Genomic DNA, 57671 nt, shown 5'->3' with positions numbered 1-57671 from the left:
ATTGCTATAGCGTACAGGATATTGAAGTAATAAAATACCTGGCATCAGCAAACATTGGTATCGTTCCAATAAAAAAAGTAAAATCATTTTGCGGATAGAACATCCGTGAAAATAATTTATAACGCTAAAATTTTTTTCTATGAAACAACATGCATCGCCTTTCATCAACAAAAGAAAAAAAGCCATTGAATTTTACATTCAGAATACCTGTGCATCGCATATTTCACTGGCGGGTACATTTAATCATTGGGCGCACGATGCCCTGCAAATGGAGCACAAAAAAAATGGCGTATGGAAGATCACTATTCCCATGCTGCCCAAAGGCACTTACCAGTATAAATTTTTTGTAGATGATAAAGTGTGGATGGAAGATGTGGATAATCCCCACCGCCAGCCGGATGGGCTGAATGGCTTTAACAGCCTGTTGCTGATAGAAAATTAATGAGCAAAGAATTTGAACGATCAGGGTAGTTTTTGCCTCTACTACAGTGAAGATCAATAAATGTTTGGACAGAAACGATAATCTGGCTATATTTGCAGCCCGAATTACCAAGGCTGCGTAGCTCAACTGAATAGAGCATCTGACTACGGATCAGAAGGTTTTAGGTTTGAATCCTAACGCGGTCACAAAAAAAGAGATCATCCACCGATGATCTCTTTTACTTTTTTAAGGGGTTACAGTCCCGAAAGGAAGCTGTCATGAATATAATCCACCACGTTTACGAGGTTCTTGCTTTCTTCAAATACTTTTAGCTGTCGGTCGGCCCCAGTGCCCTGTTCCATCATTTTATGCACATTATTTACGGCGTGGCGGCTGCCCAGGTGCGGCACCACATCATCAATAAAATCAAGCAGTTCGTACAATAACACCCTGGTATTCACCTCACTTTCCTTACCAAAATCTATCAGGCTGCCATCAATGCCGTAGCGGCTGGCCCGCCATTTATTTTCATTCAGCAGGGCCCTGCTGTACATCATAAAGTTCAGGTTCTGGCTGCGCAGCTTGTACAATTTGGCGCAAATAGCCTGGAACAAAGCCGCGATCGAAATAGTTTCCTGCACAGTCATCGGGATATCGCAAACCCTGAACTCAACGGTGTTGAAGAAGGGGTGCACCCGCAGGTCCCACCATATTTTTTTGGCATTATCAATACAGTTGGTCTTGATCAACAGCTTCACGTAATTATCGTAGGCCTCAATGCTCTCAAAAAAATCAGGTATGCCGGTACGGGGAAATTTATCAAAAACCTTGGTGCGGAAAGATTTATAACCCGTAAGCCTGCCTTCCCAGAAAGGGGAGTTGGTGCTGAGGGCATAAATATGCGGTAAAAAATAACGGGCGCTGTTGGCAATATGAATGGCCATTTCCCTTGTTTCCATACCTACATGCACATGCAAACCGAAAATGAGGTTGCTGCGGGCAGCTTCCTGCAGTTCATTTACAATTTCGTTATAGCGGGCATGTTCAGTGATCAATTGGCTTTCCCAATGGCTGAAAGGGTGTGTGCCCGAAGCGCCGATCCACAAGCCCAGTTCGCCGGCAATGGCGCTGATGGTTTTGCGCAGGGTGCTTACATCCATAAAAGCCTCATCCACATCCTGGCAAATATCGGTACCAACTTCCACCACGGCCTGGTGCATTTCGGCCTTTACCTTGTCCTTGATCACTTTTTGTCCTTCCTGCACGATCCTTTGCTGGTGGCTTTTTAATTCTCTCGATGCCGGATCGATCACCATGTATTCTTCTTCAACGCCTAATGTAAAATGTTTGTACGAAAGGTTTGCCATGTTGTGACTTTAGTTAGAGTTTAAAAATTTCATTCACCGGTATGCTCAATCCTTCTAAAACAGAAGAACAGATATTTTCATTGACCTCGTAAATAGCTGGCCGGCCATATTTACCATTATCATTTAAAACATACACATAAATATGCCTGAATTCAGGATATACCACCCAGTATTCCAGTACGCCATTCTCTTCGTACAGGTCAAACTTATACTTTGTTTCCACCCTGGTATTGCCGGGGCTTAATATTTCAATTACCAGTTCGGGAGCGCCATCCACGCTGCGGGCATCTTTCAGTTTATCTTCATCACACACTACAATGATATCAGGCTGCACAACGGTGAAAACCTCGTTATCCATTATTTTTTTCTTCCTGAAAGGCCTGCCGGCTAATTTTACATCAATAGGCGCATGAAACATTTTGCAGGGATGCCCATCTAAAAACCGGCTGATCTTTTTTTCAATATTAACAGAAATTGTTTGATGAAGAATAGTAGGTGCAGGGCTCATCTTAAAAATCTTGCCCCGTATCAGTTCTATCCGTTCTTTAAAATTCCAGGTCACGTAATCGGCATACGTAAACCCGTACAGGCTCTCTGGTTCTTCAACCAGGTTCTCTGTTAGATCATCATCATTCAATTGTGTTAAATACTTTTTCATACTTTAAAACAGCTTCTTCTTGGCCGAGCTGTTGGTGATATAAGTACCCCAGGTTAAATTATCCAGGTTGTCTTTATGTTCCATCGCTTTTTCAATAGCATAGTTGGCAGCAGTTTCTACTACCCAGTCAAAATTTTCCTGGCCTACGCTGGTAACCTCGGCATCAGGAGCTGGGTTGCAAAAATCAATAGCATAGGGTACGCCATCCCGTAAGGCAAGCTCTACCGTATTAAAATCATAACCCAAATAATGGCAGATACGCAAGACTATTTCTTCCATTTGCTTATACCTTTCAGGCGAAGGAGAAAAGTTGGCCACATAGCGAAGGTGATGTGGATTGCGGGGTTCGTAAGGCATAATGCGCACATACTTGCCACCAATGCAATAACAACGGTAATATTCGTCAAATTTAATTTCTTCCTGCAGCATCATTACTAACTGTTCTGTTTCTGCATGCTTTTCAAAAAACTCTTCCTTGCTGTTCAGTTGGTACACATTCTTCCAGCCACCGCCGGCAAATGGTTTCATGTATGCAGGAAAGCCAATGTATTTAAAGATGCCATCCCAATCTAACGGGTAGGCTAAATTGCTGAATGATTCATTACTGGTATCAGGCGGCAGGTCCCTGCTCGGTAATATTACCGTTTTAGGAACGGGCACACCGATCTTTGTTGCCAAACAGTTATTGAAAAATTTTTCATCTGCACTCCACCAGAAAGGGTTATTGATAACTGTAGTGCCGCAAAGCGCAGCATTCTTTAAAAATGCCCTGTAAAAAGGAACATCCTGGCTTATCCTGTCGAAGATAACGGCATAGCCACTGGGTTCTCCCTGCATCACTTTATCTATCTTAACAGGTTCTGCAATAATACCATCAATTTTTTTGCTGTTTACTCTTTCAATAAAAGCCATGGGGAAACTTCTTTCTTTTCCGAACAGCATGCCGATTTTCTTCATAACAATTAATTTTATTTATTGTAAAATGATGTGTCTTCTCAAATGTATCCAAATATATTTTTTCATATCCAATAAAAAAAATATTGTTTACCCCTAACCGGATCGGGTATTTATCCGGAAAGTAAACAAGTACTGCATTTTTGCGGGTATGCTGTATCACCTTCTTTCCTTAATTTTGAAACTATGGATAAAGAAAAAAAGGTGGGAGTGACCGTTGACAATCACTTGCTGGAATCGGTGTTGCTGGCAAGGACGGTTAAAGTGGATTGTTACCTGCCCTTTGAAGTTACCGACCCTTCGCAACTAAGCCTGCTGCTGATCAATGACGGGCAGGACCTGGTGACCATGAACTTTAATGAGATACTGGATGAGCTCTACAGCAACGATGCTGTAAGTCCATTGTTTTGTGTGGGCATACATTGTTCGGCCGATAGGAAGAATGAATACGGAACCGCCAGCATACTGGATTACAAGGGCAGGGGAGCCAAGGCCGCTTTGTATACCCGTTTTGTATTTGAAGAACTGCTGCCCTTTATACGCACTACATACGCAATACCTTCCTTTAAAGAAAAATCTTACGCAGGCTTTTCGCTGGGGGCATTAAGCGCACTGGATATAGTGTGGAATCATCCGCAGGAATTCAGAAGGGTGGGTGTATTCAGTGGTTCGTTGTGGTGGCGGGATAAAGACCAGGACGATCCTGATTTTAATGAAGATACCGACCGCATCATGCACCGGCAGGTAAAGGAAGGTTACTATGCACCCTGGCTCAAATTCTTTTTTGAAGTAGGTACGCTGGATGAGGTTGCCGACCGCAACGGCAACGGCATCATCGATTCCATTGACGATGCACAGGGATTGATAAACGACCTGGTAGAGAAAGGTTACAACCGGGAAAATGATATCATGTACCTGGAACTGCAGGATGGTAAACATGATGTGCCTACCTGGGCCAAAGCATTCCCCGATTTTTTAAAATGGGGATGGGGTTAAAACAAATTACTTACATCATTCAATAATTAAAAAAGGCTGCTTCTGTTAAGAAAGCAGCCTTTTTAGTATGCAGTTTAGTTCTGATTAAAAGATATAACGCAAACCTAACTGTATAGCCCAAGTGCTGGCAGTAGAAGTGCTCCTGATAAATGATTTGTCGATCAAAATAGGAGTAGAACTTCCGTTAGGCGTATAAGTAGCCAGTTGATAAACCACCGCACCTGTAGTAGCGTTCTTAGCAGCCCTTAAAGGAGTGCTGGTTGGGAAGAAGTCACGCAATCCCCAATCCTGGTTCAGCAGGTTCAGGAAGTTGGTGCAATCTGCACTGAACTGTAAAGTGTTTTTATGTTTACCAATGTTCACAAAAATATCCTGCAGGATCTTTACATCCACTTTATGGTAGAAAGGATATTTACCACCATTACGTTCTGCAACCTGGCCCATGTGTTTGCTCAGGTATTTATCCTGTGCAACAAAAGCAAAGAAAGCATCGCTCTGTTGTTGTGCAGTATAAGTAACATTACCGGCTGGTGTACTAACAACCAAAGGAATGAAAGTGATCTCGCTTGCATTTTTTGGAATGTACATCAGGTCCTGGCTGTTACCATCGTAGTTAACATCGGCAGTGTTGGCAAAGCCGCTTGGTAAACCGGTAGCTGTAGTACCGGTACCTGAACCGTATACATAGCTGATCCTTTGAGAACCACCCGCTGCACCCGGAGCCTGTGAACCTTCATAGAAAACAGAGAAGGTAGTAGCCAGGTGTTTCAGGTACTCTTTCCTGTAAGAGAAGATACCAACAATACGGTGAGGAGTAGAGAATTGAGAGTAAGACAATTCTTTGGTATTCTGTGTACCGCTGGTTGGGTTAGCGCTCCATACAGAAGCAGCAGTAGAGCCAGGGTTAGCAGTTACGTCCAGTGCTTCGCTGTAAGTGTAAGCAAGTGAAGCATAGAATCCTTTGCTGAAAGATTTAGATACCTGGGCAGTGAAAGAGAAACCACCACCTTTTTTATTGTTTTCCAGTACTATCGTGTTGGCGTAAGCGTTATACAGCCTCCTGGTAGAAGTAGTGGTGTTGGCAAAGCTTGGCCTTGTAGAGCCACCCAGGTTTACAGTGCTGGTAGGTGCAATTTCATTAGCATTACGCAGTACAGTTGCATTCAGGTCTTTGGTGTATAAAACATCCATTGACAAAGTTAAACCGTGTGCATATTTCTGTTCAAAACCGATATTGGTCCTCCACACTTGTGGGAATTTGTAGTTCTTATCGATCAGCACAAAACCACCGGTATTAGGTGTAGGAGCAGGAGCCGTAAATAAAGACTGCCATGCTTTTGGATCTTTGCTGAAAGTGATCTGAGACAACTGGGTTGCACTTGCCAAAGCACTTACCTGGTACATACCGCTATTGGTAGGCATGTTGGTTAAGTATACAAAAGGAATTTTACCGGTGTAGATACCGCTACCTCCACGGATGATCAGTTTTTTATTGCCATCAACATCCCAACGCAGGTTTACCCTTGGTGAAAAATACATAGTAGCTTTTGGCCACATACCGGTTGAATAATTGGTAGGGTTGCCGTCTTTGTCAGGATAAGTTAATGCAGTGATAGAGGGGTTTTCGATAGGCTGTGTAGGATAAATTGGTTTATCGATACGTAAGCCATAGCTCAACCTCAGGTTAGAATTGATGTTGAATTCATCCTGTGCATAAGCGCTTCCCTGTGCAATTTTCAATTCAGCAGAGTAGGGAGCGTCGTTGCCCGGTACCCTTGAATAAGTAAGTGCAAAAGCAATAGGGTGAGCAGTCGGGTTCATGAAATCAGCGATAGAACCATAAGTATAATAGCTCTGTGAAGCCGGCATGAACTGGTTACCTACATACTGCTGTTCGTAAGCAACACCTAAAGTAACAGTGTGCCTTCCTGCATAGATCATGAAGTTATCAGTAGCATTGTAAATGTCATTCTTAACATCGTTGTTGTTGGAATAAGGCTCTTTACCCAGGCTGATGTAGTTGTTCTTTACAGTTGGGTAGCTGGCGCCTGTAGGGCTTCCGATGATATCAACAAACGGGAACAGGTCGCTGTTGGTAGTACGTGTATCGCGGATGTTGGTGCTGGTAGCAATGAACTGGTTAGCGAATTTGCCATTCCAGTTACTGTTCACCTCAAGAGAAAAATTCCTTACGATATCTTTAAAACCATAGTTGGAGTTGGCAAAAGAATAAGCATTGGCGCCCAAACGTGCAACAGAGGTCCATGTATTGGTACCGCTGGTAGCACTGTTAGGAACACTTAAAGAGTTAACCGCAACATCATTGGTGTTCTGGAACTCGCTGTATTTTACAGTCAGTTTATGTTTTGTGCTGATGTTCCAGTCCACACGTCCCAGCAGTTTGTAGTTGCTCTTACCAAAGTTTGGCTGAACATAACCGCCGGTTTCGTAACCGTAAGTGGTCCTTACATAATTAGAAACTTTATCCAGGTCAGAAGCCAAAACAGTAGAAGTGTTGGTACCTGCAACTGTACCACCTGTTGGTACATAAGAAGTAGCAGGAGGGATCAGGTTGTTTTCGTATTCACCGTTAACAAAGAAGAATAATTTGTTTTTGATGATCGGTCCACCGATGCTGCCACCCCAGATGTTGGTCTTGCTGTCGGCATTGGTAAGCCTTAATTTACCTACCCTTGTACCTATATAATCTTTTTCTTTATAGTAAGTATAAGCAGTTCCTTTAAAAACGTTGGTACCGCTCTTGGTTACCGCGGCAATATTACCACCGGTAAAGTTAGATTGCCTGACATCGTATGGGCTGATGTTTACACTGATCTCTTCGATCGCATCCATAGAGATAGGGTTGCTGCCACCGCCCGGTAATGGATCGGTGCTTAAACCAAAGTTGTTATTCAGGTTGGCACCATCAATAGTAACGTTATTGTACCTGCCATCACGACCGCCAATGCTGTTACCATTTGATTGTGGTGTTAAACGGGTAAAGTCAGTGATACTCCTGTTGATGGTAGGCAAAGTAGTGATCTGCCTTTGACCAATGCTGGTGGAAACACCGTTCTTGATATTAGCGGTACTGCGGGCACTACCCGTTACCACTACTTTTTCAAGCACTGTGCTGTTGTTTTCCAAAGCTATGTTGGCATTGTAATCATCGCCCAGGGCAAGATTGATATCGGTCAGTTGCTGAGGTGTAAAACCTACAGACTCGAAAGAAAGCGTATAAGGACCGCCGGAACGCATACCTGAAATAGTGAAAGTACCTGCTTTTTTAGAAACAGTTACATACTTGGTTCCGGAAGGTTGGTGAATAGCCGTGATAGTGGCCCCGGCAATGGGCTGTCCGTCTTTTTGCTTAACTGTACCAGAAATACTGCTGGTAGTAACCTGTGCACTCAGCGCAACTGGAAAAATTAATAGTACGGTCAATAAACGTACAATTTTTCTGATTCTCATAATAGTTTGTTTTTACGGTGGCAAAGAAACTAAATAATTGGCGAATTTGAGCCAATTATTATCAACAAATTATAGGGCAATGATAAGTGGTTATATGCTGCTTGTGCCCTGTAGTACTATATTTCAGCCAATGGGCAACTTTTATTAAAGTTTAAACGATAAAATCATCGAAATAGCTAATTTATTAATGTGTCAACACAGTTAAAATATTCCCGATTTCAAAAAATTGTTGCGTAACAAAAAGCACCAAACCTTGTTACCTTTGTACTATAAATAAATGTATATGTTAGACAGTATTGAAAGTGCCATTGAGGATATAAAAAAAGGAAAACTGATCATAGTAGTAGATGATGAAGACCGCGAAAACGAAGGCGATTTTATAGGGGCAGCAGAAAGCGTGACCCCCGAAATGATCAACTTTATGAGTACCCACGGGCGCGGGCTGATATGCGCCCCCCTGATAGAAGAACGCTGCGACGAATTACAATTGCCACCCATGGTAGTGGACAATACTTCCCTGCATGAGACCGCTTTTACCGTAAGCGTGGACCTGCTGGGCAATGGCTGCACCACGGGTATTTCGGCACACGACAGGGCCAAAACCGTACAGGCATTAATTGACCCCGCCACCAAACCCGACGACCTCGGCAGACCGGGCCATATCTTTCCATTAAGGGCTAAAAAAGGAGGCGTATTGCGCCGTACCGGGCATACCGAAGCCACGATAGACATGGCGGTACTGGCCGGATTTTATCCCGCCGGTGTGCTGGTGGAGATCATGAACGAAGACGGATCAATGGCAAGATTGCCCCAATTGGTTGAAATTGCCAAAAAATTTGACTTAAAGCTGATCTCGATAAAAGACCTGATAGAATACCGTTTAAAGACAGAAACACTGATAGAAGAAGAAGTAAGCGTGCAGTTGCCCACCAAATACGGCAGTTTTGACCTGGTGGCCTTTAAACAGCTCAACACCGGCGAAATTCACATGGCCTTAAAAAAAGGCAACTGGCAAAAAGATGAACCGGTGCTGGTAAGGGTACACAGCAGTTGTATGACGGGTGATATTTTAGGCTCTTTAAGATGCGATTGCGGCGACCAACTGCACCATGCCATGAAGATGATAGAAAAAGAAGGTAAGGGCCTGATATTATATATGAACCAGGAAGGCCGTGGCATTGGCCTGCTGAACAAATTAAAAGCCTATAAACTGCAGGAGCAGGGAAGGGATACCGTGGAAGCTAACCTGGAACTGGGATTTGGCATGGATGAGCGGGACTATGGTGTGGGCGCCCAGATACTGCGCCACATGGGTGTAAGTAAAATGAAACTGATGAGCAACAACCCCCGCAAACGCGCCGGCCTGCTGGGCTATGGCCTGGAAGTGGTGGAAAATGTGCCCATCGAAATCAAATCAAATCCGCACAACGAAAGATACCTGCGTACTAAAAAAGACAAACTGGGACACGAGATACTGAATGGTTAGATCATTTACTGGGTTTCAGTGATTTTTTCTTTCGCGGCGGCGGATCTTTTCCTCCTTGGTGCGTTTATCATAATCCCTGCGGTAAGATATTTTTAACCCTGTTTTATTTCTTTGCAGGCCGGTAAGATCTGTAGCCACAATGCTGGTACGGTTAAAACCTACCGCCCTCCACCTGCCATCCTTGGTAAGCATGTACTCAATGGTAATATCAGGACTGATCAGGTTCTTATTCGTAATAAGCGCATAGGGGTTATTGAAATCAATATTTCCTCCAATTAATATCACCAGGCGGTTGTTCAATAAGAACTGGAAACCCGTTCTTACATTGGCTTGCAGTAAAGCAGCTGTGCTTTGCAGGTCAAAACTGGAGTTGATGTCCAGGTAAGTGGAGACCTTTCCACCCGTAGCTTTATCAAGACTTTTATTAAAGATGCCGGTAAGCCAACCGGATACCACACCGCCAATGGTATTGGCCGCTAATGTAAACGGTACATTGCCTGTTAAAGCATTCTGCTGGCCGGTGGAAATAAATGAATTGATCAGCAAAAGGCTGGCCACCTGTTTATTCATTTCACTCTCTTCTTTCCTGAAAGCTTCCAGCTTATTCATCGCAAAGAAATCACCGTACAAAGGATTGTTCCTGTCCGGTATCACAAAGCTGAATTTGATATCGGGCTTATTCAATATACCGGTAAGCGAAGCAAGGATCTTGATATCGCCTTTCTGTTTAAAATTATTGGAAGAAGAAATACTGCTCAGGTCAACGTTCTTGGCAAGATATTCTGCTTCAATATTAATGTTGGCCAGATACGGATCACCGGTCCATACAATGGAAGAACCACTGTTAACTGTAAAATATTTTTGCAAAAAGGTTTGGAAATTGAATTTGTATTCACCCTTGGTGATGTCGTAACGCCCCCGCATTTCCAGCTTTTCATTACTGCCCACATGAATCGACAGGTCACCATTGCCTTGCCCGCGGATCACATCACCCGTCACATCATCCAGTATCACATCAATGCGGCAGGCGGGGTTGGCTTTCAGGTCCATATCCAGCGTAATGCTCGATTCTTTTTTGCCGCCACCATCCTGCATCTCGGTACCAAACTGTACAAAATCTATATAATCAATAGCGCTGGCTTCTCTGCCCGAACCGGTGGGTATGGAAATATGGCTGGAGTCTGTAGTGGAAGTGCTGCCGTTGATCTTCATCTTCATATCTGTAACAGGGCCGTTCAAAGACATGGTTGCACTGCCCAGCACCCTGCCATAAAACTGCGAATTGTCTTTTTCTGTGGTATTCAGCAAAAGCATATTGCGTTTGGTATGGAAATTCACGTTGTCGAACGAAAGTTCATCGAACATATTTTTAAAATATACCTTACCACTCGCCGTTCCTTCATTGTTGAAAGTGTCTTTAAGGGCAATCTCCCCAAGATCCAGCTCACCAGGGTTTAAAATAAAGGTCTCGTTATCGAACCAGTATTTGCATTGGGTATAGTTCACCATCAGCGAACCACCGGTAACGGATACACTACCGGTAAAATTTTTATTATTAGGCCCGCCACTGATCTTTAAATTACTCACCGCATCGCCGTGCATATGGCTGAAAATGCTGCCCAGGTAATTGTCCAGCAGGCTGATATCAAAATGTTCCGAAACCACGTCAATATTCATTTGCTTATCGGTGGAATCTTTATAATTATAACTGCCGTCTATATCGACTTTGTAAAGCGGGTTATCCGTTTTGGTTTTAAAGGTTACCAACCCGGTAGCCGTATTCACGCCGCCATTCAGCTTGGTATCGCCGATCTTCTTGTCGTCTATCGTAAGGTTCTCTGCCTCTGCTTCATAATCGATCCTTTGTTTGCCAAATGGGTCGCTTAGTGTAACGGTTCCTGTTATAACGCCTTCTATCCTTGGTTTTTTTAAGAAGAAAGGAGCGAAGTCATCAATATTTACTTTTTTAAGCTGCGCCACCACATCCGTATGGTCAGTACCATCCTCGGCCGGTCGGGTGGAAAGCACGATCTCCTGGTTGCCCTGCACGAATTTTACCTCACTGGCATCAATATACGATTTTCGTATCGTGAGCTCCCCGTCTTTTTCCAGCTGCCACTTTTTATCGTTCACAATAAAGGAAGAAGGGGAGAAGTGTATGCGTACACCGTCGGACAGGGTTTGTACGGTAGCATTCAGTTCTGCTTCGCTGAGCGTTTTGCTGGCGCTGGTTTTTAATTGTATCACCGATACATCATTGTTAGAACGGATACTGAGGTCGGTGCCGGGAAAATGCAGGCTGTCGTTCAGCACCACATCGCCGGCAGTTATACGGGTGAATAAAGTATCCAGGTTGCCCTTGCTTTCTAAATTAACGGAGTTGAACACTTTTTTATCGTACTCAAACTGGGGGATAAAGGCTTTTACATTCAGTTCGTTTTGCGCCAGGCGCAGGTTGCCGCTGAAAGTAGCGTCATTAAAGCCTTTCAGCCTCGGGTCGATCAGCTGTACATATTCATCCACTTCCTTGGTCTTGATAAAAAAACTAAAATCCTGGTTGCTTACCGCATGATTGGGTTTGGGAATATAAGCCGGGTAATAACGGCTTAAGAAAACTTTGAAAGCATCGGGTAGTTCCAATATTTTAAAATCGCCGGTGATACTGCCTTCCACTTCATTGGAAAGAATGGACAAATGTTTTTTGCCATCGGCAATAAATGAATTCAGCGTAAGCGAATCGAAAGATAATTTGGTGTTATTGTGCAGCAAAGTAGCACTGTACACTTTTGCGGTACCAAGAAAATTTGTCAATGTTATTACCCGTAAAGTTCAGGTTAAAATGTCCTTTCAGCGCAAAATCATCATAGGTAAAATGCAGGTTTTTAAAATTGGAACTATCCAGTACTGCATCAAAATTGAACGCCATCTCTTTTTCGGCAAAGCTGATAGAACCATTGAAATCACTGATCTTTAAATTGGGATCATTCACTGTGCCATGCCCGGTAAATACCTGTTTATTGAAAGTGCCGTCCAAAGCAATATCCTGGTAGGTATAACCGGAAAACTGCAGGCGGTGCACATTGCCCTTAAAAGCAGCATTCAGGTCTTTAAGGTTAAAACCACTGCCTTTGATATTACCATCCAGCGCAATATTGCCCAGCGCACTGCTGTTAAGGAATTGGCCAAGGTTGAACCCGGAGGAAGATATCTTACCCGAATAAGTGGCAGGGCTGTTATCCGGCAGTTTCATGTTGATATCAGCGATCACATCGCCCAGGTTGGTATTGATATTACCATACGTAACAAAGTCGTTGATAAAGCCGGTGAAATTTCCCCTGAACCTGATATCACCCAATTTAGGCAATTGAGGTTGGGTCACATTTTTTAAACTGGGAATAATAGCGATAAGGTCTTTGTAATTTGTAACGAGGCTGTTGGATTTAAAATCAATAAAGGTATTGGTAAGATCGGGCAATCCCCTCAAAGCAATATCGCCATCCACCGAAGTGTTGCCGCTTTTGATGATCATATTCTTTGCCACCAGGTTATCGATAGTACCTTTTGCCGTGCCTTCAATATCAAAACTGCGGTTCCAGCTTTTTAATGCGGGAGCGAAATAAGCAATATCATCACTGTGCACAATACTGTTCTTGAATTTGCCTTCCAGCATTACGCTGTGAATGAAATCACTCATGCTTTCATTAAAGCCATCATAGCTCATGGAATAATAATTGCGCAACCTGCTCTTATTGGTCTCCAGGTCTAGGTTATTGAACTCCATGATGTCGGGCGTGAACTTAAGATCTGCCTGCAGTTTTTTTACTTCAAAGCCGCATTTTTCTTTGGTGGCCAGGTTAACGGCTGCAAACAAAGTATCTTTTTCAAAACGGATATTTTTTATGCTGGCATTGATAGAACCAAATAGCAGGTGTTGCCCGTCGAACCGGTCGGTATAAGGCAGCCGCTCTGTTTCTTTTTCATTTTGAAACATGCCGTTGTTTATCTGCAGATCATTTACTTTAAAAACCCATCCATCATTGTTCCATTTATAAGCGGATGGCGTAGTAACATTCACCGATGTTTTTGCAGCAGCATAATCAGCCGGCCGCTTGCCGGTATAATTGCTCTGGTAAAAAACGGGCCCGTCGAGCATGATGTTCTTTATCGCGATCTTTTTAGCAGTAAGATCAATTGAGTCTGCTTCTGCATTCAGTTTTTTTACTTTCACTACCATATCCTGGCCCACCCACTTATCCACCTTTGCAAAACGGAGGTTTTCCATTTCCACCGTTTTAAAATCTATCTGCAATTGCTTTTTGGGTTTGCTGTTAGGATCTTTTGGCGACGAGAAATAATCTATTAAGAACTGGTAATTCCAAACAGAATCAGTACGGTTCAGGTTGATGACCGGATCTTTCAAGCCCAGGTATTGCAAGGTGGCTTTGTCCTTTAAAAAGAACCAGTCGGTGATATTTACCCTTGCAGTGCCGGCATACAGCAGTGTATCTTTTTTATGATCTTCCACCAGCACGCCCTCTATCAGCATTTTATTGAAAAGGGAAAAATCAACATGGCGTACGGAAACTTTAGTGTGCAGGTTTTCTGAAAGCACTTTGGTGACCCTGGTAGCAATATAATTCTGTACCGGCGGAAAATTAATGATGCCCCAGAGTGAAGCTGCCAGTAAAAAGAAGGCAAGGAAAAAACCGATCTTATGCTTTACCTTTTTAAAAACAAAAGCCCAGGCAATGGCCCAGGCAAAAAGCAGGATATAAAAAAGCCATTTGTTATTACCGTATAAAAAAAAATACAGGGCTATAAGCCCCAGCCAGAACAGCAGCGTGAGAGATATCCATTTTAATATGTTAAGGCTTTTGCTCAGGGTATTCGCTCTTATTACAAAAATAACGTTTCGCCTGTTACAGGCAAATTCAGTACCAAACTTTATAAATTATTTAGATAAGCAGCGAAGCCATTCTCAGGGGTAAAAAACAGCGATCCCCCGTGGGAAACATGCAGAAAAATATCGTTTAAACATTGAACTTACCGGAAATAATAGCCGATATTAAGGCTCAGCATCCGGTTCTGGATATTGCGCTGGTCATTCTCCTCGTTGTTGTTGATGCTGGCAAGGCCGTGCAGGTAACCGGCTTCCACAAATACTTTCTTCATATGAAAACCGATACTGGCATTCAGTCCCAGGTCGAACCAGCCATAGTTGCTGTAGCCGAATTTCAGTTTTTCGGAAGTGGTGATATTGTTATTGTCGGTCGCCTTTATTTTGCCAAAATTGGTAAAACCAAAATCCGGCCCCAGGCTGATCACGAAAAAATTACCTTTTACCGGGAAGTCAACACTCAGTGAAGGAATGAGGTCGAGATAAGTGATCGTGTATTGTTCTTTTTTATTGGTGCCGTTGATCGGTTTTACAATAAAACCTCTTTTATTCAGCATTACCGAGGGAGAAAAATTTAAAACACCATCAAAAGGAACTTTTGCAAGCGCCCCAATGCCATAACCAAATACAAAATCCGTAGGTTGTTTTACATTGCTGTAAGTGGCTTTTGCCGAGGCAAAATTCCATCCCGCTTTTGCCGCTATTTTTACCTGTGCCGTGCTTTTAACAGTTATCAGAACTACTGCTGCAAAAAGTATTATAATTTTCTTCATGTGTTTTAATTGAGTGCAAATGTACAGTTTTACTAAGAGTAGGAAATACAGCCCATAAGGTTGCATCTATTTTTTGCCGGTCATGTTGTTATTGAACTGCTCCGACTGGCCTTTTGCTATGGAAAGATTGTGCCAGTTATTGCCCGTGATTAGTTTGGCGGCAAAAATTATTTGTCCCACATGATAAGGATAATGCGCCAGCTGCCGGTTAATGGCATCCACTACAGTAAGCCCCTCACCGCGGATATAGATGGTTTTAAGGAGGTCATCTTCCGTCAATGCACTGATCGCATCCAGGCAACAACGCCATCCTTTTTCCCAAAAGGCAAGCAGTTGTTCTTTGCTCAGTTGCTGTTCTTCAAATTCTGTATCGCGGTTGCGCCAGTCCTTTTCGCCATCGCTGGTTAAAAAATCGGTCCAGCGGCTCAGCATATTGCCGGCCATATGCTGAATGATGATGGCAATACTATTGCTGGCCTCATTGGGCTGGTAATGAAGATCAGCTTCATTCAGTTGCGCCAGTGTTTTATCGCCCAGTTCTTTGTAGTAACCCAATCTTTTAACAGCTGATTGAAGAAATATTGTTCCGGTATTCATAATCACTTTAATTTAAAAATAGTCTGATTGTAATACTTATTATAGAAATGCACAACGATACTATTGATAGCTTCAACCCTTTGTAATAAATTCTGTAAGCATTGTTGAAAATATCTGCATCCTCATTTTCTACAGCAAGTACCATCAGTTTATTGCCTCTTATATTCAATGCCCATATAAAAACGTATACTGTTATTAGGAATAGCGCTATAAATGGGCGTATCCTGAATTCAAAAAATGCCAGTGAAGTCTTGAATTCGTGGTCCCAGGGGTAACGGCTTATTGCAATGTACCAATCCAGTACATCCAGGACGTTGTAAACCAAAACCATCGCTAAAACAAACCTGGATAATGAAAGTACTTTCTTTACAATACGCTTCTCTATATTATCAATGAAATTATTCGAGATAAGGTCTTCAGTCATAAATGTATTTATAAAGATGTTTTTTTAAAATTTCAATACCCTTCCGCATCATCATCGCCCCGTTTATCGCCCACAGCAGTAATTTGTTTGCCTTTTATTTCGATCAGTTCCACCCGACCAATAGGAGATCTAGGCATTACTTTATAACCCATCACCTCCAGTTGTTTTTTTACAGCTTCATCAAAATCCTTTTCCACATCAATCCTGTCGGGTAGCCATTGATGGTGGAACTTGGGTTTATTAACGGCATCTTCGGGTGTCATACCAAATTCTAAAATATTCACCAGTGTTTGAAATACGCTGGTAGGTATGGTGGTGCCGCCGGGCGTGCCCACCACCAGGTAAGGCTTGTTGCTTTTTAAAACGATGGAAGGCGTCATGCTGCTCAGCATTCTTTTGCCGGGTGCAATGGCATTTTTATCGTTGCCAATAGCCCCGTACATATTGGGCACGCCGGGCTTTACACTAAAATCATCCATTTCGTTATTCAATAAAAAACCGGCGCCGCTTACCACCGTACGGCTGCCATAACCACCATTGAGTGTAGTGGTAACCGATACTATATTGCCTTTATTATCCGCCACACTTAAATGCGTGGTCTCTTCGCTTTCTGGTATCACGCCTGCCTTGGTAGCGGCGCTGTTACCGGCTTTCGCGGCATCAAAATCCTTCATACGCTCCTGCAGGTAAGCCTGACTGGTAAGGCGTTTTACCGGCACTTTTACAAAATCAGGGTCGCCTAAAAATTCCGCACGGTCGGCATAAGCCCTTCTTTCCACTTCGGTCATCAAATGCACACTGGCAGCCGTTTGAAATTTCATCGCAGCGATATTCCTTTTTTCAATCATGCCCATCATCTGCTCTAAAATAATGCCGCCACTACTGGGCAAAGGCATGGTGATAATGGTTTTGTCTTTGTATTTAAAAATATAAGGCGTTCTTTCTTTGGCTTCATAATTTTCAAGATCAGCATAACTGATCAGCCCGCCACCTTTTTGCATTTCTTCCACGATAAAACGGGCAGTTTCGCCGGTATAAAATCCTTTTTTACCGTTATCCCTGATGCGTTTTAAAGTATTGGCCAGTTCTTTCTGAATTAAAGTATCACCTGCCTTCCAGTCTGTATTTTTTACAAATGCCACTGGAGCGCTATTCAATTTTAAGAATTCTGCTTTCGTCCTGTTCAGTGAAGCAGCTTCGTTGGCGGTGATCGCATAGCCATTTTCTGCCAGCTCAATAGCCGGCTGGATCAGTTTTTCAAAAGGGAGCGAAGCATATTTATACGATGCAAAAAGGCCCGCTACCGTGCCTGGTACGCCTGCCGCCAAATGCCCGTCCTGCGATAACTGCAATTGTGCATTACCATTACTGTCCAGGTACATATCACGGCTGGCTTTTGCCGGTGCTCTTTCCCGATAGTCGATGGCAATATTCTTACCGTTCTTTAAATGCGCCACCATAAAACCGCCACCACCAATATTACCGGCGCCGGGATATACTACAGACAGTGCCAGTTGTGTGGCAATGGCAGCATCCACCGCATTGCCGCCCTGCTGTAAAATGCTTAAACCGGCCTTACTGGCAAGAGGATGGGCCGAAACCACGGCGCCATTGGAACAAACCACTTTTTTTTGTGAGTGGTAATTATAAGGATTAATTTGCGCCGTACTTTGCAGCACTAAAAAACACGCAATCATCGCAGGCAGAATGCTCTTTTTTCTCATAGTTAAAATTGATCATTAAATACACCGCCTGATAAACCAGGGATTTTATGAAGAAACACTTTTTTGTTTTTTGTATCACACTATTATCCGTTCTCCCTTCTTTTTCCCAACAACTCAAAAGCCCCGACCAGTTCCTAGGCTATCAATTGGGGGATAAATATACGCCGCATTACAAGATCGTGAATTATTTTCAGCAGGCTGCCGAAGCCATGCCCAAAATGATGAAACTGGAGCAGTACGGACAGACCAATGAAGGCAGGCCTTTATTGCTGGCGATCGTTGCATCGGAAGAGAATTTTTCCAGGCTGGAAGAAATACGGAAAAATAATTTAAGGCTTGCAGGCATTTTAAATGATAAACCGGCGGATGTGACTGCGCCTACCATCGTATGGCTCAGTTACAATGTACATGGCAATGAGACCAGTTCATCCGAAGTGGCGATGAAAACATTGTATACACTGCTCGATCCCTCCAATGCACAAACAAAAACATGGCTGAAGAATACCGTGGTACTCATTGATCCCTGCCTGAACCCCGATGGCAGGGAACGTTATATCAATTGGTTCACGCAGGTATCAGGTAAAAAGGCTGATCCTAATACAGATGCAAGGGAACACAGCGAACCGTGGCCGGGCGGCAGGACCAATCATTACAATTTTGACCTGAACAGGGATTGGGCCTGGCAAACACAGACCGAATCGCAGGGCAGGGTAAAAAAATACAACGAGTGGATGCCGCAGGTGCATTGCGATTACCACGAACAGGGCGTGAACAGTCCGTATTATTTCGCCCCTGCAGCAGAACCTTTTCACGAAGTGATCACCCAGTGGCAGCGGGATTTTCAGCTGACCATCGGGAAAAATCATGCAAAATATTTTGATAGTAATGGCTGGTTGTATTTTACCAAAGAGATATTTGATCTTTTTTATCCTGCTTACGGTGACACGTACCCGATATACAACGGTGCCATTGGCATGACCTACGAACAGGCGGGCGGACCCGCAGGCGGATTAGCTGCTTTAAAAAATGATGGTGATACGCTTACATTAAAAGACAGGATAGCACATCATTTTACTACGGGTATGAGTACGCTGGAAATGGCATCCGTGTATAACACTAAGCTGGTGAGCGAGTTCAAAAAATTCTTTGATGATGCAAAAAATAATGGAATAGGCGAATACAAGACTTATGTAATTGCAGAGCCCAATGAAGATAAGTTAAAAGCACTGCAGACCTTTTTTGATGCGAACGGTATTAAATACGGTACTGTGAATGATAAGCTGCTCAAAGGATATAATTATTTTTCAGGAAAAGAAGAAGCGTTTACTTTACCCAGTTATAATATTGCGGTGAGTGCATATCAGCCCAAATCTACTTTGGTAAAGGTTTTATTTGAACCAAAATCTAAACTGGTTGATTCAGTTACTTATGATATCACTGCATGGAGCATTCCTTATGTATACGGCCTGCAGGCTTATGCAGTAAGAGAAAAACTGTCTGTACAGCAACGCACGCCTCATTGGCGGCCGGCACCATCGCCATCCAATGAATCTTATCCTTATGGCTATCTTATCAGTTATAGATCTTTTGAAGATGCAAAAATCCTGGCGGCCCTGTTGAATAAACAGGTAAAAGTTCGTTTTGCCGAAAAGGATTTTACCTATGGCGGCATCGCATATTCAAAAGGTACACTGATCGTATTAAAGAAAGGGAATGAAGAGCATTTAAAAGATATAGTGGAAATTGCTCCTTATGCTGTGGGCGTATCAAGCGGTTTTATGGAAAGCGGCTTTGATTTTGGCAGCGAAAAAGTACATTTTATCAAAAAGCCCAACGTGGTGTTGGTAACCGGTAAGGGTGCCAGTTCCGGTGCAGCCGGGGAAGTATGGCATTTGTTTGAGCAGCAGTTGAATTATCCTGTTACACTCATCAATGCAGATGATATAGATGCAGCAGCATTAAAAAATACAGATGTGCTGATACTGCCCGACGGCAATTATAAATTTTTAAAAGATAAAGAATCGGCAGCCGACATAAAAGCATGGGCGCAACAGGGGGGCAAAATAATTGCCATGGAAAACGCTGCTGCACAAATAGCAAAGCTGGACTGGGGCTTTAAACTGAAGAAGAGCGACGAAGATGACAAGAAAGATGATAAAGGGGCTTATGCCGATGTAAAACGTTACGAGAACAGGGAAAGGGAAAGTATCACTGACTTTATCCCCGGTTCTATTTACAGGGTAACGCTGGATGATTCGCATCCATTGGCATTTGGTTACAACTCCAATTATTTTACACTCAAGCAAAGTGGCGACCTGTATGAATTTATGAAAGATGGCTGGAATGTAGGGGTAATTAAAAAAGACAACCAGGTGGCCGGTTTTGTAGGTAGTAAATTGAAGGATAAATTAAAAGATGGCACCGTGCTGGGAGTACAGGATATGGGAAGAGGCACAGTAGTATATTTTGCAGATGATCCCATCTTCAGGAGTTTTTGGGAAAATGGTAAACTGCTTTTTGCAAACGCCATTTTCTTAGTGAATCAATAATGATAAATTTTAGCATCAACTAATTATGAAATACAGATCGTTGCTCGGGATTATACTGTTAGGTTTTTGTTCTATCAATATTAAGGCACAAACACCCAGGACCTATACTTCATCAGAAATACTATTGCAGTTAAAGAAACTGAATGTGCTGGGCTCTGTATTATACATTGCGGCACATCCCGATGATGAGAATACCCGGCTGCTGGCTTACCTGGCCAACGAAAAATTATACCGCACCGGTTATTTAAGCCTTACCAGGGGCGATGGTGGCCAGAACCTGATAGGTGATGAGCAGGGCGTGGACCTTGGGTTGATAAGAACGCAGGAACTGCTGGCGGCAAGAAGGGTGGACGGAGCAGAACAATTCTTCAGCCGTGCCTTCGATTTTGGCTTTAGTAAAAGCCCCGAAGAAGCCTTACGGATATGGGGACACGATAAAATATTAAGCGATGTGGTTTGGGTGATCCGTAAATTCAAACCCGATGTGATCATTACAAGATTCCCTACTACAGGAGAAGGTGGTCACGGTCATCATACCGCATCAGCAATACTCGCAGGTGAAGCATTTGAAGCTGCTGCTGATCCCACTAAATTTCCTGAACAATTAAAATATGTGAGCGTGTGGCAGGCCAAACGTTTGCTCTGGAACACTTTTAATTTTGGTGGTAATAACACACAAAACGAAAGCCAGTTTAAGCTGGAATGCGGTGATTACAACCCGATATTGGGCAAAAGTTATGGAGAGATCGCCGCTGCCAGCCGCAGCATGCACAAAAGCCAGGGCTTTGGTGTACCGGCACAGCGGGGAAGCGTGATAGAATATTTTAAAACGATAAAAGGGGAGGCGCCCTCAAAAGACCTGATGGATGGCATTGACCTGAACTGGAGCAGGGTAGGTAATACAGACATTACAAACAGCATCAATACTATCGTAAAGAACTTTGACCTGCAGCATCCGGAAAAATCGAATGCCGACCTGGTTAAATTATATGATGCAGTAGATAAAATAACGGATCCCTACTGGAAACAATTAAAACAGGGAGAAATAAAAAGGTTACTGGAGAATTGCAGCGGCCTCTTTATGGAAGCAGTAGCCAATAACCAGTATGCAGTACAGGGCGATAGTTTGCGTGTAACCCTTACCGTAAATAACCGCAGTGGTGCCAATATATTGAGTGCCGATGCACAGATAGATACAACTTACGTGATTTTCGACCAGCTGAAAAAGAATACAAGCGAAGTGAAAAATTACACCTGGCATATTCAGCCGGATGCAAAGCCTACACAACCATATTGGCTGGAAAATGAAATGAGTAAAGGCAGTTTTAATATTACTGAGCAGCAATTGATTGGCAAAGCTGAGAGTGATCCGTTGAGTGTGAATTTTAGCATGATGATAGAAGGTAAAGAGTTTGTATTTAATAAACCCATTCGTTATAAATATACAGACCCGGTAAAAGGGGAGATCTATCAACCGGTAAACATAGTGCCGCCTGTTTCATTTAATCCAAAGGAACCGGTTATTGTTTCAAAAGAATTCAGGAATACTACGGTTGAAGTAACAGCCCTTAAAAAAATTACTTTGAATGACCCGGCTATTATTTCTAACATTCCGGATATAACTAACAATGTTGTAGTGGATGCAAATATTGGTTTAAAAGGCAATGTAAGTTTTGAAAAAGATCAAAAAAGAAGTTTTGCCATCGTTCCGCCGGCAACTGTTGATAAACCTTCATTCATTGTGGGTGGACAAGAAAATACTACCGGGTTCAATCAGCAAATCAGAACAATCAATTACGATCATATACCCACCATCAATTACTTAAAGAAAGCAAAGATCGAATATCGATTGATCGATTTGAAAACCGAAGGTAATTATGCCGGCTATATACCCGGGGCTGGAGATAAAATTCCCGAAGCGCTGGAACAAATGGGATACAAAGTAGTGATACTGAAAGAAAGTGACATGACACCTGGCAACCTGCGCCAGTTTGATGTGATAGTAACCGGAGTAAGAACTTACAACACTAATGAATGGATGAACAATGCTTACGACGCATTAATGCAGTATGTAAAAGAAGGTGGCGTGTTATTTACACAATACAATACCAGCAACCAGATAGGCCCTGTAAAAGCAAAAATAGCTCCCTATCCTTTCACCATCAGCCGCAACAGGATAACCGATGAAGAAGCTAAAGTGAATTTCCTGCTGCCGGAACATAAAGCGTTGAACTATCCCAATAAAATAACGCAAAAAGATTTTGAAGGATGGATACAGGAGCGCAGTATTTACAACGCAGAAAATATTGACACAGCTTACAGAAAAATATTAAGTATGAAAGATCCCGGCGAAAACGATCAGGATGGAAGCCTGATCATCGCAAACTATGGCAAAGGAAGATTTGTGTACGCCGGTCTTGTATTCTTCCGCGAATTACCGGCGGGTGTGCCCGGAGCCTACAGGTTGTTTGCCAACCTTATTGCCAATAAGCGGGTAAAGTATATCAAATAAACAAAAGCTATAGCATAATAGTGGATGCCTGTATGAAGAATTACAAATGCTTGTTAAAAAAATGAAAAACGAAAAAACATACTGGCTCAAATGGTATTTTAGTGTGCTGCTGTTTTTAGCGGCGCAGATAATTTTCTTCTATTTAATAACAAGGTATTTTAATTAAACTGTTTTCCACTATGCTCAAACAGGAAAATAAGATTTTAATACCGGTTAAAAGTCCTTCAGGGATTTGCTGCAAATGAGCCGGATCGACTGGGCCATATTGATCGCCACCTTAACTGCTATCATTATCTATGGTATTTACAAAAGCCGTACAACAAAAAATTTAGAAGGCTACTTTCTCAGTAACAGGAGCATGCCCTGGTACCTGGTGCTGCTGAGCATTATGGGCACGCAGGCCAGTGCCATCACTTTTTTAACGGGACCCGGCCAGGCTTACAGCGACGGGATGCGCTTTGTACAATATTATTTTGGATTACCATTGGCCATGATCGTGGTGGCTGTTTTTTTTGTGCCGGTATATTGCAAACTGAAAGTGTACACCGCCTACGAATTTTTGGAACAACGTTTTGATATCAAAACAAGAACATTTACATCTGCATTATTCTTATTGTCAAGGGGATTAAGTACCGGCGTAAGCATCTTTGCACCATCGCTGGTATTAAGCTCTTTAATGGGCTGGAATATTTATTATACCAATTTAGTAATGGGCGGCCTGCTGATCATTTATACCATGAGCGGTGGCGCTAAAGCGGTGGCCTACACGCAAAAGCTGCAGATGATCATTGTGTTTGTAGCACTTTTTTTAACTGGCTACCTGGCAGTAAAATTATTACCTGAAGCAGTTGGATTTACTGATGCATTAAAAGTGGGCGGGCAAAACGGCAAAATGAATATCATCACTTCTGGCTTTGGCAGCAATGGCTTCGACTGGAAGGATAAATACAATATCTGGAGCGGATTGATCGGCGGCTTTTTTTTGGCACTCAGCTATTTTGGTACCGATCACAGCCAGGTGGGCCGTTATCTCACTGCTAAAAACGAAGCAGAAAGCAGGAAAGGATTGTTGATCAACGGACTGGTAAAAGTGCCCATGCAGTTCTTTATTTTACTGATAGGCATATTGATCTTTTCATTTTATCAATACAATAAAGGGCCGGTATATTTTGATAAAGTAACAATAGAACAAGCCAAACAAACCGACAAAAAAGATTCGCTCAATATGCTGGAAGCCAGCTTTGATAAGGCTTTTGCATCAGGCGATAAAGTACAGGCCAATCAAATAAGAAAAACATATAGCGCTGTAATAAAAAGGGCCTTACCAAAAGATGATCCTAAAGATACCAACTATGTGTTCCTGTGGTTTGTAAAAGAGAATCTGCCCGTTGGTTTGATAGGGTTGATATTTGCGATTATATTTTTAGCGGCCTGGGGCAGTATTGCTGCTGCGCTCAATTCGCTGGCGGCCTGTTCGGTGGTGGACTTCCATAAAAAATTCTTTACAAAAAAAGAAAGCGAACTGGACGACTATCGCATTTCTCAATGGTATACGTTGGGCTGGGGCATCTTCTCCATCATCATTTCTATGTTTGCGTATAATATTGGTAATAGTTTAATTGAAGCAGTTAATATCATCGGTTCCTTATTTTATGGAGTGATACTCGGTGTATTCTTAGTGGCATTCTGGTTAAAGTCAGTAAAAGGTAACGCGGTATTTTATGCTGCCATCATTGCAGAATTATTGGTGATTACCATTTACCGTATGGATATCATTTCCTTTTTATGGCTCAACGTGATAGGAGCGTTGCTGGTAATAATTTTCGCAGTGCTGTTGCAACAAACCATATTCAAGCAAAAAGCGCTGCAATAAGCAGCGCTGTATGCGATAATTATTTCAACTTTCTTAAAAGATCCTCATTCATTTTTACATAATCATCATTCTTAGCCTCCCGGGATAATTCCAAAGATTTTTGTGCGCTGATCTTCGCACCGGCCTTGTCACCCATTTCCTTTTGTATTTTGGCTTTGTACAACCACATCCAGTAAGGCTTGTTGGTAGCTTCAATGGCTTTGGTACAATTATCCAGGGCTTTATTCAGGTTGCCATCATATTCCTTATAAAATTGCGCCGCCTGCCAGTAAGGCTTTTTATCTGTAAGCATGGCGGCATCTATCTGTGCCTTTATTCTTTCTTTGATGTTGGAGGAAACAGGTATTGTAACGATGGTTTTTGCCCAAACGATCTGCAACTCGCAGCTTTGAGGTTTTATATTCACAAACTGGAAAGTAAATGTTTCAACACTGTTTTTTGTCTTTGCCGGTTGTACCCTTATGCGGAGCACATCATCCGTTTCTTTATAGCCCTCAATGCCCCAGTTATTGATGCCTTTGTTTAAAATGATTTCCCAGGTATCAAGCCCAGGTATAGTGTACAATGCATAAGTGCCGCTGTCTATCTTTTTGCCGGCCAGTTCCACCGCATCTGTAAAAACAATTCTCGTAGCGGCATTGGCACCGGTACGCCATAATTTATTGTAGGGAACGAGGGTGCCATATATCTTGCGGCCGTTTGCATTGGGCCGGCTGTAAGTAAGTTCAATGCTGCCTAAACCAAAATCCTGCTTAATGGTTTGTGTGGGAGAAGGGGGCGGCATTTTTACCTGCGCACTTACAGATACAATACAGCATGCCATTGTAAAAAGCAGCAACAACTTTTTCATAACTAAGATTTAGGCTGTAAAAATAAAGAAATGCACTTGATTTAAGGAAGAAGGCCTAACAGTTTAGAATTGTACTGTAACCTTACCTTTTCCTTTTTTACCTTTTTTAACCTTCCATTGCGGACCCTGTTCTATCAGGCGTTTGGCCAGTTCATCGCAATTATCACAGAGCGATTTATCCACTTTAATGTTGGTGATGCTGCCATTGGAACTTACATCAAAAGAAAGTTCCACTTTACCATGAATGTTCTTTTCAAGAATATCATCCGGTATCTCGATATTATTGTTCACGTAAGTGTTGTAGTTATCCCAGCCATCCTGAGGTTCTACATTTATCATGGAATCCTTTACCAAAGTTGCTCTTCTCGACATTTTGCTTCTTGCTGCAACAGTAGCGTTGTTATTGCCGGCAATAGCTTTGTATTTGGAAGCCGCATCTTCTTCAGCCAGTACAATTTTATTTTGCTGTACAAAACTTTTCAGTGTATAGAATTGTGGTTGATAACCGGCGGCTTTTACTTCCACGGTTAATAAAGAGTCAGCAGAAACGAGCCTGAAATTTCCTTTCACATCCGCATACGTACCAAAATTTTCACTTTTGATATTTACATTGGCAAAAGGAAGGGGTGTATTATCAGCCCCCAATACCTGTGCATTAAAACTCCGGTAAGCAGGCAGTTCTTTTTTTGCCAGGCTGTTATCGGCTTTCTTTTCAGAGAAAAATTTATCCTGTTCTGCCGGTGCGGACCACGCAGTAGCAGGTTTTACAGCAGGTGCAATGAGGCCTGCATTGCTGTTTGCATTTGAAGCGGTGGCAGGCGAAGTTGCCGCAGTAACATCTTTTCTCTTTGCGGTGCCATAGCCAACAATTACCACATCATCAGATTTGGTTTCCTGAACTTTGGATGTTTCGGCAACTTTATCTTCTTTTTTGTCTGCAGCAGCAACTGCAGTTTTATCAGCTTCAGCTGAAACTGCCCCGGTGCTTTTGTTCTCCGTTACCGTAACAGGTTTTACAGCCACCGTGTTTTTATCGGAATTAGCTGAAGGCGTAGTGGTACTTGCGATCGATTCTGGAGTTGTGTTGCCAGCAGGAGGGATATCAGCCTTCTTTTCAGCATCCACCGCATTGGTTGCAGGAGCAGTGGTTGTTTGCTGTGCTATTGCCGGTTGATCAACTTTTTTAGAAGTATTAAGCAGGTAAGCCAATGTAGCAGTGCCACCCAATAATAAAACTGCTGCAGCCACTTTCCACCAGTTATTCTTACGGCGGGGCAGGGCGATCACTTTGGCCTGGCCGCTTTCTTTTGCAAAACCGGTTTTTAATGCCGCCAGTTGTTCTTTCCATCCATCCTCCTGCATGCCGGCATAACCTTCCATGGCTTCGGCCAAAAACGGGTCGTCCAGTGCAGCCTTTTCCATGGCGTGCATTTCCAGCGGACTCAATTTTCCTGACAGGTAGGCTGCTATATCCTTTGCGGTGTAAATAATATCGTTTTCTTTATTGTTCATTTTTTTAACCGGAATAAGTGTTTTGACAGTTTTTAAAGCTCAAGGCCTTTTTCATCCATACAAAGCTTTAAATTTCGTCTGCCGTTCTGTATGTAACTTCTTACTTTATTCCAGTCGTATCCTGTAATGGCGGCAATTTCGTTATAACACTTGTTCTGCAGGTAAAATAATTGTACACACTGTCTTTGTTCCTGTGTCAAAGTGTCCAAACACTGTTCCAATTTAACAAAATTGCTCTCTTTTTCCAATACCTCGCCATTCAGATGCGTATTTTCCGCCGATTGCATAAAATCAGCGTTAAATTCGGTGGTTTTCATATTCCGGGGGCTTCTCAGCTGCATCAGGCAGTGATTCCTGGCCAAAACGTGCAGCCAGCCCTTGAAATTATCCACCTCGTGATTCTTCAGTTTGGTATTCAGTTCTTCATAGATATCCATTACGGCATCCTTGCTTCTTTCGGCATCCTTAAAATATTTCAGGCAAACACCAAATACAAGGTCCATATAGCGCTGGTAAAGGGTACTTAAATAGTTGGTATCGCCGCTTTGCTTAAAGGCAGCCACCAGCTCTTTGTCCGTAGTGGGATCAGGCGATATGTTCTTTAAAAAAGGCAAATATTTACCAGGCTGCTATTTTAGTAAGATTCAGAATGGTTTTGTTGATAATATGATAAGGTACTTTATTCAAAATAAACTTTAACAGTCTGGTAGAACATGCGGTTGTTCAGGTACTGGTGCTGCTGTTGTTTTTCCGAATAGCCTTTCAACCCGAACAGGCCTGCCGCATTGCCTTTATTGATGGCAATCTCCAGGTAGCCCGCCGCATTGAACAAAGCCAGTTTTTCACCCTCCGAAACATCGGCATACGTATCGCTCACTTTATCGATCACCTCATCTCTTTTGAACACGATCTTAAAACTACGGCCCTTGCGCTGTTCTTCAAAATCTTCCCTGGTAATATTCACGATCACATTCTCAAAATTATCTATAAAGATGATCTGCCCTTCGATCCAGTTATTGCCCAGCATGGGTTTAAGTGGGTTCTTCACCTGCATGGATACAGAAATATCGCCGATATTTTCCAGGTTCCTGCCTTGTAATAACTGGGTAAAAGCTTCAGCAAATATGCGGGTAACGTACAAGGTATTTTTTTGTTGGGTCTTATCCAGCGGCAATGCCACTACTTTTTGCGGCACTTCTTCCAGTATCATCGTTAGCAGGCCATTATCGGCACAGCCAATAAAATGCCCGTTATGTTCTGCCAGCAGCATGTGTTCGGGTTTTTCATCAAACAGGTTCACCAGTATTAAATGAAATGTATCCTGCGGAAAATTGCGGATGGCATTGCGGCAAACATAGGCTGCCTGCGGGTAATTAAAAGGAGAGAGGTGATGGGTGATATCGATGATATTAAAACTTTCATTCGCCTGCAACAACTGCCCCTTTACTGCGCCCACCAAAAAATCCTGTTGGCCAATATCGGATGTAAGGGTTAGTAAAGGCATTCAGTTAAATGAATAATGAATAGTTTATAATGAATGATGCAAGCTGAGCAGGAATTGAATTACCGTACCAGCTCGCCATTTTTAAAGAAGAATTTTTTAACCAGCTTATCTGCCAATGACGGAAAGAATTTATTCATAAAAACAGTGCGCTTGCCGTTGAAAGTAAGCACCAGTGTTCTTTTGCGGTGTTCAATTGCTTTAAGAATATGTTCCGCACATTCTTCCGAGCTCATCATTTTACTTTCGTCCATCGGGCTTTCTCCCTGCTTTTGTCCCTTGCTGTTCAATGCCACATTGCGTATGTTGGAAGTGGTAAAGCCGGGGCAAACCCACATTACATTCACGCCTTCATCCAGCAATTCCGTACGCACTGCTTCCAGCCAGCCATTAATGGCAAATTTACTCGCAGAGTAACCACTGCGGCCCGGCAGGCCACGGTAACCGGCTATAGAAGAAACGCCTACAATGGTGCCCTTTCTTTCGATCAGTGAATTCAGTGCCAGTTTGGTGCAGTAAACGGTGCCGTAATAATTAATATCCATCACTTTTTTCAGTACATCAATATCTGCATCTTTCAAAAGTGCCCGCATGGAGATACCGGCATTATTGATCAGCACATCAATACCGCCAAAATTGCTGATGGTGGAGTTGATGAAATTATTACAATCGTTCAGATTGCTCACATCAGCCACCATGGTATGCAGGTGCGAACCGGAATGTTTTACCTGCAGATCATACAGTTTATCCTGGTTACGGCCACAGGTAGCCACTTTTGCACCTTGTGTTATCAGCATATCCACCAGTGCTTTTCCAATACCATCGCTGCCGCCGGTAACTACAACAACCTTATCTTTAAAAAATGTACTCATAAAAATATTATAAGCAAAAATAAGAGAGTTAGATGGCTGTTTGAAAACAAATTTTAAGTTTATAGAATAAATAGCCCGGATGGGCCTCCGTGTCAGTTTGATCTGTTGAATAACTATGAACTTTTGTGCTTATATTCAGATTTAAGAATCGTGTGGAAGATGTGATCAACGTGGTTGCTTTCTGTAAACAATACCAGGGCTCTTTACAAATGGATACTTCAAATATCGTGTTGTTTGGACATAGCATGGCCGGCTGGGTTTGTTTAAAAGCCATTCAGCAGATGCCTTCAATTGCGGATACATTGGGCAAATATTTTGTATTGAATGGGTCGCTGAAAGATAGATTTGAACCCGTGATACAGCGGGATGAACATTTTAACCTCGAAAAGAATATAGACGCATTAAAAAGGCAACCACACCATGCCTTTAGCAACAAAAGAGTTTCCTTAATAAATATGGTGCTTGCATTTCTTAACAGGAAGGCAGTATAGAACAGGTAAGCAACAATAGTTAAAGGCAATATGGGTTATTGGTATCAATATTCCCGTTTTGTATTGTATCTAAAGTTCTCCCTTATATTTGTGTAGTACGATTATAAAATATCAATTAGGTATGAGGCTACAAACTGTTGTTTATATAATTTTAGTTTGTGCAGTTTTGGCTTGCCGGGCAAGCAATAGTGTTCAGGAGCATCACGAAAAGGTATTTGCTTTCATACAAAGAGCTGGACTTGATTCAATATCCAGGCAAGCGTTATTAAAAGACAATGAAATACATCTCTCAAAAAATGGGCTAAAAATTACAACAGCCGTTGCTTATTTTAGCGGTGGGTCTTTCAAGACCGTTCTACAACAACCGTTTTTTGGAAATAAACTGGGTTTTTTGCATTCGTTAAATTGGGTTGCTAATGCTGCATTACCTTACAGCATCACGATTTCTGACATTCGTTATATTGATGACAAAGGGAATAATGGTTTAGCAGAAGATTTCAGTTTTATAGTTTATTGAAAGTAGATGATAAATTTTGAGCAAACATTGTAGCAGTATAGGGTACTTTTTTGGGGCAGACTAAAAATACTCATATTTAGCTAAGGGCTCATAGTGCCAAAAGGGAAAAATATAAAAGCCGCTGTTATAGCGGCTTTTATATTTTGTGAACTGGCTGGGACTCGAACCCAGGGCCCTCCCGATAAAATCGGGATGCGCTACAAACTGAGTTAACCGATCAGCGTTTCAATGTATTTCCTGGACTTCATTCTTTTTATGGCGAGTTCTCTTTTCTTGGCTTCAGGCAGAGTTGCATACTCTTCTTTGTACTTTAATTGCCATGGCATTCCCGTTGAAGTAAATTTTGAATGCCCGATATTATGTTCATATAACCTTCTTTCTGAGTCAATGCAGGCGCCAACATAATATTTGTTCAGCATTTCAGAATAAATGATATAAGTAAACGGCATAAAAAAAGCCTTTCATTTTAAGGAAAGGCTTTTTTTAAAACTGTGAACTGGCTGGGAATAACCCTTTTATGCCCAAAGCCTTACCAGTAAAGGTTTTCATGTTATTTTTTATTTAAAGGTTACCAATTTGGTTACCACTTCCTTGTATTTTCGCTATTTTGTAAGGCAAAATTTGAATGTGGATATATAAATTAAAACATTTTTCTTTTATGAAAGGTCTTGATATTTCCTTGTAACCGGCAATATCAAACTACAGGTATATTTTAGCTTCTTAAAAGCTTCTTTATGCTATTAATATCTAATTAGTCTAGAAAGTCCTAAATAAGAAAAATACTCCTTAAAACTTATATTTAGCACACCTCTTCTCTCTTTCATATTACTGCAATTTTTTATTTTACCCAAGAGACGTTTCTGTATGTGTCAAAAATGCGAAAACCCACTTACCCCGCCTCCTAAGGTTTCTACGCAAACACACTGGTGGCTGTTAGCAGAGGTGGGGGGCTCTTTCACAGATTTCTCTAAAAATTTGGAAATCCAAACATTAATTTAAAAATTTTGGGAAAATCATTACTTGATTGCAAAGTCTAAGTTGGTTAACTCTACAGTAATTACAATAAAATATGCCCCTCCCTTTAATTGCATATAGAGCGCTATTTAAGGGTGCGTTGTATCACTAATATCTTGTCTCTTTGCTAATTTAATTATGTTGATAACTTCCTTTATAGATGAATCCAAGTTTTCAATTTTAACAGAATTCTTAACTACATTATCTTTTTCTTGCGATTTTGCAAATAGCAAAGAACTACAAATTAGAATGCCCATTAATGCGGTCAATACATTTGCTATTCTAAAAGCCCTGTAAGCGTAAATTAAATTGTCTGCCTTTTTATCATTCGATTTTGAATTCTGTTTATATGAATAAATTAAATCTCGGATTTCAATTGAAGTAAATTCCCAAGATGATTTTTCTTGGTACTTTATTACATTGTTTGGGTCAGCCCGACTATATGGAAAATTACCCATATTGTAGTTTCGGATTGCGTTGTGAATAGCAAGTGCATAAAATAGAAATGCAAAAATCAGTATCACAATAAATACCACTCTAAGGACTAGATTATGTTCCGCTATTTTGGTTAATAGAATTGGTATAAATAAACTTAGAGCAGAAAATATAATTCCTGTGTATGTTATAATTTGAGAGGTTTTTGTATCAATTATCGTTAAGCGGTCATCTTCTTTCTTTTCAAGTGATTCTAATAGCTCTTTATGTACTTTGACTTTATTTTCTTCCGTTGCTTTATATTCACTTACATCAAATGTAACAGAATTAGAATTGTCGTTTGCTAACCATAAACCAAGAAAATTTAGAGTTTTTCGCATATTATTAATTTTGTAGAAAATCTATTATTGCATTAGAAATATTTTGCCCGGTTTGCATTTCTATCCAAGCCCATTGTCCATTTGGATTAATTTCTAAAAAAATATATTTCCCGTCTGTTGTTTTTATAAGGTCGATTGCTCCGAAATCAAGATTAAGTTTATTTAATAAAAGAAAACATAAAGCTTCTACTTCCGAAGGTAATTTTATCTCGATAAACTTCAACTTCTTTCTCCTCCAATCAATTTTAGTTTCTTCATCATTTTGAGAATTCACAGCCGAGGCAAATAATTTATCTCCTACGATAGTCACTCTAATTTCATAACTCTTTAAAATATTTTCTTGGAAAATACATGGGGTTAAAACATAATCCTCAATTTCAGTAATAAGCTTATCTGGTACTTTATTCGTAAATATGAAAGACAGGCTTTCTTTTTGTCTAATTCGTGTCTGTGATAGGGGCTTGATAATAATATTCTTATTATTTTCTTCGTAAAACTTTTTTAGTTCCGACTTGGAATTTGTAACTATTGTTTTGGGAATCAAAAATCCTATGTCTTGAGCTATTTTTAATTGAAGAAACTTATTCTCTGCTTGATAAACTGAATTGGGTTTACTTAACCATTTAGCTGGTAATGTTGAGAAGATGTTCTTTAAAAAACTGTCAACTTCATTTAACACGTACAATCCTTCTTCCTCGGATACATCGCTTAATACTGGTAGCTTTGTACGCCTGAACCAAACAGAAGTGAAGTTGTTTTCTCCAAGCAAAGAATAATGCTGTGTTTTATTGAAATTAAAAGTAAAGAATTCAGATAGTATATCTTCACAATTAAGTCTCTTATAAGCAATGCTTCTTTCATTTAACTTGTTAATTACAAAGTCTGCTGTAAAATCAGTTTTGTGTGTTACAATTAAAATCATGATTTGAATGAAGAGAAATTTACTAAGAATAGTCAAATAGTTTTCTACCTATCGGAATCGGAATCAGAATCCTCTGTCCTTGTAAAAGTCCTTGTTTCAGTATCAAGTAAGATTGCTATGTGATTATTGTTGTCTGCATCTGAATTTTCGCTTTGGGTTTTTGTGAAAGTCTCAGTATCTAATTTTAAGGAGTCAATTGCTGGTTGTCGAGTGATTTTATTCACAGACAAGTTTTGTATTGGGTCATACTCGATTAATGAATAGTCAGGGGCTTCCGTTGTAGGAGATTCTTTAAATTGTAAGGAAAAAATTTTCATGATCTAATTTATTTTACGATTACTAATACTGCTATTATATTTTCCATAAAGCATGTATTTATCTTTATAAATAGCATCAATGCAATGTAATAAAAATTTCAAATATTGCATACTTACTACGAAAAAGTAGAAATCAAAGCCCTTAGCAGAAAATAAGCCATTGTCCCAAGCCCAAATAGAATAAAACCGGCACAAGCAAAAAGAATAATTTGTTTTATTATATTTCTAACAGAAAAATCTATTTGTTTTTTCCTTTTTTCCATAAACTCTAATTTAAGTGTGTAATCTACCTTTATCAATTACTTGATGTCAAGCAAGCTCACTTGCAGAGTAGGCCCTAACCCTAACACTTTTTCTTCTATACTCTTTATGAGATTCCCGTTTACATAGATGTTTATTCTAGTCCAAACCTTAGCGCTATTTCTTTTATGTGCTGTTTGTCCACCAACTGTAGATACTTGTATATTTTGATTCTTATTAGTTGTTGTGAAGGAATATGCCCAAGATTCGCTGGCAGATACTCCAGCATTGGTTTCATTCTTATCAAAATAGTTGACAAGTATGCTTTCTCCTTTCTTTGTGAGTACTTCATATTTGATTAAATACTCTTTTTGGGTTGTGTCCTTTTGAGCTTTGGAGAACAAAAAGCCGAGTACAAGTAGAAAGAATAGGGTTAGTTTTTTCATCCTGTAAGTGATTGTTTTTAGGATTTTTAATTAGCAAATCAAATATAGCAATAATTCAATTATGTGAGTTATAGCACACTTTTTATGTAGTTAAAATCTTTGACTTTTCCAGTCGTAAAATGGAAAAGCAATTTCAGAAAAAACTAAAAGCCTTTGGCGTAAGGTTAAAAACTTTGAGAAAAGCCAAAGGATTATCTCAGCTTGATATTGAAATTGAGTGTGGAATTAATAGGACGGAGGTAAGCAGGATAGAAAATGGGCAAAAGAATATTGAATTACACACTATTTTTAAGTTAGCTACAGCCCTTGAAATTGAAATTAAAGACTTTTTTAGCTAATTATCTTATTTTTTAACCGCTATATATAATAAAAAGGCATTATATCATCAACTTAATTAGATTTTTCCTTACCCTTAATTAACTTAATGAGTTTTGTCTTTAAACAAAGCTTTTTACTTCATTAATTTGATTAAAAAACTTAGCAAGAAATTTGCTAAAATATTTGGTTTTTTCAGAAATTTTTTCTATTTTTAGGTGGAATCTATTGATATTCAATAATATCCTGAAAGTAAGGGATAACGCTTATTAATAGATTAGGCTTAAGCCAAAGCCTCAAATTAAAATTTATGAACGAAGACAATTCTTCATTTTGTCCTGTACTTTGAGGGAAACCTGGTGGATGCAGATTTGCAAGATGAGTTTTTGGAAATAAGCCTTTTTGAAGTTAGTAGTATGTGGCCGTTTTACTGAGCATACTCTATATTTTATAGAATCAAATAATTAAGTTTTTGTAAAATATCCCTCTGTGGTGAGCCAAACTTCAAACAATAAAACAGAAGTATCTAAGTAGCTAGATTAGCTATATGAAAAACTGAAAGCGCAAAAGGTTAAATACAAACATAAAATGGCATTATACTAAACCTTTGATCATCGAAGTACTGAATATTTCCTGCTATTCAGGTCATGAATTCTCTAGTATTTCTAAATGTAAAAAATGAAAAAGGGGTTTTAAAATATGTGGTTGGCTGGGTTTTTAAACCCAGCTTACCACCGTATTTTCTAAAATTAATTATTATCTCTTCGCATTATTTAATTCTTATAAACTAAACTTTAGCCGTTTATAAAATTAAGATGCCATTTGCATTTTATTTTTATTAATAATATTATAAACCTCTTCATGATTATAATACTTAGTACCACCAACTTTCATTGGATGTAAAATATTTTTCTTTTTGTAATTGCTTAAAGTGCTATCACAACAATTGAGCAATATTTTTACATCTTTGCTTTTTAATATTTTTGCTTCACTTTTTTTACTAAGAATTTGTTCTTCTAGTATTTTAATTCTTTGATTCAAATTTTCAAATTCTTCTCTTGTAACTAATTCGATTTTCATAAAATTGGATTTTAAAACAACCCCGCATACAAGCTAAGGGTTGTTGATTGTAAATGATTTTTAATTAAACAGCACTTTCTAAAATGGGTACCATATTGAATTTTGATACTTCTATCTTGCTTCTGTGCTGTTGCATCTCATTAGAAAGTCTAACGTCAGTCATTTTACCGTAAATCTGAGTTGTTCTAATACTCTTTTGCCCAAGCATCTTACCCACGCTTTCTAATGAATAGCCATTGTTGAGCATAATAGTAGTTGCAAAAGTGTGCCTTGATAAATGGAAATGGAGATTTTTATTGATCCCCAAAACTGTTGCAATTTCTTTTAAAAAAGCGTTCATCTTTTGATTGCTTTTTACAGGAAATACAACTCCCTTATATAAACAAACGGGATTGTCTTTGTATTTATCAATTAAGATTTGTGCCTGAGCCAATAAAGGGATTCTGCATCTTTCTCCTGTCTTTTTAGTATCAATAGAAAGCCATTTTTCCCCATCAATTCCAATGATAATATCATTAGGAGTTAACTTTTCAACATCGCTATATCTTAAACCAGTATAGCAACAGAATACAAACACATCTCTAACATAATTTAACCTATCAATTCCAAAATCTTTATTAGATAATGCTTCCAATTCTTCTTTGGTAAGAACTTCTCTTTTAGGATTCTTGTAAGTACATTTAAAGGCACCAAAGGGGTTTTTGTTAGTCCACCCGTTTGCAATAGCCAGTGAAACCACAGTTTTTAGATGTGTAAGCTTTTTCATTGCTGAATTGCTGCTTAATCCATCTTCATCCATCAAGAAAGAAGTGAAATCAACTAGGAATTTATGAGATAAGTTGTCCAACAAGACATCATTAGTGTTATAAGAATGCTTTATGAAGTTTATTAGCTTTTTTTTACTTACTTCATAATGTTTAAAGGTGCCTGCTGCCTTCCCCTTTCCAACTTGTAATTTCACTTTGTTGTTGTGGTATTCAAATGCTTCCAGAAGAGTTTTTTTGGTGCTAGATTTACCCAATAAAAGTTCCTTAAATGAATTTACTGTAATGTCATTAGAACCTGATACTGTAAGCTCATTTTGTATCTGTAAAATTTTTGCAGTAGTTACAGAAATGTAATTATTAATTGATGTGCTGCTGTGAGATTTGGATTTGACTAATTTCCTTGATTTATCCCAGTCTGCGCATTTTATATAATAACCTGTGGCAATTTCTGCCTTTTTACCATTAATGGTAAGTCTTAGATAAAGTGGAGCTTCATCTTTGCTGTTCTTTTTAGACTTGTATATCCAAAATAGAATTCTAATTTTCATTGATTAAAATTTGGTTATCACCTTCCTTAAAGGAATGCTGAAGAGTGTGAGAGATTCTCACTCAATACAGGTTCGGTTATAATCTTACTAGATAAAATAACCTTACTACAACCATTTGCTATTTGGCTTTATACCACTAAAAAAAGAACTGCTTTACAATTCAAAGATAAGCAAAATTTACGGGTTGTAGAAGATGTTTTTTGTATTGAGTGAGGTTACCAGTAATGAAAATTTGGTTACCAGTAAGGTTACCAAATAAAATGTGGGAGTTTAAGGAATTATGGAGGTCTCAAAAACAAAAAAGCCCTTAGACTATTATATCTAAAGGCTTTTGCTAACTTTTCAGTTAAGAGTTGTGAACTGGCTGGGACTCGAACCCAGGGCCCATACATTAAAAGTGTATTGCTCTACCAACTGAGCTACCAATTCATCTTTTATCAACCACACTAACCACTCACCCCTTAAATTTTGGGATTGCAAAGATAAGGGTATTGCGTTTAAAAATCACATACAAAAAAGGATTTTTTACACAAAAAAATCAAAAATGTGTATAACGATAAGGTTAAACCGCCAGCAGGCTGCAACCCCGTATGTCGCTGTTATCCAAACGCCCCAGCACTTCAAAACTGCCGTTGCTGTACAAACGGCCCATATCGCTGGTGGCAATAAAACTGCAGCTGTAAATATTGGCAAGGTCAATGATATTGAGTGCACCCGTCAACGGTTTTTCACTTTCAGCAGCAGGTAAATGCACGGCAAAAGGATCATCTTCTTCCCTGGTAAGCACTTTCATCCACGCAGGACAATGAAAAATACCATCGCCTTTGGAATAAGCCTGCGATAATAATTCCGTCATGCCGTACTCTGAATGCACAAGGTGTACACCCAGTTTTTCCTGCAGCTGGCGATGCACCTGCTGGCGGGTGAGTTCTTCGCGGCGCCCCTTCATGCCGCCGGTTTCCATTACAATGGTATGCCGCAACTGCATAGGAAATTTTTCTGCAAAGTCCAGCAAGGCATAAGTAACGCCGATCAAAAGCGTAGGTTGCTTTAATATTTCATTGTGTAAAATGGTGCGGTGCAGTTTTTCAAGATCGTACAAATAAAAACCACTTAATGGATGATGGCTTTGTTTGATCAGTTCATCCACCATATATACCAGTGAAGAATTATTTCTTTCTAAATAAGAAGGCAACAGGCCAAGGATACATCGTCTATCCACCTTGCCATAAAATCTTTCGAAGCCTTGCATAAAGCTTTGGGTGTACAATGCGGCGTCTTTTACCAGGTGTTTACTGTTCACCGTTGCAGTGGTGCCGCTGCTTTCAAAAATAAGTTCTGGTTCAAAATCCGTAGCAGCAATGTGGTGCGTTTTAAAAAAACTGATGGGTAAAAAAGGTATTTGCTCCAGTACATCCACCGTGTCGGGGTCTGCTTTCAGCAGGTTGCAGTATTGATGATAAACAGGGTTGTTATAGTACTGGAACTGGAACAAGTCCAGGGCAAGATCTTCAAATTGGCCATCCCGGGCAGCGAAAACTCTTTTTTCAAGGTCCATATTTTTAACGGGATGTTTCAATTTCTATCTGTAAATTTGAATTATATAATATACAATGATGCGTTATATTTTATCTGTGGCCTTAGTTGCCTTGCTATTATCAGCCTGTAAAAAAGATAAATTTACGACTGTTCCGCAAATCAGTTTTAAATCATTTTCGCCCAATACATGGTATGCCAACAGTACTGTAAAGCCCGGGCCTATGATGAACATCAAGCTCACCGACCTGGAAGGCGACTTTGGGTTCAATGTAGGCAAAGATACTTCCTATGTATATGTAAAGAATCTTACCATTCCTCCATACAATGTCGATTCACTCGAATTTCCTGTACTGAGCAGTACCAACCTGGGTAAAAACCTGGATGTTACAGTAAGTTTCGATCTGCAATCGGGCAGAGGTATACTGCAGGGCACCGGCATTGCACACCGCACCGATACTTTGTATTTTGAAGTGTATGTAAAAGATTTTGCAAAAAATAAAAGCAACGTAGTAAAAAGCGATCCATTCTATTTGGTGAATCCTTAATGAAGTGGCTGCACTTTATCTTATCTCATTCTATTTTTATTGCCATTTGCGCCGTAGCGCTTTGCTATCAAACGGGTTTATTGCTGCATATTGAGTTGCCCGTGTACTTGTATGGATTTATATTTTTCTCCACGCTCTGCAGTTATAATTTTTACTGGTTGGTAAGCGGCTATTCATTCAGCAGCAAAAGTGCGGATAATTTTTTTAAAAGATATTATACCAACATTATTGTATTTACACTGGCCGGTGCAGGTATGCTTTTCTGCCTGCCGCATATCCCGGTGTTTTTACCTGCAATAGCAGGCGGCCTGGTACTTACATTATTATATGCATTGCCTTTATTGCCTTTTAAAATATTTCATATTGCCCGCAGGGCAGGATTGCTTAAAACTTTTGTGCTGGCATTTACCTGGGCCTATGTAACGGTGTTCATTCCTTACCAGCAGGTGCATGCAGGCAACTTTGCAGCTTTTGTAGTGCTGTTCAACAACCGCTTTCTTTTTATGCTGATGCTCTGCATCATTTTCGACGCCAGGGATACCAATGTAGATAAGATACGTGGCCTGCAAAGTCTTACCACTTTATTAAAACCATCAACGGTGCGGTATATAATGATCAGCATATTCATTATTTACCTGGTAAACGGCAGCCTGCTGCGCATCTATTACAACGAACCCATGCAGGTGATCGCACTCCTGGTAACGGGTACCGTAACGGCCATTGTGTATTTTTTCTCGCTGCAGAAACAGGGTTATTTCTTTTATTATTTCCTGGTGGATGGTTTGATGTTATTTTCTGCAATAGCTTCTTATGTGGCAAGTATTTAGTTAATTTTGCCGCATAAACTTTTATATAATGGCTAAAGCAAAAAAAGCTAAAACTATCCTTACGGATCAATCGTATACCTTCTTCAAAAATTATATCAACAATCCTTCGCCAACCGGTTTTGAAAGCAGCGGGCAAAAACTGTGGCTGGAATATTTAAAGCCTTATGTAGATACCCATTTTACCGATCCTTATGGTTCGGCAGTGGGTGTAATAAATCCTGATGCTGCATTTAAAGTGGTGATAGAAGCGCATGCGGATGAGATCAGCTGGTTTGTGAATTATGTATCGGCTGAAGGATTGATCTACCTGAAACGCAACGGGGGAGTGGATCACCAGATAGCGCCTGCCAAAAGGGTGATCATACATGGTAAAAAAGGACCGGTAAAAGCCGTGTTTGGCTGGCCTGCCATTCACACCCGTATGAGCAATAATGATGGAAAAGAAACAGCGCCTAAAGTGGACAATCTTTTTTTAGACTGTGGTGCAAGAAATAAAAAAGAAGTGGAAGAGCTGGGCATACATATTGGTGCTGTGGCCACTTACGAAGAGGGATTTGATGAACTGGCATACAACTATCTTATAGGCCGTGCTTTTGATAACCGTGTGGGCGGTTTTATGATAGCCGAAGTGGCACGCCTGCTGCAACAGAACAAAAAGAAACTGCCTTTTGGTTTATACATTGTAAATGCAGTACAGGAAGAGATCGGCTTGCGTGGTGCAGAGATGATAGCGAGGCGTATCAAGCCAGATGTTGCCATCATCACTGATGTAACACACGATACCACCACGCCGATGATCAATAAAATAATAGAAGGGGATTGCGCCTGCGGCCGTGGACCATCGCTGGCTTACGGACCGGCAGTACATAATAAACTCCTGAACCTGGTGCAGGATACGGCCACAAAAAATAAGATACCATTTCAACTGCGTACTGTAAGCAGGAGTACGGGTACCGATACGGATTCTTTTGCTTATGCAAATGATGGCTGCCCATCAGTACTCATCTCCATACCGCTGCGCTACATGCATACTACGGTGGAGATGTTGCATAAAGATGATATTGAGAACACCATTAAGCTGATGTACGAAACATTGTTGACGCTTACACCCAAAACCAATTTGAGTTATTTTAAATAGAACATGAAAAAAAGGTGGGTCACCATTTTAATTGTACTGGTAGTTGTTGCTTTAGCAATGCTGCGTTTGTCCCTCACAATAAAAGAATCGATGGATGAGCGGCGTGCTTCGAGAAGACGCCAGGAAGAGTTCAATAATGTGGATGAAAGCCTGCAACAAAGCAACGACAGTATCAATGCTGCCAATAAAAAACTGCTCGACTCAATAAGTATAAAAATGAAACAATAGTGATGGAAGATCGTTTTACAAAATACACCCGTTTATATATACTGATATTCCTGAGTTTTTTTTGCGGTATCATTGCCATTGCATTGGTGCTGGCGGGCCTGTACGGTTTTTTTAAAATGATCGCTTCCCGTCCTTTGGAAATAGCTTTCCAGGTATCCATCATTGCCATACCACCGGCTATCTTTTGTGCAGTGTATTATATTTTCACCAGGCGTACGCCTAAGCATCCATCTGCTGTTGTGAGAGGTATTTCTTACCTGGTATTTGCCGTGGGCTTTATTACCAGTATCGCCGTATTGGTCATGGATATGATCCGTTATTTTAAAGAGCCGGTGCATGATATTTACAATTACACCATCTTCAGCCAGCTGTTCCTGGCCGGCAATGTGGCGGCGCTTTTTATTGTAGCGCTGATGCAGGCATTCACCACCGCCAAAGAAGAAGACTGGATGGAAAAAAGAAGAAAGAAAGAGCAAGGGCTTTAACCTCTTGACATTTATTATCTCCGCTCATTCTGCGTGATCTGCGGACTTTGCGGGCAATTCTCTAAAACAATAATCCCCGCTAGGAATAGCGGGGATTTAATCAAAACCAACTGTATGCTATGAAAAACATCTCTTATTGTATATCAATCTCTTTTGTTACAGCTTTTACTTCTTCTCTTTTAGGAAGACCTACATGTAAAATGCCGTTTTCGTATTTAGCGCTGATGTTAGCGGCATTGATCTTTTCATCCAGTGTAAAACTGCGTTTGAAAGATTTTGCGCTGAACTCCCTGCGTACCACCTTATCAGTTTCTGACTTGGCTTCTTCTTTCTTTTCGGCACTGATGGTTAAGTTCTCGCCTTCCAGCTTGATATTGAAATCAGCTTTATCAAAACCGGGAGCTGAAACCTGCAGGTGATAATGATCTGCTTTTTCAACAATGTTCACAGGAGGAAAAGCAAATACATCCTGCCTTACTGCTTTACTGAAACCGGCTGGTAATTCGTTAAAAAGATCGTTCATTAAACCATCAAATGATCTTGCGAATGGGTTGTTTGTTTTTACGAGTGTCATAATTCTATAGTTTTTACTTTTTTAAATTTTAAACTTGTACCTACCCATGTTCAAATAATATTCCACCTCATTTTTTGTGCCTTATTTACTTAAAAATGCGAATAATTGCGACTAAATGGCATTTATGATTGCATTAATATGACATAATTGCTGTTTTATGGGCTTCCACGATAATATTCCAGATTTAGTAAACTGCTGCCGGTAAAAAATGAAGGGGCGATTGCTTTTAGTCTTTAATTTTGTGCTCCAAAAATCTACTACACATGTATCCAGAAGAAATTGTAATACCCATGAAGGAAGAGCTTACAGAAAATGGTTTTTCTGAAATGCTTACTTCAGACCAGGTTGAAAAAACTTTGAACGACGAAGGAACCACTTTGGTGGTGATCAATTCCGTATGCGGCTGCAGCGCAGGTACTGCCAGGCCGGGTGTATTGATGGCTGTGCACAACAGCTCTAAAAAACCCGATCATCTTGCCACCAGCTTTGCCGGTTTTGATGTGGACGCGGTAAAAAAGATCAGGGAGCATTTGCTGCCTTACCCGCCATCATCACCTTCTATTGCACTTTTTAAAAATGGCCAGCTGGTACATTTTATCGAAAGGCACATGATCGAAGGCAGGAGCGCTCAAATGATCGCTGAGAACCTGATGGGCGCATTTGATCAGTATTGTAACTAAAAGATGGGTTAGTAAGATACATCCTCTCCGCAAAAACGGGGAGGATTTTTTATTATGCCCATAAAGCCAATGCATAGCCGTTTCATTGGTTTATTTAATATCTTGCAATCCCTAATGATGGCGCTATTGGAAAATCTATAATCGACAAACTAAAATCAACAATCGGATGTATCCCAACTTATATTATGTTTTTAAAGACTGGTTTGGTGTAGAATGGAAAGGACTGAGCATTTTAAATACTTTCGGTTTAATGGTGGCGGTTTCGTTCATTGCTGCGGCATTGGTGGTGACCAGTGAGCTGAAGCGTAAGGAAAAGCTGGGGCTTTTAACACCCCGGGAAGAGATGATCACTGTGGGTAAACCTGCTTCGCTGATGGAATTGCTGATCAACGGACTGATCGGCTTTATTTTCGGGTTTAAGATACTGGGGCTTATTTTCAGCCGCCCGGCTGATATGAATCCGCAGGACTATATTTTCTCCAGCCAGGGTAATATATTGGGCGGTCTGCTGCTGGGCGGACTGCTGGCAGGTATGAAGTGGTACGATAAGAACAAACAGAAACTGAAGGAGCCGGAACGCCGCAATGTACGCATCTGGCCGCACGACAGGGTGGGAGATATCGTGGTGCTGGCCCTGGTGTTTGGTATACTGGGGGCCAAATTATTTGATAACCTGGAAAACTGGGATGAATTTGTAAAGGATCCCATCAGCAGGTTATTCTCGGCCAGCGGTCTTACTTTTTATGGTGGATTGATAGTGGCAGCAGTTGCTATTTGCTGGTATGCGGCCAAGCGGGGCATCAAATTGATCCACCTGGTGGATGCTGCAGCGCCGGCATTAATGATCGCCTATGCCATTGGCAGGATCGGGTGCCAGGTTGCAGGTGACGGCGACTGGGGTATCTACAACAGCGCCTATAGCATCGATTCAAAAGGAAAATCTGTAATTGCTCAAAATGATGATTACCAGAGAGTATTAAAGGCTGATTCAACTTATTTTTTAAATGGAGAAGCATTTGACAGCGCCGGCCGCCTGGTGAATGTGTCGGACCGGAGGCACGCCAGCCTTGCTGATGTGGCTCATAAAAGTTTTAAAGGGCCGTCGTTTTTACCCAACTGGCTGTTTGCCTACGCCTATCCCAAGAACGTAAATAAAGATGGGGTGCTCATTACAGGCGATACAGATGAGCACAACCGGGTGCTTCCCATACCTGTTTTTCCCACACCACTCTACGAAACTATTGTTTGTGGACTGATGTTCTTCTTTTTATGGGCCATCAGGAAAAGGGTAAAAACTCCTGGAATGATATTTGGCATTTACCTGATATTAAATGGATTAGAACGTTTTGTTGTAGAAAAAATACGGGTAAATACTACCTATAATATATTTGGGATACATCCCACCCAGGCAGAGATGATCTCCTTCCTCTTATTCATTGCCGGACTTACATTAATTATAATACAACGCCGCAGGTCGGCCCAGGCTGACTAATCAGCGGGCTATTTTCTTCTATACTATATTATTGCAATATTAAATTATTGCAGGCTGTAACTATTGCATCAGCTGCCACGTACCAACTATAAAGGCAGGTTTTTCTCCGTTCATATTGTTTTATACCATTCATCCAGCTATTTTGCCGTTAAGTATAAAACAATGTACTATGCAAAACAAAGTACCTACCTTTGTGAGGTAGTTATCAAAGTATATAACTGCATTTTTCAAAACAGCCAACCCGGATTAGCCACCGGGTAAAACAAAAAAGTATAGTCATGAAAAAACTTTTCAACCTGCTGGTTGCAAGCACTATCGTATTGTGCAGCCAGGCCCAAACTAACAGCGCCGGTAAAGTTACCGGTAGCATCAAAGATGGCGGTCAGCAAAAGATCATCGATGCCGCCTCAGTTTCTCTTTTAAAAGCCAAAGACTCCAGCCTGGTAAAAGTTGCGGTTACCGATAAGGAAGGCAATTTTACCATCGACAATGTAAAGGAAGGCGCTTACCTGGTGCTGGCCACTTCGGTAGGGCATTCTAAAACTTACAGCAAAACCTTTATTATTTCCGAAAGCCAGTCAACCGCCAATGTGGGTGTGCTGCAACTGGTGCCACAGGATAAAAGTCTGGCGGGTGTTACAGTAACTTCTAAAAAACCTTTTATTGAAAGAAAGATCGACCGCACCATTGTGAACGTGGATGCTGCCGTTTCCAATGCCGGTACTACTGCACTGGAAGTGCTGGAAAAAAGCCCCGGTGTAACGGTTGATAAAGACGGTAACGTGAGCCTTAAAGGCAAAGCGGGTGTTAATATCATGATAGACGGAAAGCCTGCCTACCTTACCGGCCAGGACCTGACCAACCTGTTGAAAACAATGCCTTCAACTGCGTTGGACCAGATGGAGATCATGACCAATCCTTCTGCAAAATATGATGCATCGGGTACTGCGGGTATCATCAATATCAAAACTAAAAAGAATAAACAGAAAGGTTTTAACGGCAGTGTGAGCAGCTCGTATGGCCAGGGATTCTATGCCAGGAACAATAACAGCCTGAACCTGAATTACCGCAATGGTAAGTTCAACCTGTTCTCTAACTTCAGTGCAAGTTTTGATAAGAGCTACCAGGACCTTTATATACTGCGTAAATTTAAAGATGGTAATGGTAATGTGGAAAGGATCTTTGAACAGGATGCGATGATGTACAGGAAGAACCATAATTATAATGGTAAGATCGGCCTGGATTTTTATGCCACTAAAAAGACCACGATCGGTTTTGTGCTGAATGGTTTTAATGCATTGCACGTACAAGATGGACTGAACACCACCTATTTTTATAATGGTGCAAAAGTGCTGGATTCTATTGCTGTTGCTAAGAATAACGAAGATGGTCCCTGGAAGAACGGTTCCGTTAACTTCAACTACCGTCATACATTCGATTCAACCGGTAAGGAACTGACCATGGATGCAGACTATGTTAATTACAGCTCCGGAAGAACGATGGACCTGCTGAACAGTTATTATTCCGGCAACTGGCAGCAACGCGGCGGCGACAACCTGGTGGGTGATCTGCCTACTGATGTAAACATCTACACTTTTAAAATGGATTACAGCCAGCCGCTGAAGAAGGGCATTAAACTGGAAGCGGGTATCAAATCCGGCTATGTGAACACCAATAATACTGCAGGCTATTTTAATGTAGTCGGCGGTACCAAACTGGTGGATCCTAAAAAGACCAATCATTTTAAATACAAGGAAAATATCAATGCGGCTTACCTGAACCTGTCAAAAGAAATTAAGAAATGGGGTTTGCAGGCAGGTTTAAGAATGGAGAATACCAATAACAGCGGTAACCAGTTTGGCAACCCGATCTACAGTGATTCTTCTTTTAAAAACAGCTATACCGGTCTATTCCCCAACGTATTTGTAAGCTATAAAGTAAATGATAAGAACCAACTGTCATTCTCTTACGGCCGCAGGATCAGGCGTCCTGATTACGAAGACCTGAATCCTTTCCTGTTCTTTATAGACAATTATACCTACGAACAGGGTAATCCATTTTTACAGCCTTCTATTGCCAATACATTAGAAGCATCACATACTTACAAAGATTTTTTAACCACTTCTGTTAATTACACACATACCAGGGCCTTGTTTACCGAAGTATTTGAACCCAACGGCAATGCCATCGTGGTTACACACAGGAACTATGGCAGCTCCGACAATGCCAGCTTTTCTGTAAGTGCGCAGGTACAGGCCACTAAATGGTGGATGTTCATACCTTATGCAGAAGTGAATTACAGCAGCTATAAAGGAAATTTCACTTCCGGCAGTGTGAATGTGGATGCCACCAATTTTGCTTTGAACATCAACAACCAGTTTACCTTTAAAAAAGGATGGAGTGCAGAATTATCCGGTTTCTATCGCACCAAGGGTATTGAAGCGCAGATATTGATCCATCCATTGGGACAACTGAATGCCGGTGTGCAGAAACAGGTGTTGAAGAACAAAGGCACGATCAAATTAAATGTGCGTGACCTGTTGAAGACCATGACACCCCACGGTGAGATCAATATCCAGAGCACCGACGCCAGCTTTAGCCAGCGCAGGGACAGCAGGGTGGTTACCTTAAGCCTGAGCTACCGCTTTGGTAAACCCATCAAGGGCGTACAGAAGAGAAAGACCGGTGGAGCGGGAGATGAGCAGAACAGGGTGAAGGGCGCAAACTAGGAATGTCGAATGTGCGAATATCGAATGTGAGAATATAAAATGTTGAATGTGCGGATATCGAATGTAATTTTAAAATAAGGGACATTCGATATTCGCCTTTATAAATTCGCCATTAGTTGTATTTTTGAAAAAACATTTGCTATGCCATCTTTTGATTTTTCAAGTAAAGTAGACCTGCAGACATTAGACAATGCCATCAATACCGTAAGTAAAGAGATCACCAACCGTTTTGATTTTAAAGGCAGCCCGGTAGTGATCGAATTAAATAAGAAAGAATTTAAAGTGGCGCTGGAAGCGGAGAGTGAAATGAAGCTGGGGCAGATAAGGGATGTGATGATCAGCCGCAGTATGAAACAGGGGTTGGCGGCGGAGATATATGACTTCAGCAAGGAGCCTTATCAAAGTGGTAAAGTGGTGAAGCAGGAAGTGGTGGTCCGGAATGGTATTAAGCAGGAAGACGCCAAGAAGATCGTGAAAATGATAAAGGATAGTGGTCTTAAAGTGCAGGCAGCTATCATGGATGATATTATAAGGGTAACGGGCAAGAAGATAGATGACCTGCAGGATGTGATACAGGCAAGCAAGGGTTGGAACCTGGGGATCGCATTGCAAACGGTGAATATGAAGAGCTAAAACCGCCGGGGCAATGAAAACGTATATTGATTATGTGATGATGGTGGTAGCGAGGCCTTAAATGTTGAAACACTGAAAATTAGGGCAGAATATGGTAAATTATCTTTTTTTTACTAAATTTGCAGTTTAATAAAAGAATTATACGGCAAAATCCGTATAGCAAAACAAAAAATTATGAAAAAAGGCATTCACCCGGAAGCTTATAAAACAGTAGTTTTCAAGGACATGAGTAACGGTTATTCATTTTTAAGCCGTTCAACTGCACACAGTAAAGAAACCGTAAAATGGGAAGATGGAAATGAGTATCCTGTTATTAAACTGGAGATCTCTAATACCTCTCATCCTTTTTATACCGGTAAAAACGTATTGGTTGATACTGCAGGCCGTATCGATAAGTTCAAAAAACGTTACGAAAAAAAATCTAAATAATTGGTATAGATCATTATCTTTATCAGAAGTTTGTTTTTCATGGCTATACTTTAAGTCCCTCTGGTTCTCCGGGGGGATTTTTTATTTGGCCACGGATTACAATTTAGCCACGGATACTTCGGCTTCGCTCAGTACACGGATTTTCACGGAGAAAGGGCCCGCGGATTGCGCAGATGACGCAGAAGAAGTAATTCGTGTAATTACTGCAAGTAGCTTAGATTTACAGTATGCAAAAGATCATTTTCACCGAAGAATATTGCAAGCCGAAGAACCTGCATCCTTTTACGCTTACGCGGCATATACAGGATATACGGGTGGGCATTTTAACCATCCGCGAAAAATGGGAACGCTTGCTGAAACTTCCTTCTTTTGATAAATGGGAAGGCTATTACCTGGATGATGACAATTCGGTGAAGATCGATAAGCATATCGGCAAGGATATTTACCTGATGGTGCATGCCAATGTGTTACCTACCAAGAGCATCATCCAGAAAATAAAAAAACTTCAACTGGGCGAATTTTTATCGGTGGATGAAGAAGGTGGTATTGCGTATAAATTTTCGGAGCAGGAAGTGTTGGGATTGCATAAGATCAAGATCAAACAATCAGTGGAGCATGATGAAAGCCTGAAAGTGTTGCATTATCCCTGGCAGATTTTTCAACTGAACGATTGGGCCATAAGGCAGGATTTTGAATTGATCACGTACCGGAGAAAAAGTAAGCCTATTTCAAAGACCAATAAGGTCATTAACCCCTTCGCAAATATTTATTGAACCCGGCGCCAAAGTAGAGCATTGTATTTTGAATGCTTCCGCAGGGCCGATCTATATTGGTAAAAATGCTGAACTGATGGAAGGCTGTATGGTAAGGGGGCCGTTTGCGTTGTGCGAAGGCAGCCTGGTGAAAATGGGCAGCAAGATATATGGCGCTACTACCATTGGTCCTTATTGTCTTGCCGGTGGTGAAATAAAAAATTCTGTGTTGATGGCTTACAGCAACAAAGCGCACGATGGTTACCTGGGCGATAGCGTGATAGGCGAGTGGTGCAACCTGGGTGCGGGTACCAGCAACAGTAATATTAAAAACAATTGCGGCGAAGTAAAATACTGGGTGCATGGCGATAAAAAAGAGATGAGTGCAGGTACCAAGGGTGGTTTGCTTTTGGGCGATTATTCAAAAGCCGCTATTAATACTTCTTTTAATACGGGTACTACCGTAGGTATTTGCTGCAATGTTTTTGCACAGGGTTTAACGCCTAAATATATTCCGCATTTTTCGTGGGGATGCGATGGTATCACTAAATATAAATTAAGTAATGCGCTGGATGATATCAATAAATGGAAACAATTAAAGGGCCTTGCAATTACTGAAAGAGAAAAGAAAATTTTGACGGATATTTACAAAAATAATTAAACCCCTTTATAATGCGCAAACAAATAGCTGCTGCTAACTGGAAAATGAACCTGACCCTGGAGCAGGGAGAAACTTTGATCGATGAGATATTGTCATCGCCTTTAAATGTCAATGAAGATAAACTGGCCGTTTTTGCGGTGCCTTTTCCTTATCTTATTAATGTAAAGAACAAACTGGCGGTTAAGAAAAATGTTTTTGCCGCTGCGCAAAACTGTTATAATAAAAAAAGTGGCGCCTATACCGGCGAAGTGAGTGCAGAGATGCTGAAAAGTATTGGCCTGCAATACGTGGTGCTGGGCCATAGCGAACGCAGGGAATATTTTAATGAAAGCAATGCCATGCTGGCGGAGAAAGTGAATATCTGTTTTGAGAATGGCCTGCAACCTATTTTTTGCTGCGGCGAACCGTTGTCTATCAGGGAAGCGGGTACACAGAACAGTTATGTGGAAACACAATTAAAAGAAAGCCTTTTTCATTTAACAGCTGATCAGTTAAAAGGTTTTGTGATCGCTTACGAACCCATCTGGGCCATTGGTACCGGTAAAACCGCTAGCAGCGACCAGGCGCAGGAAATGCACGCACATATACGCAGTGTGTTAGCCGCACAATATGGTAATGCAGTAGCTGATAGTATCTCTATCTTATATGGTGGCAGTGTGAAAGCAGCCAATGCCAAAGAAATTTTTGGTAAACCCGACGTGGATGGTGGCCTGGTGGGTGGCGCTTCGCTGGTGGCAGCAGAGTTTACCACTATCATCAACAGTTTAAAATAATTTTTTGATCAATTGTTAGCAGCTTTACCGGCGGCCTGTGTTCTTTCTGCAATATCAGCTTCGGTAAAGCTGTTTAATTTTTCCAGGTCCAATATAGTGGCATCCATTTCTTCGTTGCGGCTGTACATAGGTACAAATTTGGCGCCGTAAATGATCTCTTTAAATGTATAGGAGCTTCGTGCCACCACGGTATTACTGAACATATCGTCGAATGCTTTTAGAAATACCAGTATCTCGCCCCTTATATTCTGAAAATCTTCTTTCGTAAAACCATATATGGGACTGTCTTCTGTAATAGGATGCACAATGGTCCAGTTCAATGTGAGTGCGTTGGCTTTGGAAAATTCCAGTTCCAGCGGAAAGAACTTGTTGGTGATTTTACCATTCTCTTCAATGGCCATGCCCAGGGTGAGCTTGGCTTCTGCATCGGTGAGCGTGGTGTTTTTGAATGGTGCGATCCGCAGCATTAAAGCAGTGATATCTTTATAAGGTGCTATCACCGCGTTTTCTGAAAATTTAAGATAGGCGATGGGCTTGCTGAACCTGCCGTAAAATAAACCGGTGGCCAATGCCAGGCTTAATAAACCGGTCAATGCTTCTATGGCGGCAATAGTGCTGACCCAAAAACCTGAAGGACTTACATGGCCGTAACCCACGGTGGTAAAGGTTTGTATGCTGAAGAAGAATGCTTCGCCAAATCTTTCGAGATTGTTGGTGCCGTTGATACCGTTCAAATGTTCTGTACCAGCTGCGAAATAAATACCGGCAAAAAGCAGGTTCACAATGCAGTAAAATAAAAAGATCAGCAGGATGAATTTCCAACGAGGTATGGCCAGCATGGAATGATACCAGCTGATCTGCTCAAAAAAATTAACGCCTTTCTTTTTAATATTGGGTTGCCCGTTCTTGTTCACAAAGCGTCCGCCATAATCGGCGGCGTTGGTGCCAAAACCGGTATTGATCTCTGTTTTTGCCTTGGTATTGAGTTTGCGCAAAAGGGCCATAACTATAACTTTATAAAACCTAAATTAAGCATAATTTTAAAAATAAAGTTTACTGGTAACAAGGCTGAATTCCGGTATCTTTAAATCTCAGCATCAAAAGCGATCATTAAAGTAACTATGTTCCTTAAAAATTTATACCGGCACAGTAAGCTGTATTTTTTTATGTTCACGGCTTTTGTGCTGACTTTTATTTTTATCAATTATAAATGGGGCTATGTAGCCACGCCGGTATTGCAGTATGGCATGTTTGGCGGCCGGTTTTATATGAAGGACACACAAACGGTTTACAAGATCTATACGGACGATCAATTACTGGATGTTACCCGCTTTTCGTTTGAGGAAAGGGATATGCTGTTTGTTTCGCTGGAAAAGTACAGTAAGCAGGCGGAGGTTAACCGTTCCATATTCGCTGTGATGCAACGCATACCGGGTATTAATAACAGCACCCGCTACAGCAATACGATCAGCGATAAGGATTTTACAAAATGGTACAGCGGCCTGTTGCGCAAAATTACCGGTAAGCCTTTTTCCAAACTGGAAGTGTACCAGCAGCAGGTATTGTGGCAGCAGGATAAATTAAATGAAATTGCCCCACCCGAAAAATTAGCTTTTATTGTTACTGACTGATAAACATATACGGCAGTTCGCAGTTTTTTACCTTGCCTGCTTTGTTGTTTGCTATGCCTGGTTTGCATGGCATGGGCTGCTTTTTTCAAGTATCAAACCGGTGTTCTTTTTAAATAAGCCGGACCTGACGCATAATATTTTTATGTTTACCAACCTGCAACATTTGCTATTGCAGAACAGTTGGCTGCAGGTAGTGTTTGATGTACTGTATCTTTTATTCCCTTTTCTTTTAACCTGGAGTTGTGTGCGGCAAAAAAAAATACAACCATTGCTTGCATTGATCACAGCTTTGTTCAGCATATTGTACAATAGTTTTTTTTCGAGCATTTCGTATGTGAGTATCGAAAACTTTTTAGCTTTTATGATCGTGCCGCTGATCTTTTGCGGACGTACAGTAAAAGATTTTTATTACCTGCTGCATATCATACGGCTGGTTTTTATCCTGAGTTTTTTTTCGGCAGCGTTGTGGAAGATAAGGGCGGGTGGCTGGACCAATGTAGAGGAAATGAGTGCGATATTAACACGCCAGCATGGTTCATATCTTATCATGGGCAATAAAGGTTTCTACAGCAGTTTTATCAGTTACCTTATCAATCATCCCGTATTGTCGTATATATTATACCTGTTTGCTTTTGCTGCAGAATTTATTTTTGTTGTGGGCATTTTTACCCGTAAAGCCGATAAACTGCTGCTGGTTGCTTTTATCCTTTTTGTATGCTTTGATTATTTACTGATGGGGATCAATTATTTTACCTGGGTTGCTTTTGCAGGCTGTCTTTATTTTTCAAAATACAGGATTGCTGAAGAATGAGGGATCAATCTTTTTTGATCTTTTTATACTGATAGTATAGCTGTGCAAGTATCAGCAGCAGGCATATTGCTGCACCAGCAAACATATTTGCGGAGTAAGATAGCAGACCGGGCAGGTAAAAGGATGCACTCATTACCAGTACAGCGATCAGCATCATATAAATCAATTGTCGGAAGGGAAAAAACTGTGTTATTTTTTGATCGACCAGTTTACCTGTCTGCCACAAATAATAAGCCGCCTGTATATAGGTTGATAAAACAAATGCCGCCGCCAGCCCGTTGAGTTTGAATATGGGATATAGTATTGCCATGAAAACTGCGGCCAGCAAAAGATCCAGCACAGCACCTTTTACAATAATATCGTTACTATGGTAAGCCTGCAGTACTGCTGTAAAGCTGGTGATGCGTACCGGCAGTACAAAAATGCTAATTACAAATATGGGGATGGCGGTTGCATATTTGTCACTGAATAAAAAAGTAAAGAAGGTATTGCTGTAAAAAAATAAAAAGCAAAAAGCAGGAAAGACCACCGATGCCAGCAGGGTAGAGGATCTTTTAAATGCCTGTTGTATATGCTGTGCTATGCCGCCCTCTTTTTCTGAAAGATCCACCAGCATTATATTGCCGACGGCTGAAAGCATCAATCCAAAGACCGGTATTTCGTAAGAGCCATTTGTATACAGGGCAAACTGGGTGAGCGGCAGAAAGGAAAGGATAAGCCATTTATCGATCCATTTAAAAAGCACGCCTGCCGTATCATTGATGCCTAGGTACAACCATTGCTTACCGGTGCTGGCAGAGGCAACTGCCGCTGTGTTGCTTTGAAGGGAATTTTTGGATGGCCACAGGAAAAGTGTTTTCACAATGTGCATCACAATAATACCTGCAAGAATAAATGGCAATGACCAGGAAATATAGATTGCATATAAGTGAACAGCCAAGTATCCCAGGGAAAATACGATATTGGATATTAATACTTTTTTCTCTTTTTTATTTTTTATTGCAAGCGCTTCTGTAAGGATAGAAATATTCTGCACAAGCACTAATGCCAGCAGCAGTAATTTGGTTACGGGATCATATTTTTCTGCAAACAGCAGGATATATAGTATGGGTAAAAGATGCAAGCTGATGGCCGCAAATGCAAAGGTTTTTTTATTTGCAGCGATCCATTTGCGTATATCCGTAATAGTTACTGACAATATAAGAGAAGGTAAACCAAAAACCGCTATTACGCTTATTACGTTGCTATACAGCCATACCGATTGATACAAACCATAATCGGCAACCGGTAATTTCCTGGAAAAAATAAAAAGGATGGCAAGCTGCACTGCCAGGCGCAATAAGCTGCTGCAAATAAGCAGGAAGGATCTTTCGGCAAAACCTGTAAGGTTAAACCTGGCCGGCGTATTTGGTGTTTCTGAATTGCTCGCAGGCATCTTTATCAAGTCGGTTTATGATTTGTGCAGGTGTTCCGCCCAGCACACAATAGCCTTCGGGAAAACTTTTGCTTACTACTGCGCCTGCACCTACTATGGTAAAATCGCCCAGTTCCACACCGGGCAGTATCACAGCATTCATACCTATCCAGCAAAATTTGCCAATGCGTATGGGCGGCGCAGCATCGTGTTTTGAATTATCTATTAAATTATGATTGGCAGATAATATGCCTGCATTGGGACCAATATTGGTATAATCTCCTATAATAATACCATTGGTGGCTTCAATAAAATTGCCGGGCGAATCTCCCGGAAAAACATTTTTACCACGTGTGATGTTTTTAGGGCTGATGATGGTACTTGTATAGTGTACGGCCCAGGGTGTATCTGCATTTTGCCTTAGTAACCTGCGGTGAAAAAAATCGGCTACATAAAAATTAATGCCCATCTCTTTTCTTAAGCCAAATATCTTTTTAATGAGTTGCTTCATAACTGATCGGGCAATAAAATTATTCCTTTACAGGCAGTTTAACTATTTCTTTCAAAAAATGAGCGGTTTCTTCCTGTACGCTTTTTACATCGCCGGATTTTATCGGTGATGCAATTACATGATCGCCTGTATTGGGGAGTGCCATGGCGATCTTATGGGAAGAATCTGTTGCCAGCTCTGCAAACATCTCTTTCATAGCACTTACTTTTACCACTTTATCCTGGTGTGCTTCATCTTTATAATAATACAGCATCAGTACCGGTTGTTTTATCTTACTGTAGGTTTCTTTATTCATCGCGGTTTCCAGCATTTCTTCCAACGCAACAGCTGCTTCTAACCGGTAAGGTTTGTTCCAGTATTGTTTGTAAATGGGGCGGTCATCGGCAGGGTCATTGTACTTACCGCCTTTTACCAGTCTTGCAATTTGTAAACCCCAATGATTATTCAGTATCCATGCATTGGGATCGTTAATGGCAATATTTGGGGAATATAAAATAAGCGCTGCAATATCGTTGGGATACGCGGCAGCCAGTTGCAGGGCCTGTGTGCCGCCGGTGCTGGTACCCATCAGTATCACTTTTTCGCCCAGTTGTTTACCAATGGCCAGTGCTTCCTTGGCGCTTTCCCAGTAATTATCTGCTGTAAGGTTGAGTAATTGTTCCGTGGTATCAATGCCATGTTCTGCCAGGCGGGAAAGGTACAGGTTGCAACCAAACTGTTTTGCAATATTGCGGTGCACCGGGTCTCCTTCTTCCTGCGAAGCAGAAAAACCATGCAGGTATACAATGGCGTAAGGGGTTTTTTGTTTGATGCTGTCGTTGGCCCAAACGATCCTGGCTTCATTATTCGGTCTTAATTTATGCAGCGCTTCGTGATCGGCAACATATTTATCCAGTGCGGCTGCGGCGGGCACTTCAGGCATTTTAACTGCATACTCAGGCGTAGCAGGCCTCGGGCCAAAAAGGTACACAATGATCAAACTGCCAAGTATGTACAGTAATATTTTTAACCAGCGCATGTTTTTTTTATGAAGCTACATTTTTTCTTTGTTTTGCTGAAAAAGAAACTGTGGCGGGGCAGAAAAGCTTTGGGCAAAGGAAATATATTTCGCTATCTTGTATAATAAACCACCTTCTATGATCTGCACCGGAGCAAAGAAATATATTGTTGCTGTTATATGCTGTTGTTTGATACTGATCGCCTGCAGTAACCCGGTACAGCCCGTAACAAAAGAGGAAGCGATTGCTTTTGCCAAAGAAATTGAAAATTCCATTAAACAGGGCAATGGAGATCTTTTAGACAATGCTTTTGACAAAAAAGAATTTGTAAAAAAAATGGACCTTCCCAATACAGAAGAGGGCAATGGATTTGCGAAAGGGATCATTTCAAAACCGATCGCTTTGGGCAGCCAACTGGTGGCCGCACTAAGCGACCAGGATAATTTCCAGTTCATCAAATATTACGAAAAAGCGGGCAGGGGGCATATCGTTTTCCGGCTGTACACCAATAAAGACGGCAGCCTTAATTACCATGATTATGAACTGGTAAAAACGGGCGGCAAGTGCAGGCTGGCTGATGCGTACATATATGTGTCCGGCGAAAATCTTTCTGAGACCATGATGAATATTTTCAACAGCCTTTACGGAAAGGTATCGGGTGGTAAAAATATTTCGGAAGATGATAAACTGGCCGACCTGAATGAATTAAAAAAGGTGAAAGAACTGATGCAAAGGGGGCAGAACAGGGAAGCAAAGGAAAAGTACGACAAGCTACCTGCGTATATCAAGGCTTCCAAATCGGTGATGCTGATCAATGTATTGATCTGTGAAGATCTTTCAACAGATGAGTACAGCGCTGCCCTGGCAGAATTCCGGGAAAAATATCCCAACGAACCGAATATGTCGCTGCTGATGATAGACGGGTATTTTATGCAGAAGGATTATGTAAAAATGCTGGCGGCGGTGAATGCACTGGATTCGCAGATCAATAAAGATCCGCTGCTGGATTATCACCGTTATTTATCTTACGACCTGCTGGAAGATAAAGAAAAAAGCATGGCCTGCCTGAAACGGCTGGTGACCAATATGCCTGATTTTCAGAAAGGGTATATTGAATATATTGTGCAGGACCTTAAGAGCGGCAATAAACAGCAAGCTGATTCGCTGATAGCTATATACCGTAAAAAACCAAAGTTCAAACAGGAAGAACTGGATACCGTGGTGAAATATTATGAGTAAACGGTAACGGGTAAACGATTGTGTAACCTATTGTTAATTTTTATTGATGAAGCATTTTAAGTTTTACAGCAAAGAAGATATTCTTTCGTTGACCAAAGTGCGCCGCTTTGAAACAAAGATCGGCGAAAGGCTGGTACATTTAAAAGCCGATGGTGAATGGCCGGAAGTATTGCAGCAATCCACAGCAAAATATGTGCTGCTGGGCATACCGGAAGATATTGGTGTTAAAGCCAATTATGGTATTGGTGGAACAGCCACCGCCTGGCTTCCTTTCCTGTCTTCTTTTTTAAATAACAAGAGCAATGATTTTTTGCCGGGAGAGAATATTTTACTACTGGGGCATTTTGATTTTGGCGATATAAAATTTTTGATCGACAGCTATGCGTATAATCCTGAAGAGCTGGTGGAAGCTTACCGGCATGCGGTGAATATTATTGATGAAGAAGTGGAGAATATGCTGAAGGTGATAGCTGCGAGCGGTAAGATACCCATTGTGATAGGAGGTGGCCATAATAATGCCTACCCGATCATAAAAGGTGTTGCAAAGGGGCTTGCCAAAGCAGGAGCGATACCGCTGGCGCAGATCAATTGCGTGAACCTGGATGCACATACCGATTACGGGCCAGCTGAGGGAAGGCACAGCGGTAATGGTTTCCGCTACGCTGAAGAAGAT

54 protein-coding genes and 3 tRNA genes (1 of these 57 cut by a window edge) are annotated in these 57671 nt (G+C 41.0%); 27 read left to right on the top strand and 30 right to left on the bottom strand.

The window, feature by feature from the left end; all coding sequences use genetic code 11:
• Positions 1-139: 139 nt before the first annotated feature.
• Both QM738_RS23225 and QM738_RS23220 read left to right on the top strand, forming a co-directional pair.
• Positions 140-442, top strand: a complete 303-nt coding sequence (locus QM738_RS23225; protein ID WP_462279155.1) for an early set domain-containing protein — start codon at positions 140-142, stop codon at positions 440-442.
• Positions 443-553: 111 nt separating this feature from the next.
• Positions 554-627: transfer RNA gene (locus QM738_RS23220), tRNA-Arg, on the top strand.
• A 48-nt stretch (positions 628-675) separates the two neighbouring features.
• Here the strand turns inward: QM738_RS23220 and QM738_RS23215 are convergent.
• From QM738_RS23215 to QM738_RS23205, 3 genes are read right to left on the bottom strand one after another with little or no spacing between them, the layout of a single operon-like run.
• Positions 676-1788, bottom strand: coding sequence for a carboxylate-amine ligase (locus QM738_RS23215; protein ID WP_462279154.1), 1113 nt, complete (start codon positions 1786-1788; stop codon positions 676-678).
• Positions 1789-1801: 13 nt separating this feature from the next.
• The gene (locus QM738_RS23210; RefSeq protein ID WP_462279153.1) at positions 1802-2446 is read right to left on the bottom strand and encodes a Uma2 family endonuclease; all 645 of its coding nucleotides are present in this window, start codon (positions 2444-2446) and stop codon (positions 1802-1804) included.
• Positions 2447-2449: 3 nt separating this feature from the next.
• Complete coding sequence (locus QM738_RS23205; RefSeq protein WP_462279152.1) at positions 2450-3403, bottom strand: ATP-grasp domain-containing protein; 954 nt, start codon at positions 3401-3403, stop codon at positions 2450-2452.
• Positions 3404-3586: 183 nt separating this feature from the next.
• Here QM738_RS23205 and QM738_RS23200 point away from each other — a divergent pair, with 183 nt between their 5' ends.
• The gene (locus tag QM738_RS23200; RefSeq protein ID WP_462279151.1) at positions 3587-4396 is read left to right on the top strand and encodes an alpha/beta hydrolase; all 810 of its coding nucleotides are present in this window, start codon (positions 3587-3589) and stop codon (positions 4394-4396) included.
• 84 nt (positions 4397-4480) lie between these two features.
• Here QM738_RS23200 and QM738_RS23195 read toward each other — a convergent pair whose 3' ends face one another.
• A complete protein-coding gene (locus tag QM738_RS23195; RefSeq protein ID WP_462279150.1) occupies positions 4481-7867 on the bottom strand; it encodes a TonB-dependent receptor in 3387 nt (1128 codons plus the stop codon).
• Between the two features lie 283 nt (positions 7868-8150).
• Here QM738_RS23195 and QM738_RS23190 point away from each other — a divergent pair, with 283 nt between their 5' ends.
• Positions 8151-9353: a bifunctional 3,4-dihydroxy-2-butanone-4-phosphate synthase/GTP cyclohydrolase II gene (locus tag QM738_RS23190; RefSeq protein ID WP_462279149.1), complete on the top strand. Its 1203-nt coding sequence runs from the start codon at positions 8151-8153 to the stop codon at positions 9351-9353.
• 15 nt (positions 9354-9368) lie between these two features.
• Here QM738_RS23190 and QM738_RS23185 read toward each other — a convergent pair whose 3' ends face one another.
• The 6 genes from QM738_RS23185 to ggt all read right to left on the bottom strand — a co-directional run bounded on the left by QM738_RS23185 (position 9369) and on the right by ggt (position 17768).
• Positions 9369-12164, bottom strand: a complete 2796-nt coding sequence (locus QM738_RS23185; protein ID WP_462279148.1) for a translocation/assembly module TamB domain-containing protein — start codon at positions 12162-12164, stop codon at positions 9369-9371.
• A complete protein-coding gene (locus QM738_RS23180) occupies positions 12109-13899 on the bottom strand; it encodes an AsmA family protein (RefSeq protein ID WP_462279147.1) in 1791 nt (596 codons plus the stop codon). Before QM738_RS23180 ends, QM738_RS23185 begins: the two co-directional genes overlap by 56 nt.
• Positions 13900-14396: 497 nt before the next feature.
• Positions 14397-15023: a porin family protein gene (locus QM738_RS23175; protein WP_462279146.1), complete on the bottom strand. Its 627-nt coding sequence runs from the start codon at positions 15021-15023 to the stop codon at positions 14397-14399.
• A 66-nt stretch (positions 15024-15089) separates the two neighbouring features.
• A complete protein-coding gene (locus QM738_RS23170; protein WP_462279145.1) occupies positions 15090-15620 on the bottom strand; it encodes a DUF1572 family protein in 531 nt (176 codons plus the stop codon).
• 7 nt (positions 15621-15627) lie between these two features.
• Positions 15628-16044: a hypothetical protein gene (locus tag QM738_RS23165; protein ID WP_462279144.1), complete on the bottom strand. Its 417-nt coding sequence runs from the start codon at positions 16042-16044 to the stop codon at positions 15628-15630.
• Between the two features lie 32 nt (positions 16045-16076).
• Positions 16077-17768, bottom strand: coding sequence for a gamma-glutamyltransferase (gene ggt / locus QM738_RS23160; RefSeq protein ID WP_462279143.1), 1692 nt, complete (start codon positions 17766-17768; stop codon positions 16077-16079).
• A 47-nt stretch (positions 17769-17815) separates the two neighbouring features.
• Between ggt and QM738_RS23155 the strand changes: the two genes are divergently transcribed.
• The 3 genes from QM738_RS23155 (at position 17816) to QM738_RS23145 (ending at position 24702) form a co-directional block, all read left to right on the top strand.
• Positions 17816-20317, top strand: a complete 2502-nt coding sequence (locus tag QM738_RS23155; protein ID WP_462279142.1) for a M14 family metallopeptidase — start codon at positions 17816-17818, stop codon at positions 20315-20317.
• A gap of 25 nt (positions 20318-20342) precedes the next feature.
• On the top strand, positions 20343-22829 hold the full coding sequence (locus QM738_RS23150) for a PIG-L family deacetylase (RefSeq protein ID WP_462279141.1): 2487 nt from the start codon (positions 20343-20345) through the stop codon (positions 22827-22829).
• A gap of 241 nt (positions 22830-23070) precedes the next feature.
• Positions 23071-24702, top strand: coding sequence for a sodium:solute symporter family protein (locus QM738_RS23145; protein ID WP_462279140.1), 1632 nt, complete (start codon positions 23071-23073; stop codon positions 24700-24702).
• 19 nt (positions 24703-24721) lie between these two features.
• On the opposite strand, the gene QM738_RS23140 is transcribed toward QM738_RS23145, so the two are convergent.
• The 5 genes from QM738_RS23140 to QM738_RS23120 form a co-directional block, all read right to left on the bottom strand.
• Positions 24722-25552: a DUF2911 domain-containing protein gene (locus QM738_RS23140; protein ID WP_462279139.1), complete on the bottom strand. Its 831-nt coding sequence runs from the start codon at positions 25550-25552 to the stop codon at positions 24722-24724.
• Positions 25553-25615: 63 nt separating this feature from the next.
• Positions 25616-27064, bottom strand: coding sequence for an energy transducer TonB (locus tag QM738_RS23135; RefSeq protein WP_462279138.1), 1449 nt, complete (start codon positions 27062-27064; stop codon positions 25616-25618).
• Between the two features lie 32 nt (positions 27065-27096).
• Entirely contained in the window at positions 27097-27678 is a 582-nt protein-coding gene (locus QM738_RS23130) for an RNA polymerase sigma factor (RefSeq protein ID WP_462279137.1), read from the bottom strand.
• Positions 27679-27743: 65 nt separating this feature from the next.
• Positions 27744-28568, bottom strand: a complete 825-nt coding sequence (locus QM738_RS23125) for an SAM hydrolase/SAM-dependent halogenase family protein (RefSeq protein ID WP_462279136.1) — start codon at positions 28566-28568, stop codon at positions 27744-27746.
• A 59-nt stretch (positions 28569-28627) separates the two neighbouring features.
• Positions 28628-29437 (bottom strand): SDR family oxidoreductase, encoded by an 810-nt coding sequence (locus QM738_RS23120; RefSeq protein ID WP_462279135.1) that lies wholly within the window; start codon positions 29435-29437, stop codon positions 28628-28630.
• Positions 29438-29562: 125 nt separating this feature from the next.
• Between QM738_RS23120 and QM738_RS23115 the strand changes: the two genes are divergently transcribed.
• Both QM738_RS23115 and QM738_RS23110 read left to right on the top strand, forming a co-directional pair.
• Positions 29563-29928, top strand: a complete 366-nt coding sequence (locus tag QM738_RS23115) for a hypothetical protein (protein ID WP_462279134.1) — start codon at positions 29563-29565, stop codon at positions 29926-29928.
• 121 nt (positions 29929-30049) lie between these two features.
• Positions 30050-30445, top strand: coding sequence for a hypothetical protein (locus QM738_RS23110; RefSeq protein ID WP_462279133.1), 396 nt, complete (start codon positions 30050-30052; stop codon positions 30443-30445).
• A 149-nt stretch (positions 30446-30594) separates the two neighbouring features.
• Here QM738_RS23110 and QM738_RS23105 read toward each other — a convergent pair.
• From QM738_RS23105 to QM738_RS23080, 6 genes are all read right to left on the bottom strand, one after another.
• A tRNA-Lys gene (locus QM738_RS23105) sits at positions 30595-30656 on the bottom strand.
• Entirely contained in the window at positions 30655-30894 is a 240-nt protein-coding gene (locus QM738_RS23100) for a GIY-YIG nuclease family protein (RefSeq protein WP_462279132.1), read from the bottom strand. The genes QM738_RS23105 and QM738_RS23100 overlap by 2 nt, the downstream gene beginning before the upstream one ends.
• 654 nt (positions 30895-31548) lie before the next feature.
• Positions 31549-32274 (bottom strand): hypothetical protein, encoded by a 726-nt coding sequence (locus tag QM738_RS23095; protein ID WP_462279131.1) that lies wholly within the window; start codon positions 32272-32274, stop codon positions 31549-31551.
• A gap of 4 nt (positions 32275-32278) precedes the next feature.
• Positions 32279-33196, bottom strand: a complete 918-nt coding sequence (locus tag QM738_RS23090; RefSeq protein WP_462279130.1) for a hypothetical protein — start codon at positions 33194-33196, stop codon at positions 32279-32281.
• A 433-nt stretch (positions 33197-33629) separates the two neighbouring features.
• The gene (locus QM738_RS23085; protein ID WP_462279129.1) at positions 33630-33776 is read right to left on the bottom strand and encodes a hypothetical protein; all 147 of its coding nucleotides are present in this window, start codon (positions 33774-33776) and stop codon (positions 33630-33632) included.
• A gap of 36 nt (positions 33777-33812) precedes the next feature.
• Positions 33813-34199 (bottom strand): hypothetical protein, encoded by a 387-nt coding sequence (locus QM738_RS23080; RefSeq protein WP_462279128.1) that lies wholly within the window; start codon positions 34197-34199, stop codon positions 33813-33815.
• A 119-nt stretch (positions 34200-34318) separates the two neighbouring features.
• Between QM738_RS23080 and QM738_RS23075 the strand changes: the two genes are divergently transcribed.
• A complete protein-coding gene (locus QM738_RS23075) occupies positions 34319-34537 on the top strand; it encodes a helix-turn-helix domain-containing protein (RefSeq protein ID WP_462279127.1) in 219 nt (72 codons plus the stop codon).
• 787 nt (positions 34538-35324) lie between these two features.
• On the opposite strand, the gene QM738_RS23070 is transcribed toward QM738_RS23075, so the two are convergent.
• The 4 genes from QM738_RS23070 to QM738_RS23055 all read right to left on the bottom strand — a co-directional run bounded on the left by QM738_RS23070 (position 35325) and on the right by QM738_RS23055 (position 38467).
• The gene (locus QM738_RS23070) at positions 35325-35594 is read right to left on the bottom strand and encodes a hypothetical protein (RefSeq protein WP_462279126.1); all 270 of its coding nucleotides are present in this window, start codon (positions 35592-35594) and stop codon (positions 35325-35327) included.
• A gap of 64 nt (positions 35595-35658) precedes the next feature.
• Positions 35659-36909 (bottom strand): site-specific integrase, encoded by a 1251-nt coding sequence (locus QM738_RS23065; RefSeq protein ID WP_462279125.1) that lies wholly within the window; start codon positions 36907-36909, stop codon positions 35659-35661.
• Between the two features lie 356 nt (positions 36910-37265).
• Positions 37266-37338 (bottom strand) — tRNA-Lys (locus tag QM738_RS23060).
• 133 nt (positions 37339-37471) lie between these two features.
• Positions 37472-38467, bottom strand: a complete 996-nt coding sequence (locus QM738_RS23055; protein WP_462279124.1) for a LuxE/PaaK family acyltransferase — start codon at positions 38465-38467, stop codon at positions 37472-37474.
• 55 nt (positions 38468-38522) lie between these two features.
• Between QM738_RS23055 and QM738_RS23050 the strand changes: the two genes are divergently transcribed.
• The 5 genes from QM738_RS23050 to QM738_RS23030 are packed head-to-tail and all read left to right on the top strand — an operon-like array spanning position 38523 to position 41671.
• Positions 38523-38993, top strand: a complete 471-nt coding sequence (locus tag QM738_RS23050) for a hypothetical protein (RefSeq protein ID WP_462279123.1) — start codon at positions 38523-38525, stop codon at positions 38991-38993.
• Positions 38993-39820: a UbiA prenyltransferase family protein gene (locus QM738_RS23045; protein WP_462279122.1), complete on the top strand. Its 828-nt coding sequence runs from the start codon at positions 38993-38995 to the stop codon at positions 39818-39820. The genes QM738_RS23050 and QM738_RS23045 overlap by 1 nt, the downstream gene beginning before the upstream one ends.
• A gap of 28 nt (positions 39821-39848) precedes the next feature.
• On the top strand, positions 39849-40958 hold the full coding sequence (locus QM738_RS23040; protein WP_462279121.1) for a M42 family metallopeptidase: 1110 nt from the start codon (positions 39849-39851) through the stop codon (positions 40956-40958).
• A gap of 3 nt (positions 40959-40961) precedes the next feature.
• A complete protein-coding gene (locus tag QM738_RS23035; RefSeq protein ID WP_462279120.1) occupies positions 40962-41186 on the top strand; it encodes a hypothetical protein in 225 nt (74 codons plus the stop codon).
• A 2-nt stretch (positions 41187-41188) separates the two neighbouring features.
• Complete coding sequence (locus QM738_RS23030) at positions 41189-41671, top strand: hypothetical protein (RefSeq protein ID WP_462279119.1); 483 nt, start codon at positions 41189-41191, stop codon at positions 41669-41671.
• Positions 41672-41804: 133 nt separating this feature from the next.
• Here QM738_RS23030 and QM738_RS23025 read toward each other — a convergent pair whose 3' ends face one another.
• A complete protein-coding gene (locus QM738_RS23025; RefSeq protein ID WP_462279118.1) occupies positions 41805-42245 on the bottom strand; it encodes an Hsp20/alpha crystallin family protein in 441 nt (146 codons plus the stop codon).
• Between the two features lie 263 nt (positions 42246-42508).
• Between QM738_RS23025 and QM738_RS23020 the strand changes: the two genes are divergently transcribed.
• The 8 genes from QM738_RS23020 to tpiA all read left to right on the top strand — a co-directional run bounded on the left by QM738_RS23020 (position 42509) and on the right by tpiA (position 50394).
• Complete coding sequence (locus QM738_RS23020; RefSeq protein WP_462279117.1) at positions 42509-42925, top strand: BrxA/BrxB family bacilliredoxin; 417 nt, start codon at positions 42509-42511, stop codon at positions 42923-42925.
• 166 nt (positions 42926-43091) lie between these two features.
• Positions 43092-44417, top strand: a complete 1326-nt coding sequence (locus tag QM738_RS23015; protein ID WP_462279116.1) for a prolipoprotein diacylglyceryl transferase — start codon at positions 43092-43094, stop codon at positions 44415-44417.
• Positions 44418-44695: 278 nt separating this feature from the next.
• Positions 44696-47146, top strand: coding sequence for a TonB-dependent receptor (locus QM738_RS23010; protein ID WP_462279115.1), 2451 nt, complete (start codon positions 44696-44698; stop codon positions 47144-47146).
• A 141-nt stretch (positions 47147-47287) separates the two neighbouring features.
• Positions 47288-47779: a YajQ family cyclic di-GMP-binding protein gene (locus QM738_RS23005; RefSeq protein ID WP_462279114.1), complete on the top strand. Its 492-nt coding sequence runs from the start codon at positions 47288-47290 to the stop codon at positions 47777-47779.
• Positions 47780-47953: 174 nt separating this feature from the next.
• The gene (locus QM738_RS23000) at positions 47954-48208 is read left to right on the top strand and encodes a type B 50S ribosomal protein L31 (RefSeq protein WP_462279113.1); all 255 of its coding nucleotides are present in this window, start codon (positions 47954-47956) and stop codon (positions 48206-48208) included.
• Between the two features lie 227 nt (positions 48209-48435).
• Entirely contained in the window at positions 48436-48981 is a 546-nt protein-coding gene (locus tag QM738_RS22995) for a putative sugar nucleotidyl transferase (protein WP_462279112.1), read from the top strand.
• Positions 48982-49009: 28 nt separating this feature from the next.
• Positions 49010-49621 (top strand): hypothetical protein, encoded by a 612-nt coding sequence (locus tag QM738_RS22990; RefSeq protein WP_462279111.1) that lies wholly within the window; start codon positions 49010-49012, stop codon positions 49619-49621.
• An 11-nt stretch (positions 49622-49632) separates the two neighbouring features.
• Positions 49633-50394 (top strand): triose-phosphate isomerase, encoded by a 762-nt coding sequence (gene tpiA / locus QM738_RS22985; protein ID WP_462279110.1) that lies wholly within the window; start codon positions 49633-49635, stop codon positions 50392-50394.
• Between the two features lie 8 nt (positions 50395-50402).
• Here the strand turns inward: tpiA and QM738_RS22980 are convergent, their stop codons facing one another.
• A complete protein-coding gene (locus QM738_RS22980; protein WP_462279109.1) occupies positions 50403-51398 on the bottom strand; it encodes an ion channel in 996 nt (331 codons plus the stop codon).
• Between the two features lie 162 nt (positions 51399-51560).
• Here QM738_RS22980 and QM738_RS22975 point away from each other — a divergent pair, with 162 nt between their 5' ends.
• Positions 51561-52025: a hypothetical protein gene (locus tag QM738_RS22975; protein ID WP_462279108.1), complete on the top strand. Its 465-nt coding sequence runs from the start codon at positions 51561-51563 to the stop codon at positions 52023-52025.
• Positions 52012-52836, top strand: a complete 825-nt coding sequence (locus QM738_RS22970; protein ID WP_462279107.1) for a hypothetical protein — start codon at positions 52012-52014, stop codon at positions 52834-52836. Before QM738_RS22975 ends, QM738_RS22970 begins: the two co-directional genes overlap by 14 nt.
• A gap of 4 nt (positions 52837-52840) precedes the next feature.
• Here the strand turns inward: QM738_RS22970 and QM738_RS22965 are convergent, their stop codons facing one another.
• The 3 genes from QM738_RS22965 to QM738_RS22955 are packed head-to-tail and all read right to left on the bottom strand — an operon-like array spanning position 52841 to position 55779.
• The gene (locus QM738_RS22965; protein WP_462279106.1) at positions 52841-54271 is read right to left on the bottom strand and encodes a lipopolysaccharide biosynthesis protein; all 1431 of its coding nucleotides are present in this window, start codon (positions 54269-54271) and stop codon (positions 52841-52843) included.
• Positions 54225-54761, bottom strand: a complete 537-nt coding sequence (locus QM738_RS22960) for an acyltransferase (RefSeq protein WP_462279105.1) — start codon at positions 54759-54761, stop codon at positions 54225-54227. Before QM738_RS22960 ends, QM738_RS22965 begins: the two co-directional genes overlap by 47 nt.
• Positions 54762-54780: 19 nt before the next feature.
• Positions 54781-55779, bottom strand: a complete 999-nt coding sequence (locus QM738_RS22955; protein WP_462279104.1) for an alpha/beta hydrolase — start codon at positions 55777-55779, stop codon at positions 54781-54783.
• A 118-nt stretch (positions 55780-55897) separates the two neighbouring features.
• Here QM738_RS22955 and QM738_RS22950 point away from each other — a divergent pair, with 118 nt between their 5' ends.
• Positions 55898-56998: a tetratricopeptide repeat protein gene (locus QM738_RS22950; protein ID WP_462279103.1), complete on the top strand. Its 1101-nt coding sequence runs from the start codon at positions 55898-55900 to the stop codon at positions 56996-56998.
• A gap of 46 nt (positions 56999-57044) precedes the next feature.
• Positions 57045-57671, top strand: the 5' portion of a protein-coding gene (locus QM738_RS22945; RefSeq protein ID WP_462279102.1) for a formimidoylglutamase. It continues 429 nt past the right edge of the window; only the first 627 of its 1056 coding nucleotides appear in the window; its start codon is at positions 57045-57047; its stop codon lies beyond the right edge, outside the window.

This window comes from Ferruginibacter sp., assembly GCF_049840995.1.
In the GTDB taxonomy this organism is placed as follows: domain Bacteria; phylum Bacteroidota; class Bacteroidia; order Chitinophagales; family Chitinophagaceae; genus Ferruginibacter.
This window is presented reverse-complemented; position numbering and strand designations above follow the sequence as displayed.

Excerpts from the sequence above, each read along its gene's own strand:
- QM738_RS23225 (WP_462279155.1), top strand. The coding sequence starts at position 140 with ATGAAACAACATGCATCGCCTTTCATCAACAAAAGAAAAAAAGCCATT.
- QM738_RS23215 (WP_462279154.1), bottom strand. The coding sequence starts at position 1,788 with ATGGCAAACCTTTCGTACAAACATTTTACATTAGGCGTTGAAGAAGAA.
- QM738_RS23210 (WP_462279153.1), bottom strand. The coding sequence starts at position 2,446 with ATGAAAAAGTATTTAACACAATTGAATGATGATGATCTAACAGAGAAC.
- QM738_RS23205 (WP_462279152.1), bottom strand. The coding sequence starts at position 3,403 with ATGAAGAAAATCGGCATGCTGTTCGGAAAAGAAAGAAGTTTCCCCATG.
- QM738_RS23200 (WP_462279151.1), top strand. The coding sequence starts at position 3,587 with ATGGATAAAGAAAAAAAGGTGGGAGTGACCGTTGACAATCACTTGCTG.
- QM738_RS23195 (WP_462279150.1), bottom strand. The coding sequence starts at position 7,867 with ATGAGAATCAGAAAAATTGTACGTTTATTGACCGTACTATTAATTTTT.
- QM738_RS23190 (WP_462279149.1), top strand. The coding sequence starts at position 8,151 with ATGTTAGACAGTATTGAAAGTGCCATTGAGGATATAAAAAAAGGAAAA.
- QM738_RS23180 (WP_462279147.1), bottom strand. The coding sequence starts at position 13,899 with ATGCTGATAGAGGGCGTGCTGGTGGAAGATCATAAAAAAGATACACTG.
- QM738_RS23175 (WP_462279146.1), bottom strand. The coding sequence starts at position 15,023 with ATGAAGAAAATTATAATACTTTTTGCAGCAGTAGTTCTGATAACTGTT.
- QM738_RS23170 (WP_462279145.1), bottom strand. The coding sequence starts at position 15,620 with ATGAATACCGGAACAATATTTCTTCAATCAGCTGTTAAAAGATTGGGT.
- QM738_RS23165 (WP_462279144.1), bottom strand. The coding sequence starts at position 16,044 with ATGACTGAAGACCTTATCTCGAATAATTTCATTGATAATATAGAGAAG.
- ggt (WP_462279143.1), bottom strand. The coding sequence starts at position 17,768 with ATGAGAAAAAAGAGCATTCTGCCTGCGATGATTGCGTGTTTTTTAGTG.
- QM738_RS23155 (WP_462279142.1), top strand. The coding sequence starts at position 17,816 with ATGAAGAAACACTTTTTTGTTTTTTGTATCACACTATTATCCGTTCTC.
- QM738_RS23150 (WP_462279141.1), top strand. The coding sequence starts at position 20,343 with ATGAAATACAGATCGTTGCTCGGGATTATACTGTTAGGTTTTTGTTCT.
- QM738_RS23145 (WP_462279140.1), top strand. The coding sequence starts at position 23,071 with ATGAGCCGGATCGACTGGGCCATATTGATCGCCACCTTAACTGCTATC.
- QM738_RS23140 (WP_462279139.1), bottom strand. The coding sequence starts at position 25,552 with ATGAAAAAGTTGTTGCTGCTTTTTACAATGGCATGCTGTATTGTATCT.
- QM738_RS23135 (WP_462279138.1), bottom strand. The coding sequence starts at position 27,064 with ATGAACAATAAAGAAAACGATATTATTTACACCGCAAAGGATATAGCA.
- QM738_RS23125 (WP_462279136.1), bottom strand. The coding sequence starts at position 28,568 with ATGCCTTTACTAACCCTTACATCCGATATTGGCCAACAGGATTTTTTG.
- QM738_RS23120 (WP_462279135.1), bottom strand. The coding sequence starts at position 29,437 with ATGAGTACATTTTTTAAAGATAAGGTTGTTGTAGTTACCGGCGGCAGC.
- QM738_RS23110 (WP_462279133.1), top strand. The coding sequence starts at position 30,050 with ATGAGGCTACAAACTGTTGTTTATATAATTTTAGTTTGTGCAGTTTTG.
- QM738_RS23100 (WP_462279132.1), bottom strand. The coding sequence starts at position 30,894 with ATGCCGTTTACTTATATCATTTATTCTGAAATGCTGAACAAATATTAT.
- QM738_RS23095 (WP_462279131.1), bottom strand. The coding sequence starts at position 32,274 with ATGCGAAAAACTCTAAATTTTCTTGGTTTATGGTTAGCAAACGACAAT.
- QM738_RS23090 (WP_462279130.1), bottom strand. The coding sequence starts at position 33,196 with ATGATTTTAATTGTAACACACAAAACTGATTTTACAGCAGACTTTGTA.
- QM738_RS23085 (WP_462279129.1), bottom strand. The coding sequence starts at position 33,776 with ATGGAAAAAAGGAAAAAACAAATAGATTTTTCTGTTAGAAATATAATA.
- QM738_RS23080 (WP_462279128.1), bottom strand. The coding sequence starts at position 34,199 with ATGAAAAAACTAACCCTATTCTTTCTACTTGTACTCGGCTTTTTGTTC.
- QM738_RS23075 (WP_462279127.1), top strand. The coding sequence starts at position 34,319 with ATGGAAAAGCAATTTCAGAAAAAACTAAAAGCCTTTGGCGTAAGGTTA.
- QM738_RS23070 (WP_462279126.1), bottom strand. The coding sequence starts at position 35,594 with ATGAAAATCGAATTAGTTACAAGAGAAGAATTTGAAAATTTGAATCAA.
- QM738_RS23065 (WP_462279125.1), bottom strand. The coding sequence starts at position 36,909 with ATGAAAATTAGAATTCTATTTTGGATATACAAGTCTAAAAAGAACAGC.
- QM738_RS23055 (WP_462279124.1), bottom strand. The coding sequence starts at position 38,467 with ATGGACCTTGAAAAAAGAGTTTTCGCTGCCCGGGATGGCCAATTTGAA.
- QM738_RS23050 (WP_462279123.1), top strand. The coding sequence starts at position 38,523 with ATGATGCGTTATATTTTATCTGTGGCCTTAGTTGCCTTGCTATTATCA.
- QM738_RS23045 (WP_462279122.1), top strand. The coding sequence starts at position 38,993 with ATGAAGTGGCTGCACTTTATCTTATCTCATTCTATTTTTATTGCCATT.
- QM738_RS23040 (WP_462279121.1), top strand. The coding sequence starts at position 39,849 with ATGGCTAAAGCAAAAAAAGCTAAAACTATCCTTACGGATCAATCGTAT.
- QM738_RS23035 (WP_462279120.1), top strand. The coding sequence starts at position 40,962 with ATGAAAAAAAGGTGGGTCACCATTTTAATTGTACTGGTAGTTGTTGCT.
- QM738_RS23030 (WP_462279119.1), top strand. The coding sequence starts at position 41,189 with ATGGAAGATCGTTTTACAAAATACACCCGTTTATATATACTGATATTC.
- QM738_RS23025 (WP_462279118.1), bottom strand. The coding sequence starts at position 42,245 with ATGACACTCGTAAAAACAAACAACCCATTCGCAAGATCATTTGATGGT.
- QM738_RS23020 (WP_462279117.1), top strand. The coding sequence starts at position 42,509 with ATGTATCCAGAAGAAATTGTAATACCCATGAAGGAAGAGCTTACAGAA.
- QM738_RS23015 (WP_462279116.1), top strand. The coding sequence starts at position 43,092 with ATGTATCCCAACTTATATTATGTTTTTAAAGACTGGTTTGGTGTAGAA.
- QM738_RS23010 (WP_462279115.1), top strand. The coding sequence starts at position 44,696 with ATGAAAAAACTTTTCAACCTGCTGGTTGCAAGCACTATCGTATTGTGC.
- QM738_RS23005 (WP_462279114.1), top strand. The coding sequence starts at position 47,288 with ATGCCATCTTTTGATTTTTCAAGTAAAGTAGACCTGCAGACATTAGAC.
- QM738_RS23000 (WP_462279113.1), top strand. The coding sequence starts at position 47,954 with ATGAAAAAAGGCATTCACCCGGAAGCTTATAAAACAGTAGTTTTCAAG.
- QM738_RS22995 (WP_462279112.1), top strand. The coding sequence starts at position 48,436 with ATGCAAAAGATCATTTTCACCGAAGAATATTGCAAGCCGAAGAACCTG.
- tpiA (WP_462279110.1), top strand. The coding sequence starts at position 49,633 with ATGCGCAAACAAATAGCTGCTGCTAACTGGAAAATGAACCTGACCCTG.
- QM738_RS22980 (WP_462279109.1), bottom strand. The coding sequence starts at position 51,398 with ATGGCCCTTTTGCGCAAACTCAATACCAAGGCAAAAACAGAGATCAAT.
- QM738_RS22975 (WP_462279108.1), top strand. The coding sequence starts at position 51,561 with ATGTTCACGGCTTTTGTGCTGACTTTTATTTTTATCAATTATAAATGG.
- QM738_RS22965 (WP_462279106.1), bottom strand. The coding sequence starts at position 54,271 with ATGCCTGCGAGCAATTCAGAAACACCAAATACGCCGGCCAGGTTTAAC.
- QM738_RS22960 (WP_462279105.1), bottom strand. The coding sequence starts at position 54,761 with ATGAAGCAACTCATTAAAAAGATATTTGGCTTAAGAAAAGAGATGGGC.
- QM738_RS22955 (WP_462279104.1), bottom strand. The coding sequence starts at position 55,779 with ATGCGCTGGTTAAAAATATTACTGTACATACTTGGCAGTTTGATCATT.
- QM738_RS22950 (WP_462279103.1), top strand. The coding sequence starts at position 55,898 with ATGATCTGCACCGGAGCAAAGAAATATATTGTTGCTGTTATATGCTGT.